The 57671-nt window shown below is 62.7% G+C and carries 42 protein-coding genes (2 of these 42 cut by a window edge); 19 read left to right on the forward strand and 23 right to left on the reverse strand.

What is annotated here, in order from left to right; all coding sequences use genetic code 11:
• Together PCJ49_RS04985 and PCJ49_RS04990 are read left to right on the forward strand one after the other, a co-directional pair.
• Positions 1 to 30, forward strand: partial view of a retroviral-like aspartic protease family protein gene (locus PCJ49_RS04985; RefSeq protein ID WP_269909994.1) — the end only. The gene continues 975 nt to the left of window position 1, outside the view; the window shows 30 of its 1005 coding nt (coding positions 976-1005); its start codon lies beyond the left edge, outside the window; it ends in the stop codon at positions 28 to 30.
• 126 nt (positions 31 to 156) lie between these two features.
• Positions 157 to 789 carry a P44/Msp2 family outer membrane protein gene (locus tag PCJ49_RS04990; protein ID WP_269909995.1) on the forward strand — a complete coding sequence of 211 codons (633 nt, stop codon included), beginning with the start codon at positions 157 to 159 and terminating at the stop codon, positions 787 to 789.
• Positions 790 to 808: 19 nt separating this feature from the next.
• Here PCJ49_RS04990 and PCJ49_RS04995 read toward each other — a convergent pair whose 3' ends face one another.
• Complete coding sequence (locus PCJ49_RS04995) at positions 809 to 2074, reverse strand: DNA polymerase IV (protein WP_269910499.1); 1266 nt, start codon at positions 2072 to 2074, stop codon at positions 809 to 811.
• Between the two features lie 202 nt (positions 2075 to 2276).
• Here PCJ49_RS04995 and PCJ49_RS05000 point away from each other — a divergent pair, with 202 nt between their 5' ends.
• Together PCJ49_RS05000 and PCJ49_RS05005 are read left to right on the forward strand one after the other, a co-directional pair.
• Positions 2277 to 2666 (forward strand): response regulator, encoded by a 390-nt coding sequence (locus tag PCJ49_RS05000; RefSeq protein ID WP_089286892.1) that lies wholly within the window; start codon positions 2277 to 2279, stop codon positions 2664 to 2666.
• Between the two features lie 34 nt (positions 2667 to 2700).
• Positions 2701 to 4113, forward strand: a complete 1413-nt coding sequence (locus PCJ49_RS05005; RefSeq protein ID WP_269909996.1) for a PleD family two-component system response regulator — start codon at positions 2701 to 2703, stop codon at positions 4111 to 4113.
• Between the two features lie 80 nt (positions 4114 to 4193).
• Here PCJ49_RS05005 and PCJ49_RS05010 read toward each other — a convergent pair whose 3' ends face one another.
• The 7 genes from PCJ49_RS05010 to PCJ49_RS05040 all read right to left on the reverse strand — a co-directional run bounded on the left by PCJ49_RS05010 (position 4194) and on the right by PCJ49_RS05040 (position 11115).
• Positions 4194 to 5408 (reverse strand): TIGR03862 family flavoprotein, encoded by a 1215-nt coding sequence (locus tag PCJ49_RS05010; protein ID WP_269909997.1) that lies wholly within the window; start codon positions 5406 to 5408, stop codon positions 4194 to 4196.
• A 93-nt stretch (positions 5409 to 5501) separates the two neighbouring features.
• Positions 5502 to 5864 carry a methyl-accepting chemotaxis protein gene (locus PCJ49_RS05015; protein WP_089286580.1) on the reverse strand — a complete coding sequence of 121 codons (363 nt, stop codon included), beginning with the start codon at positions 5862 to 5864 and terminating at the stop codon, positions 5502 to 5504.
• 160 nt (positions 5865 to 6024) lie between these two features.
• Positions 6025 to 7602, reverse strand: a complete 1578-nt coding sequence (gene serA, locus PCJ49_RS05020; protein ID WP_089286579.1) for a phosphoglycerate dehydrogenase — start codon at positions 7600 to 7602, stop codon at positions 6025 to 6027.
• A 32-nt stretch (positions 7603 to 7634) separates the two neighbouring features.
• The gene (locus PCJ49_RS05025) at positions 7635 to 7988 is read right to left on the reverse strand and encodes a DMT family protein (protein WP_269909998.1); all 354 of its coding nucleotides are present in this window, start codon (positions 7986 to 7988) and stop codon (positions 7635 to 7637) included.
• A gap of 95 nt (positions 7989 to 8083) precedes the next feature.
• Entirely contained in the window at positions 8084 to 9241 is a 1158-nt protein-coding gene (locus PCJ49_RS05030; protein ID WP_269909999.1) for a phosphoserine transaminase, read from the reverse strand.
• A 152-nt stretch (positions 9242 to 9393) separates the two neighbouring features.
• Positions 9394 to 10749 (reverse strand): pentapeptide repeat-containing protein, encoded by a 1356-nt coding sequence (locus tag PCJ49_RS05035; protein WP_269910000.1) that lies wholly within the window; start codon positions 10747 to 10749, stop codon positions 9394 to 9396.
• 171 nt (positions 10750 to 10920) lie between these two features.
• Positions 10921 to 11115 carry a hypothetical protein gene (locus tag PCJ49_RS05040; RefSeq protein WP_269910001.1) on the reverse strand — a complete coding sequence of 65 codons (195 nt, stop codon included), beginning with the start codon at positions 11113 to 11115 and terminating at the stop codon, positions 10921 to 10923.
• Positions 11116 to 11188: 73 nt separating this feature from the next.
• Between PCJ49_RS05040 and atpD the strand changes: the two genes are divergently transcribed.
• The 11 genes from atpD (at position 11189) to PCJ49_RS05095 (ending at position 19336) form a co-directional block, all read left to right on the forward strand.
• Positions 11189 to 12610: a F0F1 ATP synthase subunit beta gene (gene atpD, locus PCJ49_RS05045; protein WP_269910002.1), complete on the forward strand. Its 1422-nt coding sequence runs from the start codon at positions 11189 to 11191 to the stop codon at positions 12608 to 12610.
• Complete coding sequence (locus PCJ49_RS05050; RefSeq protein ID WP_269910003.1) at positions 12607 to 13017, forward strand: F0F1 ATP synthase subunit epsilon; 411 nt, start codon at positions 12607 to 12609, stop codon at positions 13015 to 13017. The genes atpD and PCJ49_RS05050 overlap by 4 nt, the downstream gene beginning before the upstream one ends.
• A gap of 2 nt (positions 13018 to 13019) precedes the next feature.
• Positions 13020 to 13286, forward strand: coding sequence for an AtpZ/AtpI family protein (locus PCJ49_RS05055; RefSeq protein WP_269910004.1), 267 nt, complete (start codon positions 13020 to 13022; stop codon positions 13284 to 13286).
• The gene (locus PCJ49_RS05060) at positions 13286 to 13567 is read left to right on the forward strand and encodes an ATP synthase subunit I (protein WP_269910005.1); all 282 of its coding nucleotides are present in this window, start codon (positions 13286 to 13288) and stop codon (positions 13565 to 13567) included. Before PCJ49_RS05055 ends, PCJ49_RS05060 begins: the two co-directional genes overlap by 1 nt.
• A complete protein-coding gene (atpB, locus tag PCJ49_RS05065) occupies positions 13564 to 14241 on the forward strand; it encodes a F0F1 ATP synthase subunit A (protein WP_089286571.1) in 678 nt (225 codons plus the stop codon). The genes PCJ49_RS05060 and atpB overlap by 4 nt, the downstream gene beginning before the upstream one ends.
• Before the next feature lie 3 nt (positions 14242 to 14244).
• A complete protein-coding gene (locus PCJ49_RS05070; protein ID WP_269910006.1) occupies positions 14245 to 14487 on the forward strand; it encodes a F0F1 ATP synthase subunit C in 243 nt (80 codons plus the stop codon).
• A gap of 5 nt (positions 14488 to 14492) precedes the next feature.
• Positions 14493 to 15212 carry a hypothetical protein gene (locus tag PCJ49_RS05075; protein WP_269910007.1) on the forward strand — a complete coding sequence of 240 codons (720 nt, stop codon included), beginning with the start codon at positions 14493 to 14495 and terminating at the stop codon, positions 15210 to 15212.
• Positions 15209 to 16699 carry a F0F1 ATP synthase subunit alpha gene (locus tag PCJ49_RS05080; protein ID WP_269910008.1) on the forward strand — a complete coding sequence of 497 codons (1491 nt, stop codon included), beginning with the start codon at positions 15209 to 15211 and terminating at the stop codon, positions 16697 to 16699. The genes PCJ49_RS05075 and PCJ49_RS05080 overlap by 4 nt, the downstream gene beginning before the upstream one ends.
• Complete coding sequence (locus PCJ49_RS05085) at positions 16696 to 17454, forward strand: F0F1 ATP synthase subunit gamma (protein WP_269910009.1); 759 nt, start codon at positions 16696 to 16698, stop codon at positions 17452 to 17454. Before PCJ49_RS05080 ends, PCJ49_RS05085 begins: the two co-directional genes overlap by 4 nt.
• Before the next feature lie 228 nt (positions 17455 to 17682).
• Positions 17683 to 18477, forward strand: coding sequence for a MotA/TolQ/ExbB proton channel family protein (locus PCJ49_RS05090; RefSeq protein WP_269910010.1), 795 nt, complete (start codon positions 17683 to 17685; stop codon positions 18475 to 18477).
• The gene (locus PCJ49_RS05095) at positions 18467 to 19336 is read left to right on the forward strand and encodes an OmpA family protein (protein WP_269910011.1); all 870 of its coding nucleotides are present in this window, start codon (positions 18467 to 18469) and stop codon (positions 19334 to 19336) included. Before PCJ49_RS05090 ends, PCJ49_RS05095 begins: the two co-directional genes overlap by 11 nt.
• A 191-nt stretch (positions 19337 to 19527) precedes the next feature.
• Here the strand turns inward: PCJ49_RS05095 and PCJ49_RS05100 are convergent, their stop codons facing one another.
• From PCJ49_RS05100 to PCJ49_RS05125, 6 genes are all read right to left on the reverse strand, one after another.
• Positions 19528 to 20421: a hypothetical protein gene (locus tag PCJ49_RS05100; RefSeq protein WP_269910012.1), complete on the reverse strand. Its 894-nt coding sequence runs from the start codon at positions 20419 to 20421 to the stop codon at positions 19528 to 19530.
• Positions 20422 to 20929: 508 nt separating this feature from the next.
• Positions 20930 to 22642: an N-acetylglucosamine-specific PTS transporter subunit IIBC gene (gene nagE, locus PCJ49_RS05105; RefSeq protein WP_269910013.1), complete on the reverse strand. Its 1713-nt coding sequence runs from the start codon at positions 22640 to 22642 to the stop codon at positions 20930 to 20932.
• On the reverse strand, positions 22639 to 25200 hold the full coding sequence (ptsP, locus tag PCJ49_RS05110; protein ID WP_269910014.1) for a phosphoenolpyruvate--protein phosphotransferase: 2562 nt from the start codon (positions 25198 to 25200) through the stop codon (positions 22639 to 22641). The genes nagE and ptsP overlap by 4 nt, the downstream gene beginning before the upstream one ends.
• Positions 25201 to 25232: 32 nt before the next feature.
• Positions 25233 to 26366, reverse strand: coding sequence for an N-acetylglucosamine-6-phosphate deacetylase (nagA, locus tag PCJ49_RS05115; protein ID WP_269910015.1), 1134 nt, complete (start codon positions 26364 to 26366; stop codon positions 25233 to 25235).
• Positions 26363 to 27451: an SIS domain-containing protein gene (locus tag PCJ49_RS05120; RefSeq protein ID WP_269910016.1), complete on the reverse strand. Its 1089-nt coding sequence runs from the start codon at positions 27449 to 27451 to the stop codon at positions 26363 to 26365. The genes nagA and PCJ49_RS05120 overlap by 4 nt, the downstream gene beginning before the upstream one ends.
• 39 nt (positions 27452 to 27490) lie before the next feature.
• Positions 27491 to 28231, reverse strand: coding sequence for a copper homeostasis protein CutC (locus tag PCJ49_RS05125; protein WP_269910017.1), 741 nt, complete (start codon positions 28229 to 28231; stop codon positions 27491 to 27493).
• Between the two features lie 232 nt (positions 28232 to 28463).
• Between PCJ49_RS05125 and PCJ49_RS05130 the strand changes: the two genes are divergently transcribed.
• Together PCJ49_RS05130 and PCJ49_RS05135 are read left to right on the forward strand one after the other, a co-directional pair.
• On the forward strand, positions 28464 to 30131 hold the full coding sequence (locus tag PCJ49_RS05130) for a peptide-N4-asparagine amidase (protein WP_269910018.1): 1668 nt from the start codon (positions 28464 to 28466) through the stop codon (positions 30129 to 30131).
• A gap of 483 nt (positions 30132 to 30614) precedes the next feature.
• Positions 30615 to 33650: a TonB-dependent receptor gene (locus PCJ49_RS05135; RefSeq protein WP_269910019.1), complete on the forward strand. Its 3036-nt coding sequence runs from the start codon at positions 30615 to 30617 to the stop codon at positions 33648 to 33650.
• Positions 33651 to 33773: 123 nt separating this feature from the next.
• Here PCJ49_RS05135 and PCJ49_RS05140 read toward each other — a convergent pair whose 3' ends face one another.
• From PCJ49_RS05140 to PCJ49_RS05180, 9 genes are all read right to left on the reverse strand, one after another.
• Positions 33774 to 35852, reverse strand: coding sequence for a methyl-accepting chemotaxis protein (locus PCJ49_RS05140; RefSeq protein ID WP_269910020.1), 2079 nt, complete (start codon positions 35850 to 35852; stop codon positions 33774 to 33776).
• A 130-nt stretch (positions 35853 to 35982) separates the two neighbouring features.
• Entirely contained in the window at positions 35983 to 38388 is a 2406-nt protein-coding gene (locus PCJ49_RS05145; protein WP_269910021.1) for a hypothetical protein, read from the reverse strand.
• Positions 38389 to 38628: 240 nt separating this feature from the next.
• Positions 38629 to 40551, reverse strand: a complete 1923-nt coding sequence (locus tag PCJ49_RS05150; protein ID WP_269910022.1) for an alpha-L-fucosidase — start codon at positions 40549 to 40551, stop codon at positions 38629 to 38631.
• Positions 40552 to 40566: 15 nt separating this feature from the next.
• The gene (locus PCJ49_RS05155) at positions 40567 to 42906 is read right to left on the reverse strand and encodes a GH92 family glycosyl hydrolase (protein ID WP_269910023.1); all 2340 of its coding nucleotides are present in this window, start codon (positions 42904 to 42906) and stop codon (positions 40567 to 40569) included.
• Positions 42906 to 44342, reverse strand: a complete 1437-nt coding sequence (locus tag PCJ49_RS05160) for a glycoside hydrolase family 125 protein (RefSeq protein WP_269910024.1) — start codon at positions 44340 to 44342, stop codon at positions 42906 to 42908. The genes PCJ49_RS05155 and PCJ49_RS05160 overlap by 1 nt, the downstream gene beginning before the upstream one ends.
• Positions 44339 to 46930 (reverse strand): glycoside hydrolase family 3 C-terminal domain-containing protein, encoded by a 2592-nt coding sequence (locus tag PCJ49_RS05165; protein ID WP_269910025.1) that lies wholly within the window; start codon positions 46928 to 46930, stop codon positions 44339 to 44341. The genes PCJ49_RS05160 and PCJ49_RS05165 overlap by 4 nt, the downstream gene beginning before the upstream one ends.
• A gap of 1 nt (position 46931) precedes the next feature.
• A complete protein-coding gene (locus tag PCJ49_RS05170) occupies positions 46932 to 49520 on the reverse strand; it encodes a glycoside hydrolase family 2 protein (protein ID WP_269910026.1) in 2589 nt (862 codons plus the stop codon).
• On the reverse strand, positions 49517 to 51823 hold the full coding sequence (locus PCJ49_RS05175; protein ID WP_269910027.1) for a family 20 glycosylhydrolase: 2307 nt from the start codon (positions 51821 to 51823) through the stop codon (positions 49517 to 49519). The genes PCJ49_RS05170 and PCJ49_RS05175 overlap by 4 nt, the downstream gene beginning before the upstream one ends.
• 396 nt (positions 51824 to 52219) lie before the next feature.
• On the reverse strand, positions 52220 to 54955 hold the full coding sequence (locus PCJ49_RS05180; RefSeq protein ID WP_269910028.1) for a TonB-dependent receptor: 2736 nt from the start codon (positions 54953 to 54955) through the stop codon (positions 52220 to 52222).
• A 563-nt stretch (positions 54956 to 55518) separates the two neighbouring features.
• On the opposite strand from PCJ49_RS05180, the gene PCJ49_RS05185 reads away from it, so the two are divergent.
• A complete protein-coding gene (locus tag PCJ49_RS05185) occupies positions 55519 to 56256 on the forward strand; it encodes a GntR family transcriptional regulator (protein WP_089286553.1) in 738 nt (245 codons plus the stop codon).
• Positions 56257 to 56394: 138 nt separating this feature from the next.
• Positions 56395 to 57671 carry the beginning of a beta-galactosidase GalA gene (gene galA, locus PCJ49_RS05190; protein ID WP_269910029.1) on the forward strand. The gene runs 1636 nt beyond the window's last position, so the window shows 1277 of its 2913 coding nt (coding positions 1-1277); its start codon is at positions 56395 to 56397; its stop codon lies beyond the right edge, outside the window.

Here is a 57671-nt window from a genome sequence, read left to right on the forward strand (position 1 = left end):
ATGGGGGGAGCTCGCATTATCCGCCGCTGACCCGGCAGCTTTTTCCGTGCCCAATGCGCCACACAGTGCGGTTACCTTTCGGAAACAAAGCGGCAATTCGCTTTGCCTGCATGACTCTTCACCGCCACTCCGTTAAATTAGACATATATGGAGTGGATGATGACGTCCAAACGCCTTGCGGCCCTTATCCTGTGCCTGACCTGCCTTGCTGGTCCCGCCCATGCGGTGGACCTGCTGGCGGATTCGGCTGGGGCAGAGGTGGCGGAGGTCTCCACGCTTTCCGGCCATGATGTGCCCCTGTCGATGGATAGTTACGGGGCCATCAGCGTATCTGGCGCCAATGCATCCAGTGCTGCCGGTTGGCAACCGATGGAAAGCCTGCGGGTGGAGCTGGAATATTCCTACCGGGGCCGCAACGCCCTGGCGCTGGCCCCCGGTGGTCCCGATGCCAATACCGCCGGTACCATCAGCCTGATGGCCAATGCCATGGTCGATGTGAAGCTGACGGACTGGATGACCCCCTATGTCGGCATTGGTGTCGGTATGACCCGGCTGGAGGCAGATCGCCTTGCCTTTGGCCTGGGCACCGGCGATGCCCGCGGAGAAAGCTTTGGCTATCAGGGATTTGTCGGCGTGAACGTCCCGGTCAGCAGCCGCTTCTCCTTCTTCGCTGACGGGCGTTACACCAGGCCGGGGGATTTTGCCTTTACCGGCGTGGATGCCGCCCCTCATACGCTGGCGGAAAGCTGGACGGCGCTGGCCGGCATCCGCTTCACCTTCGGCCGCTAAAGCAGGCTTACCCCCCCCTTCACACCGGCTCACGCGGCGGTTTGCCGCCCAGCCCCCTGCCCTTGACGATGGCGCCACTGCCCAGTTTGGCCCGCACCGCATCCATGGCCTGTTCCACCCGGGCACGGCGCAGCAGGCCGGGGTCAGCCAGATCGGGCGGATCGGCATCGCGCCCATCCACCAGATCAGAACAGCCGATACCCAGCAGGCGGAAATGCCGGCCATCCACCTCCCCCGCCAGCAGCGTGCAGCCGGTACGGAAGATGCGGTCGGCCATCCGGGTGGGGCTGGGCAGGCGCTGGCTGCGGCTGATCAGGCGGAAATCCGGCGTTTTCAGCTTCAGCGTCACGGTATTGCCCGCCAGCCCGGCCGCCTTCAACCGGCGGGAGACGGTTTCCGCCAGGGGCCACATGATCTTTTCCAGCGCATCGCCGTCAGCGACATCCTGATCAAAGGTGGTTTCGGCGGAAATGCTCTTGGCCGGGTTATGGGGCGTGACGCTGCGATCATCCTCCCCACGGGAGAACCGATAGAGTCGCTGGCCGATGCTGCCATAGCGGGTGACCAGATATTTCAGGTCCATTTCCCGCAGCTGGCCGATGCTGCGGATACCATCATGTTCCAGTTTCTGGGCCAGCGCCTTGCCCACCCCCCAGATCATGCCCACCGGCTTGGGGGCCAGGAAATCCAATGCCTCCGCGCGGCCGATCACGGCAAAACCGCGCGGCTTGTCCAGATCGCTGGCCACCTTGGCCAAAAATTTATTGTAGCTGAGACCGATGGAGGCGGTGATGCCGATCTCCTGCTCAATCCGCCGCACCAGCCGGGCCAGGGTCTGGGCCGGGCTGCCGCCATGCAACAGTTCCGTCCCGGCAAGGTCCAGGAAGGCCTCATCGATGGAAATGGGCTCTACCAGCGGGGTGACGGATTCCATCAGCTGCCGCACCTGCCTTCCCACCTGGGCGTATCGGCGCATGTCGGGCTTGATCACCGTGGCCGTGGGGCAGAGCGACAGGGCTTTGAACATCGGCATGGCAGAACGCACACCATAAAGACGCGCGACATAGCAGCAGGCGGAAACCACGCCCCGGTGCCCGCCGCCGACAATCACCGGCTGGTCGGCCAGTTCCGGCCGGTCGCGTTTTTCCACACTGGCATAAAAGGCATCGCAGTCGATATGGGCGGTGGACAGCGCGTGCAACTCCGCATGGGCCAGCATCCGCACCGACCCGCAGGCGGTACAGCGGCGGGCGCGCAGCTGGCGGCGCCCGCAATCACGGCACAGCCCCTCTGCAGGGCTGGTAGGGGGATCAGCATGGGACAAGGGGGCCGGGCCGATAACCGATGTTTAACCTTTGCCGCTGCTTAATCCCAAGCAACGGTTAACTGTTTCTTTGCCACGACGGGCATCGCACAGTATGTCAGCATAGTGCCATAAACCCCGTCGGAACAGGACATGCAACATGGGTGCAGAAATGATGGCCCCGATGGCGGACAGCCCACAGCAGAAGAACGGCCGGCCCCTCGTCCTGATTGTCGAGGATAATGAGTTGAACATGAAACTGTTCAACGACCTGCTGGAAGCCCATGGCTATGCCACGCTGCAGACCCGCGACGGGATGGAGGCTTTGCGCCTTGCCCGTTTGCACAATCCCGACCTGATCTTGATGGATATCCAGCTGCCGGAGGTTTCGGGGCTTGAGGTTACCAAATGGCTGAAGGAAGATGACGCGTTGCGGGCCATCCCCGTCATTGCCGTCACTGCCTTTGCCATGAAGGGGGATGAAGAGAAGATTCGTGAAGGCGGCTGCGAAGCCTATATCGCCAAACCGATCTCGGTGGCAAAATTCCTGCAAACGGTTCAAGATTTCGTATGACGCCCGCCTGCCGGGCACGGAAGAATAGGAAACCATGTCGGCCCGGGTTCTTGTTGTTGATGATGTGCTCCCCAATGTGAAACTCCTCGCGGCCAAGCTGACGCGGGAATATTTTGACGTTGTCACCGCCAACAGCGGCCCGGAAGCGCTGGAGCGGATCAAGGCCCATCAACCCGATATTGTGCTGCTGGATGTGATGATGCCCGGCATGGACGGGTTTGAGGTGTGCGAACGGATTCGCGCCGATCCGGCCATCATGCATATTCCGGTTATCATGGTGACTGCCCTGTCGGATGTCAGCGACCGGGTGCGCGGGCTGGAGGCCGGGGCCGATGATTTCCTGACCAAGCCGGTCAATGATGTGGCGCTTTTCGCCCGCGTCCGCTCCCTGGTCCGTCTGAAAATGATGATGGATGAATGGCGCCTGCGGGAAAGCACCTCCGGCCAGCTGGGGATGCTGGTATCGACCGATTCGGTACAGAACCAGACGGCGGAGGCGGCCCGCGTGCTGGTGGTAGAAGACAGCGCCATTGATCTGGACAAGATCGATGAGACGCTGGCCCGCGACCGTGATGAGCTGACGGATACCGACAGCTGTGCCGCCGGGCTGGAGCTGGCGCTGAATGAGGAGTTCGACCTGATCATCGTCAGCCTGACGCTGATGCGGGAAGATGGCTTGCGGCTCTGCTCCCAGCTGCGCAGCCAGGAACGTTCCCGCCAGATCCCCATTCTGCTGCTGGCCGATGAAACCGACATGGATCGGGTGGCCAAGGGGCTGGAGCTGGGCGCCAATGATTATCTGATCAAACCGATCGACCGGAATGAGCTGCTGGCCCGCGCCCGGACGCAGATACGGCGCAAGCGCTATCAGGACCGGCTGCGCGCTAATTATGAACAGAGCCTGTCGATGGCGCTGACGGACAGCCTGACCGGGCTGTTCAACCGCCGCTATCTCTCCGCCCACCTGCCCCGGCTGCTGGATCGCAGCGGCGGCAATGCCAAGCCCGTCTCCGCGCTGATGTTCGATATTGACCATTTCAAGGTGGTCAATGACAGCTGGGGCCATGGCGTGGGCGATGAGGTGCTGAAGGAAGTGGCGGGCCGCGCCAGCCGCAACCTGCGCAATTTCGACCTCGTCGCCCGGCTGGGCGGGGAGGAATTCGTCGTCATCATGCCCGACACGGACATGACCCAGGCGACGCTGGTGGCGGAACGTCTGCGTAAGCGCATTGCCGAAACCAGTTTTGACGTCGCGGCCCCGGTGCAGAGGATTGATGTCACCATCAGCATCGGCGTCGCCGTCACCGACGGCCGGCTGGATGAAGAAGGCAAGCCCGAAAGCGGGGAACAGCTGCTGCGCCGCGCCGATATGGCGCTTTATCAGGCCAAGCGGTCCGGCCGTAACCGCGTCGTCGTCGACGACGGCACCATCCAGACCAGCAACTGAACGGAAAAGGCGGCGGGGTCAGTGGCACGTGCCGCGCGGCGGCAGTCGCCGCCGCACCAAGTTGTGATGAGTTCCACTCATCACAACTTGGCATAAGCCAGCGCCCCCTTGCCGGCGGCGATGCCGCTGGCAAAGCAGCCTTGCAGCAGATAGCCACCAGTCGGTGCCTCCCAATCCAGCATTTCACCACAGGCGAAGATACCGGGCAGATCCTTCAGCATCAGCCCGTCATCCAGGGCCGTCAGCCGGATGCCGCCAGCGGTGGAGATGGCGCGTTCCAGCCCCTGCATCCCGGAAAGCTTGATGGGCAGGGCTTTCAGCAGGCTGGCCACGCTCATGCTGCGTGTCAGGTCGGCGTCGCCTGCCCCTTCGCGCAACAGCGCACCGGCGGGCGGTGTCAGCGACAGCGCCTTGCGCAGCCGGTTCGCCAGACTGTCGGCCGGCGGCACCCGCGCCAGCCGATTTTGCACCTGCGAGACGGTGAGATCGGGTTTCAGGTCCAGCAGAATCTCCGCCGCCCCATCCCGCTCAATGGCATCACGCAGGGGCGCGGACAGGGCATAAAGCGGCCCGCCTTCCAGCCCATGGGCCGTGATCACCAGTTCGCCCGGTACCGTGCGGTCGCGGAAGGTGACGGTGATGCGTTTCAGGGGCATCCCCTCCGCCCGCTCCCGCAGGCCGGCGCTCCAGCACACATCGAATCCGCTGTTGGACGGGCGGAACGGCGCCAGCGGCACGGCGCGGCCGTGCAGCAATTCCGCCCAGCCCCCGTCAGAGCCCAGGCGGGGCCAGCTGGCCCCACCCAGCGCCAGAATCACCGCTGCCGCGCCGTCACTGGTCACCTCCCCCGCCGGTCCCGCCAGGCGCAACGCCCCCTCTGCCGTCCAGCCGACCCAGCGATGGCGGGGATGCAGTTCCACGCCCAACCCGGCCAACCGTCGCAGCCAGGCCCGTAATAGGATGCTGGCCTTCATCTCTTTCGGAAACACCCGGCCGGAGGAGCCGACAAAGGTTTCCACCCCCAGCCCATGGCACCAGTCGCGCAGGTCAGCCGGCGTGAATGCCCGAATCAGCCGATCAAACAGCGGCCGCGCCGCGCCATACCGAGCAATGAACCGGTCCAGCGGCTCGCTGTGAGTCAGGTTCAGTCCACCCCGCCCCGCCATCAGGAATTTGCGCGCCGGCGATGGCATGGCGTCATAAAGCCGGACCTTGCCGCCAGCAGCGGCAATGGTTTCGGCGGCGATCAGGCCGGCCGGGCCGGCGCCGATGATGATGAAGGGCTTTGCGGACATGGGGACCAAACCGGAATGCGGGCTCTGCAGGGGGCTGAAATAGCGAAGGGGCGGCACCGTCGCCGGTGCCGCCCCTTGCGGAAATGCAACTGATCAGGCGTGGGTGATCGCGCGCTCAACCAGCTGGCCCAGATGCTGGGTGCGCTTGGTCAGGCTCTGCAACACGGCGGAGATTTCGGCCGTGGCGGCAGCGGTCTGACCGGACAGGTTCTTCACTTCACCAGCCACAACCGCGAAACCCTTACCGGCTTCACCCGCGCGGGCGGCTTCGATGGTGGCGTTCAGGGCCAGCAGGTTGGTCTGCTTGGCGATGGCGTCGATCTGCTGGGCCACAGTGCCCACCTTCTCGATCTCGGTGCGCAGACCTTCCAGTTCGCGGCTGATTTCCTGGAGCGCGGAGGAAACCTCGCTCTTGCCAGCGCCGGAGAAATTGCTCGATTCGCTGCCGTACTTCATCTGCAAAGGCCTTGCGTCTTAGGGGTTGACCTGTAGCGACCCGGACAAACCGGGCGTTCCACCTTCATAGCACAAAGCCGGCGAACAAATCGTGACGATTTTCCGGCTGGGGCACCCCTTATGGATAGTTTCCATCGGGGTGCCCCGTCCTTGAGCTGGATCAGAAATCCAGCGACTTCACCCGCACCACGCTCGGCAGGCCCTGGATCTTGCCCAGCAGCTCTTCCGATACGGCCTGATCGACCGACACCAGGCAGATGGCATTGGCACCGGGAGCGGTACGGCCCAGATGGAAGGTGGCGATATTCACACCGGCATCGCCCAGCGTGCTGCCCAGCTTGCCGATGAAGCCCGGCTTATCCTCGTTGCGGATGAACAGCATATGGTCGGTGACTTCCGCCTCGACCGGCACTTCCTCGATTTCCACCAGACGGGGCTTGTCGCCGCCGAACAGGGTACCGGCAACAGAGCGGGTGCGCTGTTCGGTCTGCACGATGACGCGCACCAGGGTCTGGTAATCGCCGGCCACCTCGCGCTTAGTCTCGCTCACCTTGATGTCACGCTCCTTGGCGATGACCGGTGCATTGACCATGTTGACCGATTCCATCAGCGGGCCCAGCAGGCCCTTCAGCACGATGGCAGTCAGCGGACGGGTATTCAGTTCAGCCGCCTGACCTTCATATTCGATGGTCACGGCCTTGATGCCGGTCTCGGTGATCTGGCCGGCAAAGCCGCCCAGCTGTTCGGCCAGCTTCATATAGGGGCGCAGCTTCGGCGCATCTTCGGCCGAGACGGACGGCATGTTCAGCGCATTGACCACCGCACCGCTGACCAGATAATCGGCCAGTTGTTCGGCCACCTGCAGGGCGACATTTTCCTGCGCTTCAGTGGTGGACGCCCCCAGATGCGGGGTGGCGATCACCTTTTCATTGCCGAACAGCGGGTGGGCCTTGGCCGGCTCCTCCGCGAACACGTCCAGGGCGGCACCGGCAACATGGCCGGCCTCGATGGCAGCCTGCAGCGCCTCTTCCACAATCAGGCCGCCACGGGCGCAGTTGATGATGCGCACGCCCTTCTTGGTCTTGGCCAGGGCCTTGGCGTCCAGGATGTTCTTGGTCGCTTCGGTCAGCGGCGTGTGCAGGGTGATGAAATCAGCGCGCTTCAGCAGATCTTCCAGTTCCACCTTTTCCACGCCGATTTCGGTGGCGCGTTCCGGCGACAGGAACGGGTCGAAGGCGATGACCTTCATCTTCAGGCCGACAGCGCGGTCAGCAACGATGCCGCCGATATTGCCGCAGCCGATAACGCCCAGCACCTTGCCGAACAGCTCCACGCCCATGAAGCGGTTCTTTTCCCACTTGCCGGCATGGGTGGAGGCATTGGCGGCCGGGATTTCACGGGCCAGCGCAAACATCATGGCGATGGCATGTTCGGCGGTGGTGATGGAATTGCCGAACGGGGTGTTCATCACCACCACGCCACGGGCGGTGGCGGCGGGGATGTCCACATTGTCGACACCGATACCGGCGCGGCCGACAACCTTCAGGTTGGTGGCGGCAGCCAGGATATCCTTGGTCACCTTGGTGGCCGAACGGATGGCCAGACCATCATATTCGCCGATGATGGCCTTCAGCTCGTCCGGCTTCAGGCCGACCTTCACATCGACCTCAACGCCGCGCTCCTTGAAAATCTCAACGGCGCGGGGGCTCAGGCTGTCGGAAATAAGAACCTTGGGCATGGGTGACTCCGAATTCTCAGGCGAGGAGCGGGTCAGCTCCAATCATGGACGGAAAAGAAGACGGCGACAGCGATCAGCAGAAACGCGACCCAATCGTTCCAGCGCAGGGACTCGCCAAGCCAGAAAGCGGAGAAGATGGCGAACACGGTCAGCGTGATCGCCTCCTGGATCATCTTCAGTTGCGGGGCTGTATAGACCGCGTGACCCAGCCGGTTGGCCGGCACCTGCAGGCAATATTCAAAGAAGGCGATGCCCCAACTGACCATGATGGCGGTGATGAGCGGCGCCGACTTGAATTTCAGATGCCCGTACCAGGCAAAGGTCATGAAGATGTTGGAAGCGGCCAGCAGCAGAACCGGCCAGAGATAAGTGGTGAAAGTGGACATGGATCATCAGCCAGGAAACAGGGTTCCGGCCTGTCGATGCCCCTCCCCCGCCGGCCGGAACCAGACGGGGGAGGAGACCTCATCCAATCAGCAGCTTAGCCGGCCTTGACGGTGGCATAGGCCCAGTCCAGCCAGGGCAGCAGCGCCACGATATCGGCATTTTCAACCGTCGCACCGCCCCAGATGCGAATACCGGGAGGCGCATCGCGGTAGGAACCGGCGTCCAGCGCCACGCCTTCCTTCTCCAACAGAGAGGTCAGCTTCTTGGCGATCTCGGCCTGCGCTTCCGCCGGCTGTTCCGTCGCCCAGGGGTCGACGATCTTCAGGCAGATGGAGGTGCAGGAACGGCCATCCGCCGTCTCAGCCAGGAAATCCACCCAGTCAGTCTTGGCAACCCAGTCGGCCACGGCCTTCAGGTTGGCTTCCGAGCGGCCGATCAGCCCTTCCAGGCCGCCGACGGACTGGGCCCAGTTCAGCCCGTCCAGCGCGTCTTCCACGGCGATCATGGAGGGGGTGTTGATCGTCTCCCCCTTGAAGATGCCTTCCGACAGCTTGCCATTGCTGGCCAGACGGAAAATCTTCGGCATCGGCCAGGCCGGCGTGTGATTCAGCAGCCGCTCCACCGCACGGGGGGAGAGTGCCAGCATCCCGTGGGCGGCTTCACCGCCCAGCACCTTCTGCCAGGACCAGGTGACGACATCCAGCTTGTCCCACGGCAGATCCATGGCGAATGCCGCAGAGGTGGCGTCGCAGATGGTCAGGCCCTGGCGATCGGCCGGGATCCAGTCGCCATTGGCGACACGCACACCCGAGGTGGTGCCGTTCCAGGTGAAGACCACATCACGGTCAAAATCAACCGTGGCGAGGTCCGGCAGCTTGCCGTAACCGGCGGTCAGGGAGCGCACATCGGGCAGCTTCAGCTGCTTGACGACGTCGGTGACCCAGTCCTTGCCGAAGCTTTCCCAGGCCAGCATATCGACGCCACGGGCACCCAGCAGCGACCACAGGGCCATTTCAACGGCGCCGGTGTCAGAGGCAGGAACAATGCCCAGCCGGTAATCGGCGGGGATGCCCAGAATTTCCTTGGAGAGATTAATCACCTGCTCCAGCTTGGCCTTGCCGGGCTTGGAGCGGTGCGAGCGGCCCACCAGGGCGCCCTTGAGGGCTTCGATCGACCAGCCGGGGCGCTTGGCGCAAGGACCGGACGAGAATTGCGGATTGGCGGGGCGATTGCCCGGCTTCGGCGCAGCCATTATGGCTATTCCTTCCAGAATAGTAGCATCCCGTTGGGGGGATGTGACCCGCCGCCGAACCTATGGGAGCAGACCGGCCCCGTCAATCGGAAACCATCCCGCACTTATCAGATTTCTGCGTTGCAGGTGGCGCAGGGGAAAGATTGTTACAATTATGCCAATGCCGGGCTGGGCAGCATCAGGCCACGGGCACCCCGCATATCGGCATCTGTCCAGTCGGCATCGCGCAAATCGGCCTGGGTCATCACGGCATCGGTCAGAATGGTGCCGCGCAGAATGGCGTTCTGCAGGTTGGCCTGGGTCAGATCGCAATCATCCAGCCGCGCCTTCGACAGGTCGATACCCGCCAGCAGGCTGCGGGCCAGCCGTGCCTTGCTGAAATTGGTCGGCCAGCTCTGGCCGTTGCGCAGCTCCATCGGCCCGGCGATCACATTGCTGAGGTTGGTTTCATAAAGAATAGCGCGTTCCAGGCAGGCACCACGCAGATCGGCCCGGGGCATCCGGGCCTGTCGCATATCCGCCATGGACAGATCGGCCATGGCCAGCACGGTGCCGGACAGGTTGGCACCCCGCAGCGAGGCCTGCTTCAAAATGGCAGCGGAAAGATTGAGGTTGGAGAGATCCTGACCGGAAAGGTCCAGGGCCGACAGGTTGGCCCGCTCCCCCTTATGGCCATTGGTGACGATCCATTCGCGATGCAGCCGCAACGCCTCACCGATGACGCCGCTGATATTGTCCAGCCGGCGCAGCAGATCGGCACCTGACAGGTTCGCCGTGGACAAATCCACCTCGTCCAGCAAAGCACCCAGCAGGCTGGCCTGCGACAGGTTGGCATTGCGCAGCAGGGCGCGGGTCAGGATGCAGCCATCCAGCCGGGTGCCGGACAGGTTGGCATCCGACAGATCGGCCCCTTCCAGGTTGCAACCGGTCAGGTCCGATCCGCTGAGATCGGCCCGCACGAAAACCGCGCCGCGCAGGTCCGTGTCCCGCAAATCGGCCTGGATGACGAAGGCGTTGGAGAGCTTGGCCCGGCTGAGATTGGCCCGCACCATGCTGGCTTCCGACAATTCTGTGGCATTGTGCTCCGTCGTCATCGGCGCCAGATCGCCATTCTTGGCACGCATCAGATAGCCGTCGCGCAGGTCCGCCTCGTTCAGCACGGCGCGGGCCATGCAGGCCCCCCGCATGGCGGCACCCCGCAGATCGGCGCGGGTCAAATTGGCGGACGGCAGGTTGGCGCGGCGCAGATCGGCCCCGAACAGACAGGCGCCATGCAGATCGGCCCCCGACAGGTCAGCCCCGTTCAACTTGGCGCCGGTCAGGTCGGCATCGGCCAGATTGGCGTTGCGCAACACGGCAAAGGACAGATCATGGAACTTCAGGCTGGCCCGCATTCCGCCGCGCTGACCCTGCAGGAATCGGCGATGGGCGGCCAGAACCTTTTCAAGTTCGGGGGCCGCGATCTTCGTATAGCCAATATCCAGCCCGTCAAGGGTCGCCGATTTCATATGAACGCCATTAACCTTTCATGCAACGTCACCATCGACGCTATCGCGTCATATGTTAATATTTTACTCATGCCATTCGTTTGATCAGAATCAAGCCAGCAGGAGACAAAAGGAAAAGAGAAGGGTTGTTTTCCCCAAAAATGAAAACATCACAAAAAAACAGACACGCACTCAATTAATCTGAAAAATACAAATAAAATAGACAATATAAGAACCTGAACTATTTTCAAAAATTTTCCAAGACATATATTTTTCATATAGAGGCACTCCCAATAAAAACGTGCAACGCGGCGTCTCGCCGCAGGATGGCGGTCTGAAGCCGCTGGACCTGTCGGATAAAAAAGCGGCTTGATTGATCTCGCTCATGTCCCGCTTCGGGTTGCCTGACACACTATCGATCCTGGTTTCCCGCCCTCTTACAAAACAGGTGGCAGGCTGAATGACCGGCGATGATCCATTTCCAAAACACGACGCCAAGGAAACCGGCGGCACCATCCTGGCCGTTCGCGGTTCCGTGCTGGATATTGCCTTTCCCCAGGGTCTGCCGGCCCTGGATGAACTGGTGATGGTCGGCAACAGCGTTCCGGCGGAGGTGCGGGTGCATCTGTCGCCGGACAAGGTGCGCGCTGTGGCGCTGGACAGCACGGCCGGGCTGCGGCGGGGGGACAAGGCCACCCGCACCGGGGCCGGCCTGTCCGTGCCTGTGGGGCCGGACCTGCTGGGTCGGGTCGTGGATGTGATGGGCCGCCCGCTGGATGGCGGACCGGCAGTGTCAGAGACGGCACCCCGCTGGTGCATCCACCGCGCTTCCCCCCCGCTGGCCGCGCGCACCGCGCATCTGCAACCGCTCTGGACCGGGATCAAGATCATCGATCTTCTGTCGCCGCTGACACGCGGCGGCAAGACGGCCCTGTTCGGCGGGGCCGGCGTGGGCAAGACGGTGCTGATCATGGAACTGATCCGCACCGTGGTGGAGCGCGATAACGGCCTGTCGGTCTTTGCCGGCATCGGCGAACGCTCCCGCGAAGCCGCCGAGTTGCTGGAGGATATGCGCGGGTCCGGCGTGCTGGCCCGCACCGCCATGGTGCTGGGCCAGATGGCGGAACCGCCGGGGGCCCGCTGGCGCGCTGGCATGACGGCGCTGACCCAGGCGGAATATTTCCGCGACGCCATGGGCCGCGACGTGCTGCTGCTGATGGATAATGTCTTTCGCTTCGTGCAGGCGGGGGCGGAGATTGCCGGCATGTTGGGGGTGATGCCCGCCCGCGTCGGTTATCAGCCCACCATGGCGGGGGAGATCGGGGCCTTGCAGGAACGCATTGCGTCCGTTCCCGGTGCGGCCATCACCGCCATCCAGGCCGTCTATGTCCCGGCCGATGATTTCACCGATCCCGCCGTGGCGGAACTGTTCAGCCATCTGGACGGTTCCATCGTGCTGTCGCGCGCGGTGGCGGCGGAAGGGCTTTACCCCGCCGTCGATCCGCTGGCCTCCTCCGCCCGGCTGATGGACCCGGACCTGTTGGGCCAGCGGCATTATCAGGTGGCCGGCGCCGTGCGCGCCGCCATCGCGCAATATCGCGCGCTTGAAGATATCATCGCCCTGCTGGGCATTGATGAACTGTCCGCCAGCGACCGGCAGGTGGTGACACGGGCCCGCCGACTGCTGCGTTTCCTCACCCAGCCTTTCTTCGTCACCGGTGGCTTCACCGGTCGCGGCGGTGTCAGTGTGGGGATCGAGGAGACGCTGGCCGGGTGTGAGGCGATCCTGAATGGGGAAGCCGACAATTGGGCCGAATCCTCCCTCTATATGATCGGCACGCTGGATGATGCCCGCACGCGGGAAAAGGCGGTGGCAGCATGAGGGTGCGCATCCTCACCCCGCTGGCCACCTTGCTGGACCGGGCCGACATCGCCCAGCTTGCCGCCGCCGATGACAGCGGCGGCTTCGCCATCCGCACCGGCCATGCCCCCTTCCTGACCGCCCTGCCCCCGTCGGTGCTGCGCCTGCGGCTGGTGGATGGCGGCACGCTTTACGCCGCCGTGGCGGGCGGCATGGTGCAGGTGGGCCGTGATGGTATCACCGTCACCAGCCAGGATGCCGCCGTCGGCACCGATCTGGCCCCCCTGGCCGCCCGCGTGGAGCGCGAGCAGGCCGACCGGCAGACAAGGCGGGCGGAGGGGACGGCGACGGAACGCAAGCTGCAGGCGGCCCTGGTGCATCACCTGCTGGACAGCACCGCCGCCGAACGCCGCAGCGGGGGGGATTGAGCATGAGCGATCCCGACCTGCTGGACCCGATCAAACAAGCCCAGCGCGATGCCGAACGGGCGGAACGGGAGAAACACCGCCGCCTGGGCGCCACCCTGGCGCTGATCGGCACGCTGGGCTGGCTGATCGTGTTGCCGCCGGTGCTGGGCCTGTTCCTGGGCCGCTGGCTGGACCGGGCCGGCGGCCAGTTCTGGACCTTGTCGCTGCTGTTCACCGGGGTTGCCGTCGGCTGCTGGGCGGCTTGGCGGCGCGTGACGGAGGGGGATTGATGGCACAAAACCTGCCGATCGGGCTGATGGCCCTGGGCCTGCTGACGGGTGCCGGTTTCGGCTGGCTGTTCTTCCGCCTGCTGGCTGTGAACAGCCGGCTTTACACCGCCGGGCGGGTGGGGCCGGCCACGGCCCTGCATGTCGGGCGGCTGGCCGGGGCCGTGCTGCTGTTCGTGGCGCTGGCGCGCCTGGGCGGGGCGGCCCCGCTGCTGGCGGCCTTTGTCGGCTTTCTGGCCATCCGGCCCTTGCTGATCCGCCGCCATGGCAGGGGGGTATCATGAACCTCGCCTCCCCCTTTGCGGCGGATGTCGCCTTCCATCTGGGACCGCTGGCCATCAGTTGGCCCGTCATTTTCGGCGCGCTGGTCAGTTTCATCCTGGCGCTGACGGCGCGGCTGCTGGCAGGGCGGGTGGGACGGGACCAGCCCGGCCGCATCGGTACCGCGCTGGAGGCTGTCGTCACCATCCTGCGCGACCAGTTCGACGAGATCATGCAGACGGACAGCCGCCCCTTCCTGCCATTGCTGGGCAGCCTGTTCCTGTTCATCGCGGCCAGCAACTGGCTGGGGCTGATCCCTGGTTTTAAATCACCGACGGCGCATCTGGAAACCACGCTGGCCCTGGGGCTGACCGTTTTCGGGGCCGCCCAGGTGCTGGGCGTGCGCGTCCGGGGCCTGCGGGCCTATCTGGCCGGTTTCGCCCATCCGCGCTGGTGGATGCTGCCGCTCAACCTGTTGTCGGAATTCACCCGCACCCTGTCGTTGGTCCTGCGCCTGTTCGGCAATGTGATGAGCGGGGAATTCGTCATTGCCATCGTGCTGTCGCTGGCGGGCTTTCTGGTGCCCGTGCCGCTGATGGCGCTGGAGGCGCTGCTGGGCCTGATCCAGGCCTATATCTTCACCATCCTGGCCGCCGTCTTCATTGGCGGGGCCATCGGCACCATTGAAAGGGGCTGACCCATGACCGTTGAAATGATCAGCATCCTGGCAGCATCCCTGGCTGTCAGCTTCGGCGCCATCGGCCCGGCACTGGCAGAGGGCCGCGCCGTGGCGGCGGCCCTGGATGCCATCGCCCGCCAGCCGGATGCCGCCAACACCATCTCGCGCACCCTGTTTGTCGGGCTGGCGATGATCGAAACCATGGCGATCTATTGCCTGGTGGTGGCGTTGCTGGTGCTGTTCGCCAACCCGTTCGTGGGCTGAAAGCGATGCATCTGGACCCGACCACCCTGGCCCTGCAGCTGGTGAATTTCCTGGTACTGGTCTGGCTGCTGCGCCGTTTCCTGTTCCGCCCCGTGCTGGCCGCCATCGACAAGCGCGACGCTGACCTGACCCAGCGCCGCACCCAGGCGGAGACGCTAGCCGCCGAGGTTGCCGCCACCCGCAGCGCGGTGGAGGCTGAACGCCAGTCGCTGGCCAAACAGGCCGCCGAACTGCGCGCCACCGCCCAGGCCGAAGCGGAGGATGAACGCCGCCGCCTGCTGGATGCCGCCCGGCAATCCGCCGATGCCCTGCGCGCCGCCGCCGCCAGCCAGTTGGCCGCCGAACGCCAGCAGGCAGAGACCGACCTGACCAAACAGGCCGCCGATCTGGCCACAACCATGGCTGGCCGCCTGCTGGCCGATGCCAGGCCCGATCTGGCCGACCGGGTGCTGACCGACGCGCTGTGCCAACAACTGGCCGCCCTGCATGCAGCGGAAAAATCCAGCCTGCTGGCCGGCCCTGGCGGCATCACCCTGACCAGCGCCCGCCCCCTGCCCGCCGACCTGCAAACGGCGCTGATCACCGCCCTGGGCCCCAATATCGCCGTGACCTGGACCGTTGATCCCGCCGTGATTGCCGGGGTGGAGCTTGCCGCCCCCCATCACCTGATCCATCAAAGCTGGCGGGCGGCACTCGCCAGCGCGCGGGAAAGGTTGGGATCATGAGCGCCAGCCTTTCCACCCATCTGGCGGACTGGACCCGCCAGCAGAGCCAAACACTGGCCAGCCAGCCGGCCCCCGCCCCCGGCTGGCAGCAACTGGGCCGGGTCAGCCATATTGGCGACGGCATCGCCCTGGTCAGCGGGCTGGAACAGGCCCCGGCAGACGGGATGCTGCTGTTCACCGGCAATGTGCCGGGCTTGGTGCTGGACCTGGACGAAGGCCGGCTGGGCTGTCTGCTGCTGGGTGCGGCGGAGGGGATCAAGGCCGGCGATCCGGTGCGCATGGCCCCCGGCGTGCTGCGCGTGCCGGTGGGTGATGGCTTGCTGGGCCGGGTGATCGACCCGATGGGCCGCGCCCTGGATGGCCGGCCCGATCCCACGCCCGACCGGTTGGAGCCGATTGAACGCCCCGCCCCCGCCCTGACCAGCCGGGGCACGGTGGCCGAGCGGCTGGCCACCGGCACCACCATCATCGACAGCCTTTACCCCATCGGGCGCGGCCAGCGGGAACTGATCGTCGGCGATCGGGGCACGGGCAAGACCTGCATTGCCATGGATGCGTTGCTGGCCCAGGCCGGGGGCGATGTCATCCCCATCTATTGCGCCATCGGTCAGCGTGCCTCTGCGGTGGCCGATGTCATTGCCACCTTGCGCGATGGCGGGCTGGCGGATCGGGCCATCATCATCGTGGCCGCCCCCGATGCCGCCCCCGGCCTGCAATGGATCGGGCCTTATGCCGCCATGACCATGGCGGAATATTTCCGCGACAGCGGGCGTCACGCCCTGCTGGTGCTGGATGATCTGTCCAAACATGCCGCCATGCACCGGCAGGTCAGCCTGCTGTTGCAGCGCCCGCCAGGGCGGGAAGCGTTTCCCGGCGATATTTTCTATCTCCATTCCCGTCTGCTGGAACGCTCGGCCAAACTGTCCGACGCGGCGGGCGGTGGCTCCCTCACCTGTCTGCCGGTGGTGGAAACCCAGGCCGGCAATCTGGCGGCCTATATTCCCACCAACCTGATCTCCATCACCGATGGGCAGATCGTGCTGGATACCAGCCAGTTCCAGGCCGGCCAGCGCCCGGCGGTGGATGTGGGGCGCAGTGTCAGCCGCGTCGGTGCCCGCACCCAGCCGCCGGAACTGCGCAAACTGGCGGAAAAGCTGAAGCTGGAATATGCCCAGTTTCTGGAGCTGGAGGCCTTCACCCGTTTCGGCGGGCTGGTGGATGAACGCACGAAACAGACGGTGGAGCGCGGTCGCCGCCTGCGCGCCCTGCTGGGCCAGCGTCACGGCCACCCCCGCGCGCTGGCCGCTGAGGTGGCCTTGCTGCTCTCCCATGCCGACGGCTTGCTGGATGGCTTGACCTTGCCCCAGGTGGAGCAGGTGCGCGATGGCATCGCGGCCTCCATCGATGGCAACGATCCCGCCAACCTGGATAATCTGCGCCGCATCATCCAGACCGCAAAAGCCGCCGTGCTGAAGGGTCCGGCATGAGCATCGCGGCGCTGGAATATCGCCTGTCGACCCTGGGCAGCCTGTTGAGCGTAGTGGAGGCGTTGCGGTCGCTGGCCGCCGCCAAGCAGCAACGCGCCGCCGGGATGCTGGGGGCCGCCAGCGCCTATGCCGCGGCCAGTGCCGCCGCCCTTTCCGCCCTTTGCCCCGAACCGCAGCCGCCCACCAGCCGCCTGTTCCTGCTACTGGGGCCGGAGGGGGGCTTTACCGGCGGCCTGCCCAGCCGGCTGGTTGCCGCCCTGCCGGGGGATCAGCCCCCGCTGGTGGTGGGCAGCCGCACCATTGCCGCCGCCCAGGCCCGGCACCTGCCGCTTGCCGGCACGATACCGGCCCCCGCCATGGCCGATGCCCTGCCGCCCCTGGCCACCAGCCTGTGCGCGCAATTCCCGGCGGATGCCGCCATCACCATCCTGCACCCGCGCGACCACGCCATCATCCAGACGGACTTGCCGCCGCTGCCGCAACAATCCGGCCGGGTGGAGCTGCTGACCCAGGTACCGGCATCGTCCCTGCTGGCCGCCGCTGGAATGCAGGACCGGCAGGCAAGGCTGTTGCTGGCCCTGCTGCAAACCCATGCTGCTGAACAATTGGCCCGCCTGTCCACCCTGACCGGTGCCCGCGAACGTATCCGCGACCGGGTATCGGAACTCACCATCCAGCTTTCCACCGCCCGGCAAGACAGCATCAGCCAGGAAATCGCCGACCTCTGGTCCGGCCGCCGCGCCTTGATGGGGTGAGCTGGATCATGGCGGGGGTGACGGGCGGGGTGCATCATGGCTATGGTGTGGGGGCTGTTTGGGGGGCGATGAAAATCATGATGCAATTTGATCGCTTCTCTACCGTCACCCCGGCGAAGGCCGGGGTCCAGTTTCGTAGAGCACGGTGCCCCTGAAGCTGGACCCCGGCCTTCGCCGGGGTGACGGTGGAAGCAAACGCCAAACAATCCCCCAACCCGGACCCATTTCATGCCCCGTTCCAGTTCCTCTGGCCTTGTCCTCACCAGTCTCATCGGCATCGTGGCCACCATCGGCCTGCTGGCCTTTGTCGTCTATGCCGGGGGCGATGCGCGGTTCTTCTTCAATCTGGAAGGGTTGGTAATTGTCGGGGGCGGCGTCATCTGCGTGGCGCTGCTGGCCTTCCGGGGGGATGAGATCACGGCGGCCCTGTCCGCCATCGCCGCCATGTTCAAGGGTCCGCCCAGCCTGGAACGCGAAATGGCGGAGCTGCTGGAGGTCTCCAAACAGCTTTTCAGCCGGCAGATCCAGGCCGCCGATGAACGGGTGCGCCGGGTGGGCAGCCCCTTTCTGCGGCTGGGCTTGCAGATGGTGGTGGATAATGCCTCGCTGGATGACATCATGCATGTGATGAACTGGCGCATCCAGAAACAGGTGGAGGCCGATCAAAAGCAATCCCGCTTCTTCCGCGTGCTGGCCTCCTTCGCGCCGGCCTTCGGGCTGCTGGGCACGCTGGCCGGCATGGTGGGGATGTTGAAGCAATTGGGATCGGGCGATATCGGCCTGATCGGTTCATCCATGGCGGTGGCCATGCTGGCCACGCTTTACGGGCTGATCCTGGCCAATCTTTTGTTCAAGCCCATCGCCATCAAGCTGGAACAGCGCACCACCGAACGGGTGGCGCAGTTGAACATTCTGCTGGAAGGCGTGGTGCTGGCCCATCTCAACCGCTCCCCCATGGTGATTGAGGAGACATTGCGCACCTATCTGCTGGATGCCGGCGACGAGGTGCGCGGTGGCCGCTGATCGTGACCTGACACCGGAGACCGAGCGCGCCCGCGTCGCCGCCCGCCGCCAGCCCCACCGCCCGCATGAAAAATCGCTGGAACCGATGGAGGAAAGCGAGGAATGGGTCATCAGCTATATGGATATGGTCACGGTGCTGATGACTGTGTTCCTGGGCATGGTGGCGATTCTGGGCATGGATGGCCGCCTGTCCAACCCCAGCAATGAAGAGCGGGAGGCGACCAAACAGGTGGATAAGGCCCTGGCCAGCCATCCCCTGCCCTCCCCCTTCCCCAATCTGCATCGGGAAGATGATGCCGATTACGAGGCACCGCCGCCCGCCCGCCCGCCCGGCCAGGGCGGCCCGGCAGATCGCAGCGGCAATGCAACGGTCGCCGGCAGCAATGCCGCCGCAGCGCTGTCGCCCGCCGCACAGGCCTGGTTGCGCAAGCTGGAAGCGGCGGGTCTGCCGCCGGATGTGGACATCACCCTGAAGGACCGCAAGATCGCCATCGTGGTGCGCGACCGCATCCTGTTCCCGTCGGGTTCCGCCACCTTGCAGCCGGCAGCGGTGGATTTGCTGCGCACGCTCGCCCCCTCCCTGGCCGCCTTGCCGGGCAGTGTGACGGTGGAGGGGCATAGCGACGATGTGGCCATCAGCACGGCCCGTTTCCCCTCCAACTGGGAACTCTCCGCGGCCCGCGCCGCCGCCGTGGTGCGCGTGCTGGCCGCCCTGGGCCTGCCCCCGGAACGGCTGGGCGCCCTGGGTTTGGCCGACAGCCGCCCGCTGACCACCGACCCCACCCGCCGGTCAGAAAACCGCCGGGTGGAAATTGTCGTGGATACGGATGCGGTGACGGCGAAGGGGGTGGCGCGGTGACATTGAAATAAAAAAATCGTCTCCGTTTGACGGAGACGATAAATTTTAGATAATAATAGTATATTCAAGTTTTTAGAAAACACCGGGACACCGGATAGACGTCTTCGGCGGTTTGATACTCATCGCTATGAGTAGCCCGCTACTTCGACGAGTTTGCCATCCATAAGGTCGTCAAACAGACTCTCACTCGATCAGTCGATGCCCTCAGTTATGGCGCCGGCATAATCTGCCCAAGTATAGATCGTCTTTCCGGGTTGGCTGAGATTCTGGGTCGCCCAAAAGGACCCACCTTTGGATTTCCACTTATTTTTAAGGTTGTGCTTCATCTGATCTGGCGTGGAGACTGGCTGAGCTTCGCTATCAAAGGACTGGATTGGCCAGATGAAGCTTTCAGCTTGGCTCTCTGTCAACCCGGTCCCTGAAAGATTTTTCTTCAGGTATGAGGTCCATGTGTTGGGATTGTTGCCAGCCCCACCGGAATATACTTGCAGATTCATGCCGACAACAGGTTGCCTGTTAAGCCCAGAATATACCCCACGAAGAGAGTCGACCCAGCCAGATTCGTTACTATAGGGGCAGAAAGTGAATTGATAATCCTTAAGCTTGGACAGCTCTATGATCAATGGGACCATCCCATCCTTTAGAGATCCATCCTCAAGGTCCATATCAAATCCAACGAACTCAAGGTCACTAAATACAACCTCAATAATTCCCGCAATAGCCGCCAGATTTCCGAGAAGGAAATTCCTTGTATTATCGTTTTTTTCAAAAATCTTCTGTATATTTGTAAACGTATTTGTGCCCGCACCTCCAAGTGAAAGCCATACGCGCTTGCATGAGCCATGCTTCATCCCATGGTCAATTATATTGAAAAATAATCCGTTTACATTAAAATTTGCTGTCCCGCCCGATGCGATAACGGTCTTTCCAAGACCATAATGAATATCACCTGTTGATGCATCAGGAACTGTCAGGCTGAACAGAATGTAGTCCGTAGTTGATGCACCATCTGCATTTTCTGCAGTTTTATCTTTTGTCTTTTTATCGTCAATACCATTGATATAGGCGCCATTCATCTTGATCATGTCTCGGCCTCCTTCAGATCGCAAAAAAAATGCTGAGGGCTCACTCATCATTTTCTGCGATTACTGTGTCTCGTGGATCAAATTTATATAATTTTACACAGTCATAAAAGTGATCAATTATTGTAAATCTGAATTAATTATGATACTTTTAGGTGTTTTAACCTTTATGACGCTACATGTTGGTAATGTCCCGTTCCTGTGGCTTTGAGTATTCAGCATTTCGTTGTTGCGTAATCGTTCTGAGAGCCTGTTTGACAAACCCACGGCTGACCACTCACCGCAACCATTTTCAAACAGCCTCTAAAGAATTTTTAGAGATAAAATACTGTAAAAAATGCAGAAAATCTCTTTGTTAATATTTTTTATGTAATGCACTATGTAAGTTTAATCAAAAGTTGAATTTATCTTAATAAAATTAAAATCCCACGCAACAGCCCCACAAATTCCGTTGCAGAGTGTTGCGTAGGGTTAACGGGGGCACCCGACCGGGTGCCGCCGTCCCTTACCCTCAACCCGCCTTCACCAGCGCCGACACCGAACCCGGTGCCAGCAGCAGGTGCAGCAGCCCGTCGCCCGGCACTGCCATTTCCCGCACGCCCAGGCGGGTCAGGCTGGCCCGGTCGGCCTTGGCTGTATCGGCCAGTTCCAGCCGCAGGCGGCTGCCATGCTGGCTGACGCGGCGGATATTGCCGGCCCCGCCCAGGGCCGCCAATGCTGCATCGGTCAGGCTGATCCCCGCCACCGCCGCACTGGCCGTCGCCGTCTCGGCCTTGCGCGCCGGCTGGGTGCCGCCGCCCTGGGCCATGGCGTCGCGGATTTCCACCGCCACCTGATCGGCAATCGGCCCCAACACCACCTGCAAGGCATTGGCCGAGGGGCGGATCACACCCCGTGCGCCCAGCCCCTTCAACGATGCCTCATCCACCAGCCCTTGATCGGCCACGATCAGGCGCAAACGGGTGGTGCAGGCGCCCACGCTGGTCAGGTTGGCGGCCCCGCCCAGGGCGCAGACAAACGCCTCCCCCCGACCGCCGGGCAGGCTGGCCGTCACGGTGGCGGGGCTGGCCGCCCCCTCTTCCTCCCGTCCCGGCGTCTTCAGGTCGAAGCGGCGGATGACGAAGGAGAAGACGCTGTAATAAATGGCGAAATAGGCCAGCCCCACCGGCAGCAGCATCAGCGGCTTGGTGGCCTTGCCGTAATTCAGCACATAGTCGAACAGACCGGCGGAGAAACCGAAGCCCAGCTTCACCCCCAGCATGTCCATCAGCACCATCGCCCCACCGGTCAGGATGGCATGAAGGGCATAAAGGGCGGGGGCTAGGAACATAAAGCTGAACTCAATCGGCTCCGTCACCCCGGTCAGGGCGGAGGTCAGGGCCAGACTGAACAGCATCCCGCCCACGGCCTTGCGCCGTTCCGGCTTGGCGGCGCGATACATGGCCAAGCACGCCGCCGGCAGGCCAAACATCATCACCGGGAAGAAACCGGCCATGAAGCCGCCGGCGGTGGGATCACCCGCGAAGAAGCGGCGCAGATCGCCGGCGGTGCCCTGATAATCGCCCTGCACGAACCAGAAGACATTGTTCAGGATATGGTGCAGGCCCGTCACCAGCAGCAGACGGTTCAGCAGGCCGAAGATGAACAGGCCAAAACCGCCCGCCTCTGCCACGCCATGCGACAGCCCATCCACGCCCGCACTGATATGCGGGAAGCCCAGGCCAACAATGACGGCCAGCACCAGCCCCGCCGCCCCGGCCACGATGGGCACAAAGCGCCGACCGCCGAAAAAGGCCAGATAATCCGGCAGCTTGATGGTGGAGAAGCGGTTATAGAACATGCCGCCGACAAGGCCGGAAATGATACCGACCGGCACATCCAGCCGTGCCACCGCCTTGGCCTTCCAGGCGGCAATGGCCAGATCGCCCGTCACCTCCGGCGGGATCGCCAGCAGGGATTTCCCGGCCTCTGTCGCCACCAGAAAACAGACAATGCCGGAAAGGCAAGCCGCCCCATTGCCATCACGGGCATAGCCGGTGGCCACGCCAATGGCGAACAGCAGACCCAGATGGGAGAAAAGCGCATCGCCCGCCGCACTGAGGAAGGCGATATCCAGCAGATCGGGCTGGCCCAGGCGCAGCATCAGCCCCGCCACCGGCAGCACCGCGATGGGCAGCATCAGCGCGCGGCCGAGGGGCTGAAGTTTTTCCAGGATCGACTTCATGCGCTGAACCCCCGCGCGAGTGTACGGACATCCGCCGCCGTGGCGCATTCCAGCGCCGCCGCAGCATGGGCACGGGCCTGTTCCAGCGTCAGCGCGGAGACCAGTGCCTTGATTTCAGGAACAATGGCCGGCGTGGCCGACAATTCTGCCACGCCCAGGCCCACCAGAATGGGCACAGCCAGCGGGTCGGATGCCAGGCTGCCACACACGCCCGTCCATTTGCCATGGCGGGCCGCCCCCTGGCAGGTCTGCGCAATCAGGCGCAGCACCGACGGGTGCAGACCGTCGATGGAACCGGCCACGGCGGCATTGCCGCGATCCATGGCCAATGCATATTGCGTCAGGTCATTGGTGCCGATGGACAGGAAATCGGCTTCCGCCGCCAGCAGATCGGCCGTCACCGCCGCTGCCGGGGTTTCCACCATCACGCCCAGTTCCACCTTGTCGGTGATGCCCATCTCCGTCCGCACGCGGTCCAGCACGGCGCGCACGCGCCGCAGCTCATCCACCCCGGCGATCATCGGCACCATGATGCGGCACTGGCCCACCGGCTGCACCGACAGGATGGCGCGGATCTGATCTTCCAGCATGGTCGGATAGGCGAAACCAACGCGAATACCGCGCAGGCCCAGGGCCGGGTTCTCCTCCGCCGGGATCGGCAGATAGGGGGCCGGCTTGTCGCCACCAATATCCAACAGCCGCACGATCAACGGGCGGCCTTCCAGCGCTGTGGCAATGGCCTGATAATCAGCGGCCTGTTCGGCCACCGTCGGGGCCGTCGACCGTTCCAGAAACAGGAACTCCGTGCGCAGCAAGCCGCTGCCTTCGGCCCCATTGGCGACAGCCTGCTTGGCATCCGCCTCTGATCCCAGATTGGCAAAGACCTCAATGCGCACACCATCGGCGGTGTGGCAGGGCTTGCCCGCCGCCGCCTTGGCCGCCGCCCGCCGGGCGGTGATCACGGCCAGCCTATCGCGCGCCGTGGCCAGGGTGGCGGCATCGGGGGCGACATGCAGGGTGCAGCCGCTGGCATCCAGAATCAGGTCGGTGCCATCCGCCACCTGCCGCAGCGCCGGGCCGATGGCGACCAGCGCCGGCAGCCCCATGCTGGCGGCCAGAATGGCGACGTGGGAGGTGGGGCCACCCCGTTCCACCACGAAGCCGACGACATTCTCTTTGTCCAGCGCCATCAATTGCGAGGGCAACAGGTCTTCCGCCACCAGCACCGTGCCGGGCGGGAAAGATAGCGGCTCATCCGCCACCCCTTCCAGCACGGCCAGTACCCGGCGTTCCAGATCCAGCATGTCATCGGCGCGTTCGGCCAGATGGGCATCACCCGTGGCCCGCAACGCGGCCGCCTGTGGCCGCACGGCGGCGCGCCAGGCATGGCCGGCGCTGGCACCATCGCCGATGGACAGGCTGGCCGCTTCCAGCAAACCATCATCATCCAGCATGGCGCGGTGCGCCTGGATGATGGATTTCTGCGGGCCGCTGGCGTGCGCCGCCTCATCCTCCAGCCGGCGGGCCAGCTCGGCACGGGCTGCTTCCAGCCGCGCCTGCTCCACCGCCGCACCTTGGCCGGTGGGGGCAACCTGGATTTCCGGCAGCCGGAAGGCGCGCGCCTGCCCCACGGCCAAACCGGGGGAGGCCGTGACACCCGACAGCTTGCCATCGGCTGGCAGTACCGCCGATCCCTGCGCCACCGGGGCCGCGACCGGGGCGACGGGCTGGGCCTTGGGTGCCGATGCCGGATCGGCCTTTTCCCCCATGCCGCTGTCGATCAGCGCCCCCAGGGTTGCCAGTGCCTCGGCGGCATCGGCCCCTTGGGCGCTGATCGTCACCTCATCACCCAGCCGGATACCCAGGGTCAGCAGCCCCACCGGGCTGCGGGCATTCATGGCCTTGCCGGCCTTGGCGATGGTGACGCTGGCGCTGAACCCGCTCAACGCTTCCTTGATGCGGGCGGCGGGCCTGGCATGAATGCCATGGGCCAGCGGCACCAGAAGGCGGCGTTCCAGCGTGGCGCCCGTGGCCGCCTCGGCCGGGGTGCCCGCCTCTGCTGCCTTGGCGGTCAGGGTGAAGATATAGTCACCGGCCTTCACCGGGCCATCGTCGCGGGTGCGGGCCAGGGTGAAACGGTCGGTTTCCAGCAGCAGAACCGGCGTTACCACCGCCGGGGCCGCCTGCACAATGGCGTCCAGATCGAAACGGATCAGCACATCGCCGCGCTTCACCCGGTCGCCCTGGCGGACGCAGGGGGTGAAGCCGCGACCGGCCAGGGCCACCGTATCGATGCCGATATGCATCAGGATTTCCGCGCCATCCGCAATGCGGATGGTGACGGCGTGGCCGCTGGCATTCAGCGCGCTGACCTCCCCATCGCAGGGGGAAACCAGGCAATCGCCCGTCGGATCGATGGCGACGCCGTCCCCCAGCATCCGGCTGGCGAAAACGGCGTCGGGCACTTCATCCAGAACGGTCAGCCAGCCCGTCAGGGGCGCGCCGATGGCGATGGACGCCCCGGCGATACCGTCGATCTTGTTGGTCGGTGGTGTCATGCTCAGGGCCAAGTCTCTATTTGATGTTGGCGTCAGGCGATGCGGGTACCGGCGATCCAGGTTCCCGCGGGCTGAAGATCATGGGTCAACTGCACCCAGTCGGCCACCAGACCGGGAGCCAGCGCGCCCCGTTCCGCCGACAGACCCAGGAAACCCGCCGGCCCGGCAGACGCCATGACGGACGCATCGGCCGGCGACAGGCGCAGGCGGTTGACACTGTTGCGGAAGGCCGCCGTCATATCGATGGCGGAACCGGCCAATGTGCCGTCTTCACCCACACAACGGCCATCGCGCACCAGGATGCGGCGGCCATGCAGGTCGAATTCCGTCACATCCACGCCGACGCAGGACATGGCATCCGTCACCAGCATGAAATGATCCAGCGCATGGGAGCGGATGGCAACGCGCAGCGCCGCATCATGCACATGGAACCCGTCAACGATGATCCCGCAATAGATGCTCTGATCATCCAGGGCGGCCCCCACCACGCCGGGGGCGCGGTGCTGCAACGGCGACATGGCGTTGAACAGGTGGGTCACAGCGGACATGCCCGCCTGGAAACCCGCCACCGCCGTATCATAATCCGCATCGCTGTGGCCGATGGACATGATCACGCCCAGCTTGTGCAGGTGGGCAATATCCTCCACCGCCGCCATTTCCGGCGCCAGGGTCAGCATCACCTTGCCACGGCGGGGCTTTTCGAACAGGGCCAGCATCTCCGGGTCCAGCCGGCGGAACTTGGCCGGATCGTGGATACCCTTGCGGGAGACATTGATGATCGGCCCTTCGATATGCACGCCCAGGCAGCCGGGAACACCTGCCTCAATCGCCGCATCCGCCGCATCCAGCGCGCGGGCGATCACGGACGGCACATCGCTGATCAATGTCGGCAGGAAACCGGTGGTACCAAAACGCGCATGGGCGCGCCCGATGGCAGCGATCCCCTCCACCGTCGGCTCATCATTGAACAGCACACCGCCGCCGCCATTGACCTGCGTATCAATGAAGCCGGGAACGATCCAGCCGCCTTGCAGGTCTATGGCACCTTCGGTCGTGGTCAGCGGACGGATGGCGGCGATACGGCCGCCCTCCACCGCGATCTCGGCCCCATCCAACATACCGGCCGGCGTCACCACCCGGCCATTGACGAAGCGAAACCCGGTCATCGTGTTTCAGTCACCTTGCTAAGAAAGAGCGGACGATCCGGATCATGGCCGCGCGCCACGGAGAGCGCGTTGGCCATATGATAGAAGCTCTGGATCATCAAAATCGGTTCAATGACCGGATGGGCCTGCAGCGCCGGCAGGGTGCTGGCCCCATCGGCCTTGGCATCGGCCAGACAGACGCGCGCACCACGGTCGGCAAACACCGCCGCCGTATCCCGCACGCCGTCACCGGCCGTATCGGAACCGGCAAAGGCCAGCACGGGGAAACCATCGCGCACGATGGCCATCGGGCCGTGCTTCACCTCGGCAGCGCTGAAGGCCTCCGCGTGCAAACCACAGGTTTCCTTGAACTTCAGCGCCGCCTCCTGCGCGATCCCGAACGTATAGCCGCGACCGATGGTGAACAGGTTGCGGGCATCGCGCAATGCCTCAACCGCAGCAGACCAATCCAGACCATTGGCCTTGGCCAGCAGATCGGGCAGACCCTGCACGGCGGCGCGCAGCGCATCATCATCCGCCCATTCGGCCACCAGCGCGGCAAGGCCGGCCAGGGAGACGATATAGGACTTGGTCGCCGCAACCGACTTCTCCGGCCCGGCCTTCAAGGCGATATAGGTATCAGCCATGGCCGCCAGCGGCGAGGTCTCGTCATTGACGAACGCCACCAGACGGGCACCCGACTTCTTATAGGCCTCTGCCGTGGCCAGCAGATCGGGGCTGCGACCGCTTTGCGAAATGGCGATGCAGAGCGCCCCACCAGCAACAACCGGGGCCGAGAAGACCGACACCACCGAGGGGGCGGCAGAGGCCACCGGCACACCCAGCAGGGTTTCAATCAGATATTTGCCATAGGTCGCGGCATGGTCGGACGAACCACGCGCGCAGGTCGCCACCAGCGATGGCGGCGTCGCCCGCAGCACCGCACCCAATTCACGCAGCGTGTCGATGTTGGCATCCAGCAGACGGCGCACAGCGGCCGCCCCTTCGGCCGCCTCGCTCCCCATCAGGGTCGCAGCAGCACCCGTGGCCTTATGATTTTCGTCAGCGATCACCTTCGCCCCCACCTGTTCTGTAAACCAATCCATCAAGGATAAGTCACATATTGGTATTGTACAAGGTACTATTCAGGATCTATCTGCCATCACCAGCGCGCGCAGGGCGGCCACCTTGTCGGCCTGGGTGCGCAGACGCGGGCCCGCCTGGAAACCGAAACGCTTTTCCTGCTCCCCCGGTGCCCCCAGCGGGGCGCGGCAGGAGGCATGAACCTCCCGCACCCCGCTGGCCAGGATGGTGGAGACATTGCCGGCATCAATGCCGCCGCCGGGCAAAATGATAATGCGGCCGGCCGCTTGACGAACCAGGGCAGCCAAGGTAGCCGCCCCATCCACGGCGCGCGGCTGACCGCCCGACGTCAGGATACGGTCGAAGCCCAGCGCAATTGCCGCCTCCAATGCTGCCCCGTGATCGGGGCAGAGATCGAAGGCGCGGTGCAGGGTCAACAGCAGCGGACGCCCCCGCTTCTCCCCCTCTGCCCGGGCATGGGCCACCCATTGCGCCAGCAAATTGGTATCAAGGTGGTTATGCTGATCATTGGCCCCGATCACCACACCAGCCAAGCCAGCCTGGGCGGCATCGCTGATATCCTCCGCCACCAGCGCCGCCTCACGCGCATCATAACGGAAATCGCCTTCGCGCGGGCGGGCCAACAGCAGCGCCGGCACCGGACAGGCGGCGGCCGCGCGGATCAGGGCTGGCGACGGGGTCAGCCCGCCCAATGACAGGCCGGCGCATAATTCCATGCGATCGGCACCACCGGCTACGGCGGCATCAATGCCGGCCGCTTCCTCTACGCATACTTCAAGCATGAGGCCCCTGTCTGATCTGATTTTCCCCGGCGCAGCACCCTGCGATTCAGCGGCGTGCGCAATCCCGTTACATAAAACAACACAAAACCAAAACAATTCCAATACAGGCCTTATAGGCTTCCTTCTTGACGGGGGGCGTGCGTGGGCTATCGTGATGTTAGCGCAACCGGGCACCCTGCCCGCCTCCCTCCTTGCGCGGCCATTTCCAGACACCTGTCAGGGATATTTCCCCATGAGAAGCCTATTCTGGTCCGCCGTCCTGCTGGGCGCCGGTCTGGCCGTGCCCGCCTATGCGGCGGATTATGCGGCGCCCCCCGTTCCGCCTGTGGGAACCAACACGGTCGCCGAGGTGGAGTTGCGCGTTCCGCGCCCCGCCAGCCAGCCCTGCATCGTCACCCTGTTCGACACCCGCGAATTTGTCGGCGAAGATCCGGCCCGATTCGATTATGCACCACCGCAGAATTGCAAAGGCCCCTGGGCCAAGGTGGTGATCGAGGCAGATTACGCGGTTTCCGCCGGCCGCCAATATGATCGCACCGCCATCATCAATGTCGGCGGCGTCAATCTCTATTTCGGCACCACGATGGAGCCGCGCAAGGACATTGCCCCCGAATGGCATGTTGAGCGTGACGTGACCGATTATCAGGCGTACCTGCGTGACAAACGCAAAGGGGCCGCCTGGCTGGTCAATTATGTCGACGACACCTATACCGGCCATATCACCGGCCGCGCACGGATGTTGTTCTATCCCGCCACCAAGGATGTGCCGGCCGCCGAAACGCCCCCCTTTGTCACCCCCATTTCCGATGCGCCGGTTCGGTTGGACAGTGACACGCCACGCCTGACCACGCAGGTGCGCTTCCCCGCCAACCTGGAACGGCTTCACCTGGATTTGCTGGCCGAACCGCAGGGGGCGGATGAATTCTGGTACGCCTGTGTGGATGACCGGCTGGCCGGCGACGGCAAGGAAAATTGCGGCGGCGGCGCCTGGCGGGAAGCGGAACTGTGGATCGACGGCCAGCGCGCCGGTACCGCCCCGCTTTATCCGTGGATTTATACTGGCGGCATCAACCCCTATATGTGGTTCCCGGCCCCCGGTATCCAGACCCTGAATTTCGCGCCGACGCGGCTGGATCTGACGCCCTTTGTCGGCTTGCTGACCGATGACAAGCCGCATGAAATCGCGGTGACCATTCAGGGTCTGCGCCGTTACTTCCTCGTCACCGGCACGCTGATGGGCTGGCAGGATAAAGCGGCAAAGCGTGTTATCGGTGCCCTGATCAGCAACAGCCTGACAGACCCGGAAGTAACCGCCGATTTCAGCCGGGCCAAGCCAACAGAACAGGGCGAGTTGAACGGCAACAGCCTGACCACCCAGGCCCGCGCCTATGAAATTACCGGATTTGTAGAAACATCCAGGGGCCGCATCGAAACCAGGGTCCGCAGCAGCACCCGTTTCTTTAACCGGCAGGATTATGTTTCTGCGGAGAAGGCCAATCTCTGGCGGGTCGATCAATCCACCCTGATCGACAATCTGGTCCAGACCATCGACAAGGATGGCTTGCGGATGGAACGGTTCCAGGCCCGCTACCCTTTGACCATCGACATGCAGGTCTCCGGTGACGATAATAATCGAACCCAACAGCTGAAACTGGAACAGGGCCTGTGGTCGGAGCGGGTGATCACCGATACGTCCGGGGCGCGCTGGTGGCAGATAATGGATTATCAGGTGAAGCCGAACCTGACAGCCCAAACCGATCCACAAACGCGCCGTTCCCGTCAGGTGACCGGAACGAATCGTGTGCAACTGGATGTCAAAGACAGTGACGGCGGATGCTATCACCGCACGATCAATGTAACGAACAATGCCGTCGCCGGGGTGACGGACGGTTGCCGTTGACCTGCGGCCACACCTCCGTGACACTGCCCGCCGCCGCCTCCCTTCGGGGGTAGCGGCGGGCTGCAAGCGCTTGATCGCGCAAGATTCGAGTCATTCGAACAGCCATACGTGTTCACGGTAACATAAATCATATTTTGGTATTGAATTGATATTGCCTGCATGGCAACCTCCCTGCAGCACATTGCAGTTTGGTTACTTTGCTCTTGGGGGAAACAAGAGGCAGATCGACAGTGGACGCTGAAACGGAAACCGTGGAGGGACGGGTTCCGCGAATTTGTCTTTTGTCCTTCCGCCATAGAAAAGTGACCGGGCGGCAAGTGCTCAAAACGGGGACAATCACTAAGGAAACATACGAATGCGGCCATGCTGCCGCATCTGAACAGCAATCAACAATATCGGGCAGCCTCGCGTCCGGGTAGCGAAGTGGGAAGCTAGACGCAGGCTTTCAGTCGTTGAAAAACGACTTACAAATGGGGGATTTAAATGATGAAGGGACGTAATCGTCTTCTTTTGCTGTCGACGTGCGCCTTGAGCCTGTTAGCGGTAACCGCTTCGGCACAGCAGGCGTCGGACAAAAAGGGTTCCGATACGGAACTCTCGCTGACAGAAATTGTCGTCACCGGCACGCGCATCGCGCGGCCGAATGCGACGGCCGCCGCACCGATCCAGTCGGTGACAGCAGCGGAGATTCAGGCGCAGGCCGCCGTCAATATCGAAGAAGTGTTGAACCGGCTGCCGCAGATTGCACCGGATAACCAAGCCAGCTATCAGGATTCCGACGGTCGCCAGCGCATCAAGCTGCGCAATCTCGGCTTTGAACGTACCCTGGTTCTGGTGGATGGCAAGCGCCTGGGCACCATGAATGGCCAGGATGCCGGCATGATCCCCACCGCCCTGCTGGAGCGGGTGGATGTGCTGACCGGTGGCGCGTCGTCGGTCTATGGTTCCGACGCCGTTGCCGGCGTCGTCAATTTCGTGATGAAGAAGAAGTTTGAGGGCGTTCAGGTCAACGCCAACCATAACTTCTACTATCACAAGAACAAGCCGACCCTGGTGTCGGACGTTGCCAACAAATATGGCTTCACGCCGGCCACCGGCACCAACAAGGATGGCGGCCGCGCCGACATCTCCGTCGCCGCCGGCACGGGGCTGTTTGAAGACCGGCTGCATATTGCAGGCTTCGTCGATTACCGCGAAGCCAGCCTGGTGAAGTACAGCAGCCGCGAAACCTCCGCCTGCCAGATCACGGAATCCTCCAAGGACGGCCCGCTGGGCTGCACCACCTCCACCTATTCGCCGGCGGGTTATATTTCGCCGCGCGGTGGCAGCAATAATGGGTCGGTTTTCCTGAACAACCCGAATGGCAGCCGCACCTTCGTGCCCAACAGCACGGCACCCGGCTTTGCCACCAATCCCTATGACGGTTATCCGTTCCAGCGCGAGAATAAGCGGTGGAATGCTGGTGGCTTTGCCACGTTTGATCTGACCGACAGTGCCGAGATTTATGTCGACGCGATGATGTTCCATGATCGCACGTCGAACCCCTATCCGGCGCGCGTTTACAGCTACACGGTTTATGGCAGCACGCCTTATCAGGTGAACTGTAACAACCCGTTCATGTCGGCTACGCAGGCACAGTCGGTGTGCGGCTCCTCTGCCGGGACCGCCAGCTTCATGCCGCTGGAAGTGCGTTATCGCTTCAACGACCTGCCCCATGTTGAAGATGTCTATGTCAACAAGGGGCATCGCATCACCGGTGGTGTACGCGGCAAGTTCGGCGATGTCTGGAGCTATGATGTCGGCGGCGTCTATGCCCGCAACCGGCAGGATTCCACCGGCGGCAATCTGCCCGACTTCGACAAGGTCAATCGCTCGCTGAATGTGGTCAATGTCAATGGAACGCCCACCTGCGTGTCCAAGATCAATGGCAGCGATCCTGATTGCGTGCCGTTCGATGCGTTCCGCGCCAATAATAATGACGCAGCCCTGTTCGATTACCTGCTGACCCGTCCCAGTGGCACCAGCAGCAATATCGGTACACTGGGCAATGTTCTGGCCAACGTGCAGGGTGACCTGGGTGCCTATGGCGTGACCTCGCCCTGGGCAAACGAAGGTGTTGCCGTTGCCCTCGGCGCCGAATATCGCCACGATCAGCTGAAGACCTTCGCTGACTCCATCTACCGCGCCGAAAATAGCACTGTAGACCGGACGCTGAACCAGCATGTCTGGGAAGGCAATCTGGAAGTGCAGGCCCCGCTGGTGCAGGAAAAGCCGGGTGTTGAGCTGTTGCAGCTGAACGGTGGTTACCGCCTGTCCAAGTATAACAGCAACCCGGATAGCTTCTCCACCTGGAAGGGCGAAAGCCTCTATGCCCCGGTGGAGGACATCACCTTCCGCGCCTCCATCAACAAGGCGCAGCGCGCGCCGACCGTGGTGGAAATCGCCCAGGCCGAAAATTTCGAGTACAGGAAGCAGGGCGGTCTGGAGAACGATTTCTGCGCCAGCACGCCGCGTCAGGTTCAGGATCCGAAGGATCCGACCAAGATGATCACGGTCTATGACAGCCCCAAGGCATCGCAGGCCGTCTGCGCCGCCACCGGGCTGGCTCCCAGCCTCTATGGCAGCCGGGATCTGTCCTGCCCGGACAATGCCTGTACCGTTCGCCTGGGTGGCTTCACGGTCGATCCGGAAACCGCCTATACCAAGACCATCGGTGTGGTGCTGAAGCCGCGCTTCGCCAAGGGTCTGGTGGTGTCGGTTGATCGGTTCATGATCGACCTGAATGACAGCATCGGCTTTAACTATGATGATTATTTCTGGAAGGGCTGCCTGCAGACCGGTCAGGAATTCTTCTGCTCCAAGTTCGTGCGGAATCCCAACGGCACGCTCTACAGCGCTGCCAGCACCAACCCCACCACCGGCTTCATCCGTGGCGGTACCACGAACTATTACAAGAGCAAGTCGCACGGCTGGGACATTCAGGCCCAGTATCGTCTGGACCTGGAAGACCTGAACCTGCAGGAAGCCGGCTTCATCGACTGGAGCTTCGCCGGTTCGTTGACCACCCTGGCCGGTGGCCAGGATTCGCCGATCCTGCCGAAGTATAATTGCGCCGGTTATTACGGCGGTCCGTGCGGCCAGCTGATCCCGAAATGGACGCATGGTCTGCGCGGTACCTATAATTCCGAAGATGGCAACTTCACCGCTTCGCTGAACTGGCGCTATGTCGGCGTCATGAACAATGTCAGCAATTCCGGTAAGCCGGAACTGGGCTGGACGCAGGCCGGTGAACGTTCCACCTTCTACCGTATTCCGGCCTATAATTACTTCGATCTGGCCTTCTCCTATCGCGTGCAGGAGAATTACACGTTCCGGCTGGCGGCGAACAACCTGTTCGACAAGCGCCCGCCGATCCTGCCGAACTCCTACAGCTATGGCCTGTCCCGCAACAACACCCTGTCGGGTCGCTATGACTCGCTGGGCCGTCAGATTGCCATGGGCCTGACCATCAACTTCTGATCCAGTACCCATCCCGGCCTCCATCCCCTGTGGGGCCGGGACAATCCACACAAAATTAAACCCCTTCAGCCCAGCCGGGCTGAAGGGGTCTTTTTTTGAGCAGAGAGGAAATGCGTTGGCTGATCAGGTCCGGATGCTGGCCACGAAACGCTGCACCTCTTGACGCAATTGGGTCGCCTGCTGGGACAGGTTATCCGATGCCGTCCTGGCATGGGCAGCCATCGCACCGGTTTCACCGGCAGCCCGCGTCACCTCCTGAATCGTGGCCGTGACTTCCTGGGTGCCGGCTGCGGCTTCCTGCACATTGCGGCTGATTTCCTGGGTTGCCGCCCCCTGTTCCTCCGCCGCCGCAGCGATGGTGGTCACTGTTTCGCTGATCGAGACGATGGTGTGACCGATGGACTGGATGGCGGTGACGGCATTGCCGCTCACCGCCTGCATCCGGCTGATCTGTCCGGCAATTTCCTCCGTGGCGCGCGCCGTCTGGGCGGCCAGGTTCTTCACCTCCGACGCCACCACGGCAAAGCCCTTGCCGGCTTCCCCTGCCCGCGCCGCCTCAATCGTGGCGTTCAACGCCAGCAGGTTCGTCTGGGCGGCAATTTCCTGGATCAGGTTCACCACATCGCCAATCCGCTGTGCCGCGTCAACCAGCCCGGCGACCGTATCATTGGTCTTCTCCACCTCTGTCACGGCATCCCCGGCTTTGCGGCTGGATTCCGCCAAGCGTTGGTTGATTTCGGTGATGGAGCGGGCCAGTTCCTCCGCCGCCGCAGCCACCGTCTGCACATTGGCGCTGGCAATGTCCGCGGCATTGGACACGGCGTTCGCCTGGGCTGTGGTTTGGCTGGCGATGGCGGACAAAGCTTCGGAATCGTGGCGGATACGGTCTGACTGCTCGGCCACGGCACCGACCACGCCGCCGACACTGCTTTCAAAATCATCCGCCAGCCGGTTCAGCTCCTGCTTCTGCCGACGGGCGGCCTGTTCCTCATCCTGACGGCGCTGTTCTTCCATCTGCGCCACACGGCCAGCATTATCCTTGAACAATTGCAGTGCCTTGTTGATCGCACCGATTTCGTCGGCGCGATCCTGGTCACCGACATGGACAGAATGATTGCCGCTGGTCAGCGCCTGCACGGTGACAATGATCCGCCGCAGCGGCGCGCCAACAATCTGGCGGGTGGAAACCCAAAGCGCCACCAGCAACAGCACCGTTAAAAGGGCGGCGCCCATCAGGATGATATTGCGCAACTCCACCTTCGGCTTTTCGACCTGATCAAGCGGCAGATTGACCAGAACCGACCAGGGTGTGACGCTACCGCCAATATTTACCGGGATGAAAAGCTGCTGCACCTCGGTATTCAAACTTTTTGAGAAGGAGAATTGCTTGTAGTCCTTCCCTTCACGAATGGGGGCGAGGGCATTTTTCAGTCGCTCATTGGTGTCACCAATGGGCTTGCCCAAATGATCTTTATTGGCATAACCAACCCACAGCCCGGTGTTTGAAATCAGATAGACCGACCCGGTGGTGAAGGGTTTCACCCCCTTCAACCCTTCCCAAATACTGTCGGTCGCCACATCAACGCCGGCATTGCCGATGAATTTTCCATTTTCGATGATCGGTACCACCAGCGACATCATCAGAACGGATTTGCCGGCAACCGTATAAAGATAGGGTTCGACCACCACTTCTTTCAAGCTGCGCTTGGCCATCTGGTAATAAATCCCGTCCGGGCCCGGATCGTCATATCCGACCAGGGTTTCCAGCACCGGCTTGCCCGTACCCCGGTTCCAATAAGGGACATAGCGGCCCGCCGCATCGCTGCCGGGCGTGTTGGCGGCATCGGCGTCCTTGCCGCCAAAGGCGTTAGGCTCCATCCCTACCCAGACGGCCAGAACATTCGGGTTGGTTTCCAGCAAATCCTTCAGCCAGGCATTGATCTCTTTGCGGCCCATGCCGTTATTTTTCAGGCTGACCATGGAGCTGGCCACAAAGCGGCTGATATCCATGGCATCATTCAACTGTCGCTCAACCTGCGCAGCGTTGTAACGGCCAACTTTCTCGCCAACCTCCAATGCCAGCCTGTCGGTATGTTCGCCGCTGCTCTCCGTAATGGCAAAAATGGCGATACCCAACCCTAGAACCAGGACGGCGGATATGGCCAACAGCAGCTTGGTCACCAACGGAAATCGCTTAAACACCTAATCCCCCCTCAACGAACGTTTCCTGAGAGGATAAACGCAGAAGAAGGTTCATAAAGTTAAAAGCACTATCCCGAAGGCTATAACAACCGCCAACAGTGCCGTCTGGCGTAGGGGAACGGTAAATGGATTAATTTTTTTCAACGGACACCATTGGCAGCAACCATACTTCTGCAACCTGCTTGCCCCGCCCGCTGCCCCCCATGCCGGCCGGTCGGAACCATTGTAAGGTGAGCTGCCCCTTATGAATGGCTGCTGGCGGAATAGTGCCCTCCCAGATGCTCGGGTTTTTCTGGCGCGAAAAGTCACGCTGTATCTCTATTTGACCATTGGCGACCAACCGGATGGGCAAATGATAATCCTCCCCGGCATAGGTTATGCGCAGGCGATAGCTCTTCGCCGGATCAAGATCGCGGTAACGCAGGGTCAGCGGGCTGTCATACAGCGTCTCCCCATAGGTCACCCAGGACAGGCGCCAATCAGGCCCCGGCGTAACATCGGCGATGGAGTGGATAGCCGTCTGGAAGAATTGCGGATCAAGCGCCTGCCCAGGCCCGCGCACCAGATGGGGGGAGCGGGCTGGATCGCCCAGATCATCATAGAGCGCGCCGGGGACCGGCTGTTCCCAATCCACCAGCACGGCAAGCTGCTGCAACCTTGTCGCCTCATCCGGCAGGGCAGCAATCATCCCGAACTGCTTTTCCAGCCATAAGCGGTTGTTGAGCGATGTGTCGATACGGTCCAGATTGGCCCCCCGTTCCCAATTGGACGCCCCATAGAGCCGAACGCTGAGCTGCAGGCCGACATGCCGGTAAAGCCGTCCGGCCAGTTCCATCAGCCGGTTACGAAGACGGCCGGTCTCCGCATCATCCACCGCGGCCAGGGCGGTGCGGGCATCTGCCATGGCGGTGGCAGCACCCAGGCGGGGGGCTTGGCGCAGGGCATCCAGGGCGCGCGCCTCCCGTTCTGTTTCCGCCAAAGATCGCCGCCTTGCATAGGCATCATAATGGGCGCGGTAGAGCAGGCTTTCCCAGCGCCAGTTACCCGGTGCCACCCCATGGTCCAGGGCCTGAAAACCCTGAAGCGTGGCACCGATACCGGCATTCTGTCGGATCGGCCCGCGCCAGTTGCGCTCCATATCCTGGATCAGGGCGGCGGCACGGTCCGCCTGTTGCTGACCGATGGCGGGGCCAAGGAAATAGCGGGCGTAATCCCGCAGAATCTCCACCGGATCACGGGTGGCTGACCAGCCCCATTGCGACCACAGCATCTTGTTCACATCATCCGTCACCCCTTCGGAATAGGTGACGAAGCCGGTGAACAGCGGCTGAAAATGCCGATAGATCAAAGCCATATCCGCCGGCCTTGGGCTGATCGGCTCCCGCCCCTCCAACAGGGCGAAGGCCGGATCCCAATCCGCCACCGGGAACTGCGCGTGCAGGGTGTGGCCGATATCGGGATAGGCCTGGATCGGATAGCGGGCCGGGATACGCGCCCGCTGTACCGCCATCGGGTCACGTGATTGCGGGCCGATGAAGATGCCCGTCAGCCAGGCCGGCTGGCGGTCCAACTGACGATAAAACGCCTCATAGCCGGCCTGATCGAACCCCTGGGTCGATACCCACAGTTCCGCGTTCGGATGATGGCGGTGCAGGCGCGCCGCCAGCTTTTCCAGCAGCGGGAACAGATGGTCCGGCGGGGTATGGCCCGGATCGCCACCGGGCACATAGAGCGCATGGATGGCGGGGAAGCGCTGGATCAGCGCCTCGAAATCCGCCAGCTCCGCCGCCACCTGCGCCGGGTCGCCATAATCAGCGCGGATGACCGGGTAATAAAGATCGAAATCCAGACCGTATTTCGCCAGGATGCCAGCAATACCAATGATGGTTTCATCCGCCGGGGCGGGGAAAAGCGGGCTTGCCTTCTCATCATCGGAAATCGGGGCAATCACCTGGATGGCGTTGCTGCCGAACACCGCCAGATCGCGGATTTCCTGTTCGAACTGCGCCAGGGTCCAGGCATCATAGGTGTTGTTCTTGAAGCGATAGCCAATCTGGTGGCTGCGCAGCGTTTTTTCCGGTGTTGCCGTGACATTCAAGGGGGCCGCCAGAACCGCCCGCCCCTTCTCCATCGCCAGCGACCGCAGCAGATGGCCGATGCCATAGAGCACGCCGCGCGCATCATGCCCGGCGATGGCGATCAAGGGGCGGCCCTGATAGGTGAAGGTGCGCAGCGCGTAGCCTTCACGGCCCCATCCCACCGGTGCCGTCCAGGCCGAACGCAAGTCGGCCGGCAGCAGGGCCCCCATCTGTGTGCCCTGCCCCACCACCACCAGCGGCCCCGCCCCCTGATCCCCCTGTTCCCAGGCAATGCCGGTGCGCTTGGCGACCTCTTCCAGCAGCAGCGTCACCGCTGCCTGTTCCGGCCCGCTGGCAGGTAGGGCAACCAGGGTGGCGTGCGTCAGGTCCAGGCTTTGCGCCTTGGCCGGCAGAAGCGGGGAAAGGCAGAGCAGGGCGATCAGGAGCAGAAGACGCATGGTGGGCAACGTCCAGAAAAGCATAAGTGTCCGTCCAAGAACTTTCACTTCTTTTCCAATCTCTTAACCGTCATTCCCGCGAAGGCGGGAATCCAAAATCCGCGCTGTCGTATGGATTCCCGCCTTCGCGGGAATGACGGTAGAGAAAGGGCAAGGCTTCGAAAGGCGGGATAACTTTCCGGACAAACACTAAGAAAAAGGCGCGGAAGTCTCCCCCCGCGCCTTCACGATCAAGCCGCCTTAGGAGCGCGGCGTAAACCCACCGATGCCGGCAATGGCCATGCGCGGCATCGCCACCGCCGTTTCCGCGAAGCTGAGCCGCAGGAAGCGGGCCTTGCGTGGGGCATCGAACGGAATGCGCTGGGTGGCCAGGGCATAGGCGATGTTGGAGAACTCACCCTTCCCGCCCGCCTGCCAGGACTTGCCGTCCAGGCTGGTTTCGGCGACATAGCCCTTGGGCGGGGCAGCACCGGTCATCACCTGACGCGAGGGCGTCAGGCTGAAGCCGGCCAGATTGGTCTCCACCCCCAGATCGACGGTGACGCTGGCGGGCTTGCCCGGCTGCGGCGCATCCATGATCCAGATGGTCTGGGCATCATTATCCAGCAGTTTTTCCGCCTTCGGGGCCGTTGCCTCCACCACCTTCCACGTCGTCACGTCCAGCACGGTCGGGTCGGTGGAAACGATGGGCGGCACCGATACCGGGGCGACGGCGCGGAACAGGGCGAATTCGGTAATGGCCGGGCACACCGGTGCCTCAACAATGCGCAACCGCACCTTGGTCGGCGTGATCGGTGCCTTCAGGCGAACGACGCGCTGCTGGGAGATGCATTCATGCTCGGCCAGCACCTGCCATTTGCCATCAATCTCCGCATCCAGGGCAAAGCGGGTGACGCGCACGCCCAGCGGCAGATATTCGGCAATGCGGATCAGGTCGAACGTCGTGCCGGGCTTCAGTTCAAGCGTCAAAGCCGGCTTGGTCACATCGTCGGGCGTGGACCAATAGGTTTCCCGGTCGCCATCCAGCACCAGCGACGGTTCAAACCCCGGTCCCCGGCTGTGGCTGGCATAGGCCACCGCCCCTTGCGCCAGATCCTGGGCAAAGGTGGCGCGCATGGCATCGCCGAAGGATTTCAGGATCTTCACATCCTGATCGGGGATGCGGCCGCGCCGATCCGGCGGCAGGTTCAGGTTCAGGTTGGTGCCGCGGGCAATGCTCTCATCGAACAGCTTCACCAGCCGTTCCGGGCTCTTGACCTTGGAATCCTCATCCGCGTGATAGAACCAGCCGGGCCGGATGGAAACATTGGTTTCCGTCGGCCACCAGAGTTCACCACCGCGCACGCCGGAATTGCCCTCCACCTGATCATAGGGCTTGTTGGGCATGGTAGGCCAGCACGGGTCGCCGGCCACGCCATCCTCGTTCCCCACCCAGCGAATATCGGCACCCAGCGGGTCGAAGGTGCAGGCGTTGGGCTGCAGCTTGTGCACCAGGGCCACAATGTCGGGCCAGTTATAATATTTCGGCGCATCGATCTTGCGGGCTTCCCGCGCGCCGCCGTAATAGCCGTCGCCGCCATTGGCCCCGTCGAACCAGACCTCGAACAGGTCGCCATACTGGGTGCAAAGCTCGGTCAGCGTGGCGCGGAAATATTCCACATAGGCCGGGCGGCCATAGTCGGCGTGGTTGCGGTCCCAAGGGGACAGGTAGATGCCGAACAACATCCCTGCCCGCTTACAGGCATCGGCAAATTCGCGGACGATATCGCCCTGGCCGTTCTTGTAGGGGCTGTTGCGGATGCAATGTTCGGTCAGCTTGGTCGGCCAGAGGCAGAAACCATCATGATGCTTGGCCGTCAGCAGAATGCCGCGCAACCCGCCCGCCTTGGCCGCACCGACGATCTGGTCGGCGTCGAAATCGGTGGGGTTGAACAGCTTCACATCCTCATCCCCATACCCCCATTCCTTATCGGTGAAGGTATTGATGGAGAAATGGATGAAGGCATAGCTGCCGATGCCGTGCCAGCGCCATTGCCGGGCGCTGGGCGTGGCCCCATAGGGCTTGGGCGCATTGGCGCGCGTGGCGGCCAGCGCCGACATGGCCGGAAGCGTGCTGGCGGCCAGGCTGGTGGCAAGCAAAGTACGCCGGGAAAAGGCGGTCATCTCGGGGCTTCCTTCTTAACTCTGGCTGGCACTGCGCCCAAAGGAGGGCGGACGGTCGGCGATCTTGGCACCGAAGGTACGGTTGGGTTCCTTGGACATGGTGAAACGCAGCGTACCGCCCTGCACCAGATCCTGATGCGCGATCCAGCTTTTGCTCCAGGGCTGGCCGTTCCATTCCACAGCGCTGATATAGGGCGTATCGGCGCTGTTGCCGGGGGCTTCCACCACCAGCGTGCGGCCATGGCCCACCTTCACCGTGGCACGTTCGAACAGGGGCGACCCGAAGACATAGACGGCCTCCACCGGATCAACCGGATAGAAGCCAAGGGCGGAGAAGACGAACCAGGCGCTCATCTGGCCGCAATCATCATTGCCGATAATGCCCTTGGGCGCGTTGTGGTACATTTCCACGCACAGACGCCGCACCATGGCCTGGGTCTTCCAGGGGGTGCCGACATAGGCATAGAGATAGGGCGCGTGCTGGTCCGGCTCGTTGCCATGGGCATATTGGCCAACCAGCCCGGCAATATCCGGCGGCGCATTATGCGGCAGGGTGGACGGCGCATTGAACAGCGCGTCCAGCTTGGCCTCATAGGCCTGATCGCCGCCCATATGCTTGATCATGCCGTAAATGTCATGCTGGTTCAGGAAGGTGGCCTGCCAGCCATTGGCCTCCGTATAATCCCGCCACCAGGGCTTGGGCATATGGCCCAACTGGATGGGATCATAGGGTTCCCACCAGGAACCATCGGCAAAGCGCGGACGGGCGAAGCCGACGCGCTGATCAATCACATTGACCCAATTGCCCGACCGCCGCAGCAACCGCTGGGCATCCACCGTCTCCCCGATGGAACGGGCAAGCCTGGAACTGGCCCAATCATCATAGGCATATTCCTGGGTGCGGCTGACGCTTTCAAACACCTTGTCGGCCGGCACATAGCCCAGCTTGTCATAAAGGTCGCGGCCCCGGCTGTTATCCTTGTCCGGCGCCTTGAAATCAAAGCTGCGGCGGCGGATGGCTGGCCAGGCGGCGGCATAGTCGGCCTCGATCCCCTTGGCTTGCGCCTCGGCCAGCGGCACCACGCCGTGCCAGCCGATCATGGTGCCGGTTTCCTTGCCCTGTAGCGGCCAGACCAGCGGGCCGAACGGCGATTGCGCCGTCTGGCGGATCAGATCATCGACCAGTTGTTTGGTCTTGTCCGGGGCCACCAAGGTGAACAGCGGATGCACGGCGCGATAGGTATCCCACAGCGACCATGTGCTGTGCGCCGCCCCACCGGCCGGCACATGATGCACCTGGCCATCCATGCCCAGATAGCGCCCATCGGCGTCAGAGAACAAGGTGGGCGCCAGTTGCGCATGGTAGAGCGCGGTGGTCATGATGGTGCGTTGGTCTTCGCTGCCGCCTTCCACCTGGATGGTGCCCAGCGTATCAGCCCAGACGCTGGCCGCCGCCCGGCGCACGGCATCGAAATCCCAATGCGTGGCCTCCGCCTTCAGGTTGCCCAGCGCGCCTTCCCGGTCCACCCCGGAAATACCGCAGCGGACCAGGATCGGCTCCCCACCCGCCTCTTTGAACTGCACCAGCGCCTTCAGCCGGCGGCCTTCCACCTTGGTAGCACCGGCGGGCTGGGCCGCATCATCATCGGCATAGAAGCTGACCCGATCGGGCGACCGGGAAAACTGCATGGCGAAATAGATGCGCCGCCCCTTGGCCCAGCGGTTCACCGTGCGGTGCCCCGTCAGCGTGCCATCGGCGGCCAGTTCCATGCCCGCATCCTGGATCAGCGGCGGATGGTCGGACTTGTCCAGCACCAGATGCGACAGGTCGATCAGCAGATGACCGGGCCCTTGCGGGAACTGGTAGCGGTGATAGCCGGTGCGCGCCGTCACCGTCAGTTCGGCGCGCACGCCGCTTTCCAGCGTCACGGCATAGTAACCCGGTTCCGCCACCTCATCCTTGAAGCGCTGGCGATATCCTGCATCCGGGTCGGCCATGGTGCCGGGGGTGAGTTGCACCTTGTCGCCGGCCGTCGGAACCACCAGCACATCCAGCATGTCACCAATGCCGGTGCCCGACAGATGGGTGTGGGAGAAGCCCAGGATGGACGTATCGGTTCGGTGATAGCCGGAACAGGTATCCCAGCGCTCCACATCCGTATCCGGCCCCAGTTGCACCATGCCGAAGGGCAGGCTGGGGCCGGGATAGGTGTGCCCATCCCCACCGGTGCCGATGAACAGGTTGGGGGCGGTGGCCGGCGTGGCGGCCCAGACGCGCCCGCGCGGCAGACCCAGGCCCAGCATGGCCCCACCGAGCGCGCTGGAAATCAGAAGCTGGCGACGGCTGATCCCCATCACAGCACCTCTTTCAGGATTTGCGGGCGTGTGTCGGCCAGATGCACAATCATCTCCCCGAACAGCCCATTGGCCCAAGCGAACCAGTCGCGGGTGAATTTCGACGGATCATCATGATCCACCGCTTCATGGATGAAGCCGGTATCGGCATCACTGTCGCGCAGCATCTTCAGGCAGGTGCGGATGGTGGCGTCATCGTTGGACGACAGCGCCCGCATGGTCAGCGACATGGGCCAGACCTGGCCCAAGCCGACATGCGGGCCACCGATGCCTTCCACCGCCTTACCCTTGGAGAAATAGGGGTTGTTCTCGCTCCAGCAGGCATCACGGGTGCGCCGCCACAGCGGGTCGGCGAAATCAACACAGCCGAGATAGGCCAGCGACGACAGCGACGGCGTGTTGGCATCATCCATGAACAGGGCATTGCCGAACCCGTCCACCTCATAGGCCCAGACCTCGCTGCCATCCAGCAGGCGGGTCTTGCCATATTGGTGGATCGCCTTCTCCACCTCATCCGCCAATGCCTTGGCATCATTGGCCAAGTTGGCATCGCCCAAAGCCTCGCTGGCGACCACCGCCAGTTCGCGCAGCGTGGTGACGGCGAAGAAATTGGCCGGGATGAAGAAAGGATAAACGCAAGAATCGTCCGACGGACGGAAGCCGCAATGGATCATCCCCACCGGCCGCGACGGCGCACCATAACCATCCAGCATCAGGGTTTCGGTGGGGCGGTTGCTGGCGCGCAAGAAGCGGTAAGGCCCCTTCCCGTCCTTGCGCTGCTGTTCGCGGAAGGTGCGGATAACGGCCTTGGCGGCTTCCACCCAGGTGGCGTCATAGGGGCTCTTGTCCCCCATTTCCTTCCAATATTCGTAAGAGAGGCGCAGGAAATAGCAGAGGCTGTCGATCTCCCACTTCCGTTCCGCCACGCCGGGCTTCATTTCCGTCTGGTCCTGCAACGACCATTTCAGGTTGGTCGGGGCGGACGGGTCTTCCATGAAGGCATTGGCATAAGGATCGATCAGCACGGATCGGGCCTGCCGGCCGATCAGCCCCTGGAACAGGCGCTGCAACTCCTTATCCTGCCGCACTAGATGCAGATACGGCTTCACCTGGGCGGCTGAATCCCGCAGCCAGAGGCAAGGGATGTCGCCGGTGATGACAAAGCTGTCCAGCTTGCCATCCACCATGCCCATTTTCACCGTGGTATCCAGGGTGTTGGGATAGCAGTTGGCGAACATCCAGCGCAGCTTGGGATCCGCGATCTTGGCAGAGACGCGCTTGATCTCCGCCTCCACCGCCTCGCTGGTGAAATGGCGGTCAGCCTTGGCGGGGCGGTGACTGGTGAAACCGCTTTCGGTGCGGGCAAAGGCGGGCGCAGCCGTCAGCGCGGCGCCAGCGGCAATGCCCGTGGTGATGAACGTGCGACGGTCGATCATTTCGGCAGCTCCCAGGCCTCGCCCTGCAGGGTGAATTCGGTCCAGACGCCAGGCGCGGTGCCCGGCTGGCCACCACCGATCCACAGCTTATAGGTGCCCGGCTGCACCGTGCGGGTGCCATCACGGGCCACAATGGACAGGCTGCGCGGATCAATGGTGAAGCGCACGTCGGTGGCCTTGCCCGGCTTCAGCGGCGCACGGGTGAAGGCCACCAGTTGGCGCTGCAGCACCGGGGTGGTCATGGTGCGCGGCCCCTTGGAAGCGGGCGGCACCAGATAGGCCTGCACCACCTCTTCCCCCGCCAGCTTGCCCTTGTTGCTGACGCGGACGCTGACTTCCACCGGGGCCGTGATGCTGCCCGGCTTGGCCTTGATCTGGTCATAGGCATAGCTGGTGTAGGATAGGCCATGGCCGAAGCCATAAAGCGGCGTGCCGGTGAAGAAGCGATAGGTGCGCTCCTTCATGCCGTAATCCACAAAGGCCGGCAGGTCGCTGGTCTTCTGATAGATCGTCACCGGCAGACGGCCGGACGGGTTGTTCAGGCCCGCCAGCGTTTCGGCCACCGCGGTACCACCTTCCACACCCGGATACCATGCCGTCAGCATGGCATCGGCCATGGCGGGATCGATGGTCACGGCGCTGCCGCTGGTCAGCACCACCACAACCGGCTTGCCCGTATCACGCAGGGCCTGCAACAGCCGGCGCTGGATCAGTGGCAGCTCGATTTCCGTGCGGTCGCCGCCCACAAAGCCCGGCACCGTCACCTGCAGGGCCTCGCCCTCCAGATCGGCAGTCAGACCGACAACGGCAACGATGACATCGGCATTCGCGGTCGCCGCCAGCGCCTGCTGCAACAGGGGCTGATCGGGGGCCTGCCACATCATGCGCAGCCCCTCATCCTCCCCGTAATGATCCAGCTCCAGCCGGAAATCGACCGGCTTGCCGTCGCTGGTATAGGGGATTTCCACCCGCTGCTTGCCCAGCAAACCCTGGTGAACGGGCTTGCCATCGATCCACAACCGCACCTCGTCATGGCGGGTGCAGTCCTTCCAGCAGGCAGGGATATCAATGCCCAGCACATAGCGACCGGGGCCGGGCGGTACGAACTGGCCACTCCAGCGGGCTGCAAACGACTTGGGGTCCAGTTGCGGCAGGGGGGAGGTGCGGGCGAAGTTGAAATCAACCCGCCGGTCCTGCCGCGTCGCCACCGGGGTGCCGGTGACAGTCGAGGTGGCGAAATATTCCGCCTTCAGGCCCGGCTTGCCATCCGCCATGAAGGCGGTTTCCGGCATGATGACGGCGGCGCCATCCACCAGCACCGAACCCTGGGCATAGGCCACATTCTGCGGGCCGAACTGGCGGCGCAAGCCATCCAGCGGCGTCACCGGGTTCAGGGCCGCCCCCTTATAATTGCCTTCCAGCACGCCCAGATCATCGGCATTGGGGCCGATCACGGCAAGGCGGGTGCCCTGCTTCAGCGGCAGGATGGCATTATCGTTCTTCAACAGCACGATGGCCTTGCGCGCCGCTTCCAGCGCCAGGGCGCGGTGTTCAGGCGTGTTCACCTGATCGGGCTTGATGCTGGCCCATTTGCTGCTGGCACCAAAGGCCGTGCCCAGCACGCGGCGGCCTTCCAGCGCACGGGCGAGCGACGTGTCGATCTCCGCTTCCGTGACCAGACCGCGCTTCACCGCTTCCGGCAGGGCCGCATAGGTGTTGCCGCAATTCAGGTCCGTGCCGCCCTTCAGGCTGGCGGCGGCGGCACCGGCCGCATCCAGCCGGTAATGGTGGAACATATGCACATTGGCCACCGCGTCACAGTCGGACACGGTGAAACCCTTGAAGCCCCAATCCTTGCGCACCCGATCAACCATCAGCGACGGCAGGGCACAGACTGGCACGCCATGGATGGCGTTATAGGCGCACATCACCGACTGGGCTTGGCCCTCCGTGATGGTCTTGCGGAAGGCTGGCAGATATGTGGACTCCAGATCCTGCGGGCTGACATCCACGCTGAAGCTGTCGCGCCCTGCCTCCGGCCCGCTATGCACGGCCAGATGCTTGGGCGTGGCGATCACCTTGGGCTGGCTCGGGTCCGGACCCTGCAGCCCCTTCACAAATGCCACCCCCAGCGTGCCCGTCAGATGCGGGTCTTCGCCATAGGTTTCCTGCCCCCGACCCCAGCGCGGGTCACGGAAAATATTGATATTGGGCGACCAGATGGTCAGCCCTTCGAAGATACGACGATCGGCATCGGCGGGCTTGGTATTGAACTTGGCCCGCGCTTCGGTGGCGACGACATCGCCCACCTTGCCCAACAGTTCCGCATCCCAGGTGGCGGCCAGACCGACCGCCTGCGGGAACACGGTGGCATAGCCGTTGCGGGCCAGACCATGCAGCCCCTCATTCCACCAGTCGAAGGCGGGAATACCCACCTTCGGATTGGCAGGGGCCGTGCTCTGCAGCTGGGCGGCCTTTTCTTCCAGCGTCATCGTGGCGATGGCCTTGGCGACCGTATCATCCACGGGGGCGGCAACCGCGCTGGTGGACAGCGCGGTGGCGGCGAGCAGCAATAAACGACGGAACATGTTATTGCGGTCCCAGGGTACGAAGGGTCAAGGCGCGCTTCAGCGCGGCGGCGGTGGCATCGGAACGGACATCCACGGTGATGCTTTCACCCGGCAACAGGTCAAACCCATCATCGGACGGCTGGGCGGCGGTGGTGCCGAAATCCAGCATCACTGCGCGGGCCAGGGCCGTGGCGGTGATCGTCACCTTTTTACCGTCCCATTCGGCCTTCAGGCCGGGGGCGGGATAGGCCATGTCCTTGGGCAACGTGCGTTCCACAATGGTGCGGGACACAGACTTGCCGTCGATGATCAGCTCCGCCACGGCATAGCTGGCCTTGGCATCGGCACCGTGGAACAGATCGGCATCCGGAATGCTGGCCACCTGGGTGGCGCTGAGCGGCAATACCGACACCGCTTCTTCCCGATTGCCGATGACTTTCCCTGCCATATCGAATGACCGGATACGCCATTGGCCGGTGATCGGCTGGGTGGCATCCGACACCACGGAAACCACCGTCGCACCCTCCCGATGCTGGGCCACAATGGCCTGCGGCGCGAAGAAGCGGCGGGCGGCGTAATGCAGCAGTTTCCAGCGACCGTGATAATCCATGCTGGCCCAGGAAATGGAAGGCCAGGTGTCGTTGATCTGCCAATAGAGCGAACCCAGCGTCACCGGGCGGCAGGCGCGGTGATGGCGGGCAGCCATATCAATGGCCTGGGCCTGGTTCACCTGGGTCAGATAGACCAGATCGGCGAAATCCTTCGCCGGGCGCAGCCGCTGATCCATATAAAGCTTCAGGCGGTCATTGCCCTCCCCGGCCAGGAACTTCTGGTGCGCCTTCAGCACCGGGCTGTCGATGGCCAGATCACCCTTGCCGGCGAATTCCCGGATGGTCGCCATGTCGGGCATCGACTGGAACCCATATTCCGACATGAAGCGCGGGCAGGATTCCAGATACTTCTCCACCGGCTTGGACCCGGACCAGACATCCCAGAAATGGCGGTCGCCATCCTTGTCCGTATCGGTCGGCCCTTCATAATCGGTGGAGGGGGAACCCGGCCAATAGGGGATGCCCGGCGAGCGGCTCAACACCGCATCGCGCAGCACGCGGTCGAACAGCACGGCCATGCCGACGCCGATCCGTTCCTGTTCATCCGGCCCCACCTTCTTCTTGAAGGCCTTGCGATCGGACCAGTTTTCCCAGCCCGACAGAACCTCATTATTGCCGGCCCAGACGACGATGGAGGGATGCGATTGCAGGCGTTCCACCTGGTCTTCCGCCTCCGCCTTCACGCTGTGGCGGAATTCCGCATCCGGCGGGGTGACGGCCCCGCCGAACATGAAGTCCTGCCAGACCATGATACCCATCTCATCCGCCATGGCATAGAAGGCATCATGCAGGTAATAGCCGCCGCCCCAGACGCGGATCATGTTCATGTTGGCATCACGCGCGCTGGTCAGCACGTCGCGCATCTGGGCTTCTGAAACACGGGAAGGGAAATTATCGAACGGGATCAGGTTGGACCCCTTGGCGAAGATCACCATGCCGTTGATCTTGAAGCCAAAGCTGCCCTTCTCGCGCACCAGTTCGCTGGTGCGCAGGCCGATGCGGCGTTCCACCGTGTCGGCGGCCCCCTGCCCGTCACCCAACTGGCCGGAAACCTTGTAAAGCGGCTGCGCGCCATAGCCCACCGGCCACCAGCGCTGCGGCTTCTCAATGGTCAGCGGAACCGTGACCTCGTTCACGCCAGCGGCCACCGTGGCCGTCCGTTCCACCTTCTGCACCGTGCCATCGGGCGCGGTGATGCTGGTGGTCAGCGTCACCGTGGTTTCCTTGTCGGCAACAACGCGGTAGCGGGCCAGCAGCCGCGCCTCCGCATCGTTCAGCGCTTCCTGATGCACCAGCAGCGTGTCAACGCGGGCATCATCCCAGACTTCCAGATTGACCGGCTGCCAGACGCCGATATTGACCAGACGCGGGCCCCAGTCCCAGCCATATTGATATTTCGGCTTGCGGATATAGGGGCTGGTCTGCTTGCCCTTCGGCTCATCACCATAGGGGCTGTCATATTCGCCGGGCAGCGGGTTGGCTTCGGCCAACACCTTGGGCTGCAGCGTGCGGATGGGCGAGGCGATGGAGACGATGATCTCATTCTCCCCCGCCTTCAGCGCCTGTTTCGCATCCACCCGCCAGCGGCGATGGGCGTTGTCGGTGGAGAGCAGCGCCTTGCCATTGACGCTGACGCTGGCGAACGTATCCAGCCCGTCAAACACCAGTTCCAGATTGTCGCGCGCCAACATGGCGGGCAACACATTGATGGTGCGGCGGAACTGCCAGTTGGTCATGCCGGCCCACTGAATCGGCGCCTCGTTAATCCCCTTGAACGGGTCGGGCACGCGGCCGGCACTGATCAGATCCTGCTGCACCGAACCCGGCACCAGGGACTTGAACCATTTGGATTCCTTGGGATGGGCCTTGGCCGCATCCGCATCGGCCGGATCGATACGAACCTGCCATTCACCATTCAGGGAGACGACATCCTTGGGCGCTGCCAGCGCGGAAGTGGAGAGCAGCAGGACGGAGAGGAGAGCGGCACGGATTTTCATTGGGCCTTCTCCTTCAGCGTCACGCTATGCACCGTGTAGAACGGGTCGAGAATTGAAGAGGTGAACTGGAAACACATGTCGGCATCCCCTTCCAGCTTCGGCAGGTTGCCGCTGAAGCTGAAGCGGGTGGGGGCGGTGTTGGGATCGGGCAGCGGGAAAGTGGCCACCACCGTCGGCTTCAGCTTGCCCTCGCTCTTGGCGGCGGCAATGCAGTTGGCGCTGATCACCAGTTCGCCATGGGTGGTCACGGCATAATGATGCCGCAGGGCCTTTTCCTCATGCGCCAAGCCATAGTGACGGGCCAGCCGCGCCACCTCCACAGTGAAGCTCTTGGCGACATCCAGCGGGGCGGCCGGATAGGCAGTGCAGGTATCGAAGATATTGACGTTATAGGCCGGCGCATTCTCCTTGGCGCCAGAGGTCGCCGGGACGCGCAGGCCCAGCGCACCGCGCGGGCACGCCACCATTTCAGACGCGCTGCGGGTCAGCAGCGCCTCCCGGGTGGTCTCAAAGCTGCGCGGGGCGGCCGTCGGCTGACCCTGCTTGTCAAAGGCGACGGCACGGATGGTGGTGCCGGGCTTGACCGTCAGCGGCTCCTTGAACGTCTTGGACTTGGCCGTCGGTTCCTTGCCATCCAGCGTATAGCGGATGGTGCCATAACCGGCCTGGGTGGTCAGGTTGACCTTCACCTTATTGTCACGCAGGGCCTGGCCGCGCGTGCCATCCAGCTTGAAATCCACGGCAAAGGCGCTGTCGGCCACATGGATGCCGGAACGCTCCCAACGCTGCATCTGCGGGCGCACGCGGTCCAGGAAGCTGGTGAAATCGCGCTTGTCCTTGTCAGACCAGACGATTTCCGCCACCGCCGCCGCACGCGGGAAAATCACATGCTGCACCTGATATTCGGTGGCCAGATACTCGCTCCAGGCATTGGCCTGGGCACCCAGCACATGCTTGGCCTTTTCCGCATCGATGCCGGCCGGCATCGGGTCGTACTTGTAGACATCCGCCAGGGTCTGGATCGACAGGCGGCCCGGCGGCTCATCCGCACGGTCGCTCTGCAAACTGTCGAGATACAGCGTCGGCGCGGGGCTCAACACCACATCATGGCCGGCATTGGCGGCGGCAACCGCCCCCTTCTCACCCCGCCAGGACATGACGGAGGCAGATGGCGGCAAGCCACCTTCCAGAATCTCATCCCAGCCGATCAGGCGGCGGCCCTTCTGCGCCAGATAGGCGCCCAGTTCGTCAATCACCCAGGTCTGCAAGTGGTTTTCATCCCGCAGGCCCAAGGCCTTGATCTGTGCCTGGATTTCCGGGGAGCGTTCCCACTGGTCCTTCACCGCCTCGTCACCGCCCAGATGGACGAAAGTGCCGGGGAAGACGGCAATCAGTTCATCCAGCACATTCTTGATGAACTGCATCCCCTTTTCATTGGGGTTCAGCAGATAGGGGTTGATACCCCAATCGTGGGAAACAACCGGTCGGTCGCCGAACACGCCAATTTCCGGATAGGCTGCGACCAGCGCCTGGGCGTGACCCGGCAGGTCAATCTCCGGCACGATGGTAATGCCGCGCTCGGCGGCATAGGCGACCAGCGCCTTCAGCTGTTCCTGGGTGTAATAACCGCCGACCTTCTCCGTCGGGGCCGGGCCGCCCGTGCTGGGGCCCTGGCGCCAGGCGCCAAGCTCGGTCAGCTTGGGATATTGCTTCACCTCAAAGCGCCAGCCCTGATCATCGGTCAGGTGGATATGCAGGGTGTTCAGCTTCACCGACACCATCTGATCGACGATGCCGTAAAGGAATTCGATCGGCTGGAAGTGGCGGGCCACATCAACCATCAGACCGCGCCAGCCAAAACGCGGCGCATCCTCAATGGACAGGGCCGGCACCGTCACCGGCTTGCCGAAATTATGATCCGGGCTCAGCAACTGCGCCACCGTCATGGCGCCATAGATCAGGCCGCGGTCGCCAGAGGCGGTGACCCGGATACCCGTGGCATCCACCGACAGCTTATAGGCCTCATCCCCGGCGACAGCGGAATCGCGCACCAGAGTGATGGTACCGGCCGTGCCAGCCGCCACCAAGGACAGGCCGCGTTCGACCTTTACATGCGCCGCCAGCAGCCGGGCCGCCGCCGTCGCACCGGCATCCCCCGCCGGCACACCAATGGTTGCCCCATCCGAAACCGTGAAGCTGCCGGTGGCAGCTGCGACCTTCTGCGGCATGGGCACGAGCGGCGGTAATGTTTGCGCTATCGCGGTGGAGGCGAACAGCGTCGCCAGCCCGATTGATATGCTCAATGCAGCTCGTTTCATACATGCCTCACTGGTTCTGTATTGGTATTATAGAGGGCTCTGCTTCGGAAACTGCCAAATCCGCGCAAACCTTGAGCCTCTTAGCGGAAACGCGACATCAAACGGTCTTAAATGACCGCATTGTTATCATAAAGGTATGGTGCCAAAGGCTGCGCGCCACGTCTATGCCTGATATGCGCGAATGACCAAAAAATTCCGCAACATCCCTGCTGCCAAGATGCAGACATGCGAATGCACAGGCGCGATATCGGTAACCGCGCCTGTGCATTCAAGACCATGCGATGTGCAGATAAAAAAATTCCCATGGGGCCCGGTCCTGACAGCCGGGCCCCATGGGAAAGGCCTCCTTTCCCCAAAAGGGAAAGGAGGCGCTGGGAGGAATTACATACGGTAGGAGATGGACGCCGCGTAGGTCCGGCCATTCTTGTAGAAGGCGGTCGGACGGTCACGGGTGCCGTTATACTGGATGTAGGTTTCGTCCAGCAGGTTCTGAGCATTCACGGTCAGCGAGATCGCATCGGTGATCTGGTAACCGGCCGAGAAGTCCAACTGGGTATACGGCGCCACCATGTCGCGCGAGTTCAGGCGACCGATGGTACGGAAGTAGGACGAACGGTAATTGTAGCTGAGGCGGGCCTGGAACGGACCATCCTCATAGTACGGGATCACCGACACGGTATGCTTGGACAGGTACGGCAGGTTCAGCTCGCCCAGGGCATCGCTGGAGTCCGTGGAGCTGTCAGCATAGGTGTAGTTGGCCTGGATACCAAAGCCATTCCAGATTTCACTCTGGCCGGCGATCAGGACACCGTTCACCTTTGCAGAACCGGCATTGATCGGGCGGTTGACCGTGTAACCATCCTCAAAACGCTGATTCAGACCATTGAACAGACGGACATTCGTCTGCTTGCTGTTCAGGATGTAGTTGTCGATTTCACGACGGAACAGTTCCAGCGAAATCAGCGTGCCGCGCTTCGGATACCACTCGGCCGAGATTTCGTAGTTCACCGACTCATAGGGCTTCAGGTTGGGGTTGCCACCGCCGGCATCCTTGGTGACATCGTTCTGGGAGAACGAGCCGGCCAATTCGCCGTAACGCGGACGGGAAATCACCTTGGCCACAGCACCGCGCAGAATGACGTTCTCTTCGAACTCATAGGCGATGTTGAAGTTCGGCAGGAACTTCAGATAGTCGGTTTCGACCGACTGGACCTGCGGGACCGGGTTGTCGTTGCTGGTCAGCGCGAAATCAGAGACGTCGCGGGTATAGACCAGACGGCCACCGATGTTACCGCGGATGTTACCCTTCTCGAAATTCAGCTGGGTGTAGCCAGCCGCCACATTTTCCTGCACGCGGTTGGAAGCGCCAATCTTGCGACCCAGGTCGAAATTGATGCTGTCGGCCAGGATCTTGATAACGGCTTCACGCGGCAGGTTCAGGTACTTGGTGGCATTGCCGTTGCCGCCGCTGCCATCAAACACGCCATCCGGGGTGACCAGGGTTTCAACACCCAGCTGGGAGGCCAGCTTGGACGTGGACAGATAGGTGTTCAGGCCAGACGCATCGACGCGATTGACATGTTCGGTGATACGACCACCGAACAGCAGCTTGGTGAAGGGACCGAATTCCAGCGGGATTTCAGTATCAACACCACCATAGATGTCACGATCGGTGGTCTTGCTGTAATCCAACCCGCCAATCTGCGCGGCGTTCAGCTGAACGCCGTTGACGATCATCGGCTTGCCTTCGAACGTCTGCTTGTTGTTGTTCGGGTTGGTGAAGTAATTGGCCGGATTGGTCGGGTCACCCTTGAAGTTGACCGTCGCGCTGTCATCCGTGAACGCATAATCAAAGCCCAGCTTGGTCTGGACATTGAACAGGTATTCCGGATCGCGGCCACCGGTGGCCTTGCTCCAGCCGCCGCTCAGCTTCACCTTGGCGCCGTTGCTGCCTTCCCACTCGCCTTCCAGGTTCAGACTGTCAGTCTTCAGCTTGGTACGACGAACCAGGGTATCCAGCTGGGCGCTCTGGCTGCTGGCCGGGTCGAAGGAAGCAGCCGTCACCACACCATTGTTGATGGTGGCGGACAGCAGCTTGTCACCGGTCCAGGCACCCGGAATGGTGTACATGGACTGGCTGTAATTGTTGTAGTTACCGTCAATATGCAGACCGCTGGCGGTCAGCGTGATCTCTTCCGACGGACGCCACTGGGCGGTGCTGGAAACGCTGGTACGCTCACGCACCTGCTGGAAATAGGCATAGTTGATGCCGAACGGCGAAACGGCCTTGTCCAGGTCGGCAACGCTGCCACCGGTGATCTTGGCGTTCGGGTTCTTCAGCACGCGACTATCTTTGCCGCTGGCATCCTTGACAGTCTTCAGGAACGGGCTGCTGCCGCCATTGACATTGTCGTAACCGAAGAACTCGACACCACCGCGGGTCAGGTTCTGGCGGTCATAGGTGACAGCACCCAGGATACCGAAGGTCTCGTCTTCGTTCTTCCAGCTGAGCAGACCGGAGGCGCGGCCATTGCCCTTCTCCGAACGGTCATTATAGGAGTAACCAGCCGAGGCGAAGGCGGAACCCGATTCCATGTCCAGCGGCTTGCGCGTGCGGACGATAACGGTACCACCAATCGAACCTTCTTCGATCTGCGCTTCCGGCGACTTGTAGACCTCAAGACGGTCCACCAGTTCCGGCGCCAGCAGAGAATAGTTGAAAGTACGGCTGGACGGGTCGTTGTCGTTACCACCCCAGTCGGCCGAGGCCAGGGCGTGACCATCCAGCAGCATCCGGTTCAGGGCCGGGTCGGTACCATGGATGGCGACCTTTTCACCCTCACCGAAACGGCGGTCGATGGAGACGCCGGGGATGTGGGACAGCGATTCCGCAACGTTGCGATCCGGGAACTTACCCACATCTTCGGCGGAAATCACGTCAACCACGGAATTGGCCTGACGCTTGACCTCAATGGCCTGACGCAGGCTACCGCGAATACCGGTAACAATAATTTCTTCGAGCTGTTCGCCACCAGCGGTTCCCTGTGCCTGGGCCTGAACGCCGCAAGCAAAACCCGCCAACGCGGTGGAAACCAGGATCAAATGCCGCAATTTCATTGCCTTCCCCCTGTTGAAAGATGCCCCCGGCCAAGAGCGCCACCGAGAGGCACGCCCACCATCTGGCGGGCGCCAATCCACACATTTTTTATCGGCTTGGCCGATCACTGTTAGCGCTAAAATCAACATAACCAATTCATACCAAACATGCTACCTCTTTTAAAATTTCGTGACGGTCGCATGAACTATGGGCAAGCATTTGATTAGCTTAAGAAATTCTTCAATTGATACCAAGGGTCCGATGGGGTCGAGCGCACAGTCTTTTACGACCGTGTAAATCTTGCCACAGTGTCCTTCCTCTCCTTAATACCAACTCGTGACAAACACTTCCCAGCCGCAACCCAGAGCCGCAATAGTACATAACCTTGTCAGGTGAATTGGCCCCCTAAATAACATGGTATGCAGGCGGCCCCAGCGAGACACCCAGACGATTCCACATTGAAGAAGGGGGGGCATCCCAAGCACCAATATAGGTCTTGGCCCATACCGGTTGCCCTGCTGTTAAGCATGATATATTTCTGACGCTATTGGGTGCGGCGCAGGATCGCCGCCAGGGAGGCGTGATGGCGTTTTCGGATTTGGTGGGACGCTTCCGGGCGGATAACCACTCCCCCTTATATATTCAGCTTCAGCAGCTGATCCGCGATGCGATCGGCGGCAATGTGTTGAACCAGGGGGATGCCATTCCGCCGGAACGCGATCTGGCGGTGGAATATGATGTTTCCCGCATCACCGTGCGCAAGGCCATTGCCGGGCTGGTGGAGGAAGGCCTGCTGACCCGTCGGCGGGGTGCGGGCACCTTTGTCGCCGGCCGGGTGGAAAAAAGCTTCTCCAAGCTGTCCTCTTTCTCGGAGGATATGGCGGCACGCGGACGTCGGGCCAGCAGCAGCTGGATTTCCAAGGGACCCGGACAGGTCAATCCGGAAGAGGCCATGGCCCTGGGCCTTTCGCCTGGGGCGCCGGTGTTCCGTTTTGCCCGTATCCGCTATGCCGATGATGTGCCGATGGCGCTGGAATTTTCCACCATCGCCGGCTATTGCCTGCCTTCGGCCGATGCGGTGGGCAGCAGCCTTTATGCTGCCCTGGAAAAGGCCGGCAGCCGCCCGGTGCGGGCGCTGCAGCGGCTGCGCGCCGTGCCGTTCCTGGGTGACCATGCCAAGATGCTGGGCGTGGATGCTGGTCATGCCGGCCTGCTGATCGAACGCCGCGCCTTCCTGCGCGATGGCAGGGCGGCGGAATTCACCCGCTCCTATTATCGCGGCGATGCTTATGATTTTGTTGCGGAATTGAGCGATATCTAACCAATAGAATACCAATTTATCTCAATTTCATGTATCAAACTTTGGCGCGGGCAGTTCTACCGGCTTGCCCAATAGCGCGCGCCTAAGTTTCCGACCCCATAGCGCCTGCTGATCAGGCGCCCGCGATGGAGCCGATATATGGATCGCCGCCAATTCCTGCTGGCCACCACGGGCACTGGAGCCTTATTGACCGCCGGTCAGTGGCCCTTGGCTGTTCTAGCAAGCAGCGGGGCCGCCACAATGGCGCAGAATTTCCCTATGCCGGCACCCCTGGACAGCCCAGCACCCACTCTGCCGGAAACCGACGCAACCCGTATCCTGCTTGATCTTGGCTGGCGTTTCCATGAAGGAGACATTCCAGTGCTGGAGCCGGTGGGCCATCATGCCACCTATCTTTCAATCAAAGCAGGCACGGCCCCCGGTGCTGCGGCACTTATTTATGATGATAGCGACTGGCGGGAAGTCCGGCTGCCGCACGACTGGGCTTCTGAGCAGCCATTCGTTGAATCCGCCAATATCTCCCAGGGGTACCGTCCACGCGGTATCGGCTGGTACCGGCGGGCGCTTCGGCTGGACCCGGCGGATCGGGGCAAAAAGATCGAGCTGCAGATCGGCGCTATCGCCACCCATGCCACTATCTGGATCAACGGCTCCATCGTCGCTCACAGCTTTTCGGGCTATACCAGTCTTTACATTGATATCACTCCCTTCGCCCGCTATGGCGACGATCTGAACATCATCGCCATCCGTGCGGACGCCACCGCCATGGAAGGCTGGTGGTATGAAGGGGCGGGCCTTTACCGCAATGTCTGGCTAGCACGCCGCGCCTCTGTTTCCATCATTACCGATGGCATTCATTGTGACCCGCGCCAGGGTGGCGATGGCCGATGGCGCGTGCCGGTCACCGCCACCTTGACCAATATAGAAACGGCACCGGTGACAGTGACCGTGGAAGCCAGCCTGGTGTCACCGGATGGGCAGGAAATCACCCGTGGCAGCGCCGGCGTAACCGTCGTTCCGGTTCTGGACCAGGCTACGGCCAGCCTGTTGCTGGATGCCGGCCAGCCCCAGCTCTGGTCGGTGGACAGCCCCACCCTCTATACGGTGCGTACCCGCGTGCTGCGGGATGGCCAGGTGGTCGATGAACGCACTACGCCGATCGGTTTCCGCAGCATCCGATTCGATGCCGATAAGGGTTTCTTCCTCAATGATCAGCCGGTGAAGCTGAAGGGTGTTTGCATCCATCAAGATCATGCAGGCGTCGGCGTTGCAGTGCCTGACAGTCTGATCCATTGGCGCCTGCTGAGGCTAAAGGCCATGGGCTGCAATGCCATCCGCATGTCCTCCCACGCGCCGACAGCGGAGTTGCTGGATTGGTGCGACCGGCTGGGCTTCCTGGTGATGAACGAGAATCG

It is taken from the genome of Niveispirillum sp. BGYR6 (assembly GCF_027568365.1).
Taxonomy (GTDB): Bacteria; Pseudomonadota; Alphaproteobacteria; order Azospirillales; family Azospirillaceae; genus Niveispirillum.

Excerpts from the sequence above, each read along its gene's own strand:
- PCJ49_RS05125 (WP_269910017.1), bottom strand. The coding sequence starts at position 28,231 with ATGCTTGAAGTATGCGTAGAGGAAGCGGCCGGCATTGATGCCGCCGTA.
- PCJ49_RS05030 (WP_269909999.1), bottom strand. The coding sequence starts at position 9,241 with ATGGCTGCGCCGAAGCCGGGCAATCGCCCCGCCAATCCGCAATTCTCG.
- PCJ49_RS05145 (WP_269910021.1), bottom strand. The coding sequence starts at position 38,388 with ATGCGTCTTCTGCTCCTGATCGCCCTGCTCTGCCTTTCCCCGCTTCTG.
- PCJ49_RS05015 (WP_089286580.1), bottom strand. The coding sequence starts at position 5,864 with ATGAAGTACGGCAGCGAATCGAGCAATTTCTCCGGCGCTGGCAAGAGC.
- PCJ49_RS05130 (WP_269910018.1), top strand. The coding sequence starts at position 28,464 with ATGAGAAGCCTATTCTGGTCCGCCGTCCTGCTGGGCGCCGGTCTGGCC.
- PCJ49_RS05070 (WP_269910006.1), top strand. The coding sequence starts at position 14,245 with ATGACCGTTGAAATGATCAGCATCCTGGCAGCATCCCTGGCTGTCAGC.
- PCJ49_RS05025 (WP_269909998.1), bottom strand. The coding sequence starts at position 7,988 with ATGTCCACTTTCACCACTTATCTCTGGCCGGTTCTGCTGCTGGCCGCT.
- serA (WP_089286579.1), bottom strand. The coding sequence starts at position 7,602 with ATGCCCAAGGTTCTTATTTCCGACAGCCTGAGCCCCCGCGCCGTTGAG.
- PCJ49_RS05120 (WP_269910016.1), bottom strand. The coding sequence starts at position 27,451 with ATGGATTGGTTTACAGAACAGGTGGGGGCGAAGGTGATCGCTGACGAA.
- PCJ49_RS05040 (WP_269910001.1), bottom strand. The coding sequence starts at position 11,115 with ATGAGCGAGATCAATCAAGCCGCTTTTTTATCCGACAGGTCCAGCGGC.
- PCJ49_RS05005 (WP_269909996.1), top strand. The coding sequence starts at position 2,701 with ATGTCGGCCCGGGTTCTTGTTGTTGATGATGTGCTCCCCAATGTGAAA.
- PCJ49_RS05090 (WP_269910010.1), top strand. The coding sequence starts at position 17,683 with ATGCCCCGTTCCAGTTCCTCTGGCCTTGTCCTCACCAGTCTCATCGGC.
- PCJ49_RS05060 (WP_269910005.1), top strand. The coding sequence starts at position 13,286 with ATGGCACAAAACCTGCCGATCGGGCTGATGGCCCTGGGCCTGCTGACG.
- PCJ49_RS05035 (WP_269910000.1), bottom strand. The coding sequence starts at position 10,749 with ATGAAATCGGCGACCCTTGACGGGCTGGATATTGGCTATACGAAGATC.
- PCJ49_RS05165 (WP_269910025.1), bottom strand. The coding sequence starts at position 46,930 with ATGTTCCGTCGTTTATTGCTGCTCGCCGCCACCGCGCTGTCCACCAGC.
- PCJ49_RS05000 (WP_089286892.1), top strand. The coding sequence starts at position 2,277 with ATGGCGGACAGCCCACAGCAGAAGAACGGCCGGCCCCTCGTCCTGATT.
- PCJ49_RS05180 (WP_269910028.1), bottom strand. The coding sequence starts at position 54,955 with ATGAAATTGCGGCATTTGATCCTGGTTTCCACCGCGTTGGCGGGTTTT.
- PCJ49_RS05100 (WP_269910012.1), bottom strand. The coding sequence starts at position 20,421 with ATGATCAAGATGAATGGCGCCTATATCAATGGTATTGACGATAAAAAG.
- atpB (WP_089286571.1), top strand. The coding sequence starts at position 13,564 with ATGAACCTCGCCTCCCCCTTTGCGGCGGATGTCGCCTTCCATCTGGGA.
- nagA (WP_269910015.1), bottom strand. The coding sequence starts at position 26,366 with ATGACCGGGTTTCGCTTCGTCAATGGCCGGGTGGTGACGCCGGCCGGT.
- PCJ49_RS04990 (WP_269909995.1), top strand. The coding sequence starts at position 157 with ATGATGACGTCCAAACGCCTTGCGGCCCTTATCCTGTGCCTGACCTGC.
- PCJ49_RS05085 (WP_269910009.1), top strand. The coding sequence starts at position 16,696 with ATGAGCATCGCGGCGCTGGAATATCGCCTGTCGACCCTGGGCAGCCTG.
- PCJ49_RS05185 (WP_089286553.1), top strand. The coding sequence starts at position 55,519 with ATGGCGTTTTCGGATTTGGTGGGACGCTTCCGGGCGGATAACCACTCC.
- PCJ49_RS05135 (WP_269910019.1), top strand. The coding sequence starts at position 30,615 with ATGATGAAGGGACGTAATCGTCTTCTTTTGCTGTCGACGTGCGCCTTG.
- ptsP (WP_269910014.1), bottom strand. The coding sequence starts at position 25,200 with ATGACACCACCGACCAACAAGATCGACGGTATCGCCGGGGCGTCCATC.
- PCJ49_RS05080 (WP_269910008.1), top strand. The coding sequence starts at position 15,209 with ATGAGCGCCAGCCTTTCCACCCATCTGGCGGACTGGACCCGCCAGCAG.
- PCJ49_RS05055 (WP_269910004.1), top strand. The coding sequence starts at position 13,020 with ATGAGCGATCCCGACCTGCTGGACCCGATCAAACAAGCCCAGCGCGAT.
- PCJ49_RS05170 (WP_269910026.1), bottom strand. The coding sequence starts at position 49,520 with ATGAAAATCCGTGCCGCTCTCCTCTCCGTCCTGCTGCTCTCCACTTCC.
- PCJ49_RS05155 (WP_269910023.1), bottom strand. The coding sequence starts at position 42,906 with ATGGGGATCAGCCGTCGCCAGCTTCTGATTTCCAGCGCGCTCGGTGGG.
- PCJ49_RS05150 (WP_269910022.1), bottom strand. The coding sequence starts at position 40,551 with ATGACCGCCTTTTCCCGGCGTACTTTGCTTGCCACCAGCCTGGCCGCC.
- PCJ49_RS05075 (WP_269910007.1), top strand. The coding sequence starts at position 14,493 with ATGCATCTGGACCCGACCACCCTGGCCCTGCAGCTGGTGAATTTCCTG.
- nagE (WP_269910013.1), bottom strand. The coding sequence starts at position 22,642 with ATGAAGTCGATCCTGGAAAAACTTCAGCCCCTCGGCCGCGCGCTGATG.
- PCJ49_RS05050 (WP_269910003.1), top strand. The coding sequence starts at position 12,607 with ATGAGGGTGCGCATCCTCACCCCGCTGGCCACCTTGCTGGACCGGGCC.
- PCJ49_RS05010 (WP_269909997.1), bottom strand. The coding sequence starts at position 5,408 with ATGTCCGCAAAGCCCTTCATCATCATCGGCGCCGGCCCGGCCGGCCTG.
- atpD (WP_269910002.1), top strand. The coding sequence starts at position 11,189 with ATGACCGGCGATGATCCATTTCCAAAACACGACGCCAAGGAAACCGGC.
- PCJ49_RS05160 (WP_269910024.1), bottom strand. The coding sequence starts at position 44,342 with ATGATCGACCGTCGCACGTTCATCACCACGGGCATTGCCGCTGGCGCC.